This window comes from Amycolatopsis sp. M39 (genome assembly GCF_001651785.1).
GTDB classification, from domain to species: domain Bacteria; phylum Actinomycetota; class Actinomycetes; order Mycobacteriales; family Pseudonocardiaceae; genus Amycolatopsis; species Amycolatopsis rubida.
This window is the reverse complement of the sequence record NZ_LWSF01000001.1, coordinates 111,515-166,149: the sequence shown is the minus strand read 5'-3', so window position 1 is coordinate 166,149 and position 54,635 is coordinate 111,515. Positions and strand designations below refer to the sequence as shown.

At 68.2% G+C, this 54,635-nt stretch carries 59 protein-coding genes, 1 tRNA gene and 1 pseudogene (2 of these 61 running past the window's edge); 28 read left to right on the top strand and 33 right to left on the bottom strand.

The window, feature by feature from the left end; all coding sequences use genetic code 11:
• The 4 genes in view from A4R44_RS00870 to A4R44_RS00855 are tightly spaced (at most 59 nt apart) and all read left to right on the top strand, a layout consistent with a single transcriptional unit that may run on beyond the window.
• Positions 1-659, top strand: partial view of a DUF2064 domain-containing protein gene (locus A4R44_RS00870; protein WP_067575456.1) — the 3' portion only. It extends 13 nt beyond the left edge of the window; the window shows 659 of its 672 coding nt (coding positions 14-672); its start codon lies beyond the left edge, outside the window; it ends in the stop codon at positions 657-659.
• Entirely contained in the window at positions 656-1,285 is a 630-nt protein-coding gene (locus tag A4R44_RS00865) for a class I SAM-dependent methyltransferase (RefSeq protein WP_067575454.1), read from the top strand. The genes A4R44_RS00870 and A4R44_RS00865 overlap by 4 nt, the downstream gene beginning before the upstream one ends.
• 59 nt (positions 1,286-1,344) lie before the next feature.
• On the top strand, positions 1,345-2,493 hold the full coding sequence (locus A4R44_RS00860; RefSeq protein ID WP_067576497.1) for a molybdopterin-dependent oxidoreductase: 1,149 nt from the start codon (positions 1,345-1,347) through the stop codon (positions 2,491-2,493).
• Positions 2,490-2,942: a hypothetical protein gene (locus A4R44_RS00855; protein WP_067575452.1), complete on the top strand. Its 453-nt coding sequence runs from the start codon at positions 2,490-2,492 to the stop codon at positions 2,940-2,942. Before A4R44_RS00860 ends, A4R44_RS00855 begins: the two co-directional genes overlap by 4 nt.
• A gap of 292 nt (positions 2,943-3,234) precedes the next feature.
• On the opposite strand, the gene A4R44_RS00850 is transcribed toward A4R44_RS00855, so the two are convergent.
• The 7 genes from A4R44_RS00850 to A4R44_RS00820 all read right to left on the bottom strand — a co-directional run bounded on the left by A4R44_RS00850 (position 3,235) and on the right by A4R44_RS00820 (position 10,537).
• Entirely contained in the window at positions 3,235-4,848 is a 1,614-nt protein-coding gene (locus A4R44_RS00850) for a trypsin-like peptidase domain-containing protein (RefSeq protein WP_067575450.1), read from the bottom strand.
• A gap of 79 nt (positions 4,849-4,927) precedes the next feature.
• Positions 4,928-5,998 carry a galactose-1-phosphate uridylyltransferase gene (gene galT, locus A4R44_RS00845; protein ID WP_067575448.1) on the bottom strand — a complete coding sequence of 357 codons (1,071 nt, stop codon included), beginning with the start codon at positions 5,996-5,998 and terminating at the stop codon, positions 4,928-4,930.
• Complete coding sequence (locus A4R44_RS00840) at positions 5,995-6,795, bottom strand: DeoR/GlpR family DNA-binding transcription regulator (protein ID WP_093575557.1); 801 nt, start codon at positions 6,793-6,795, stop codon at positions 5,995-5,997. Before A4R44_RS00840 ends, galT begins: the two co-directional genes overlap by 4 nt.
• Positions 6,796-6,914: 119 nt before the next feature.
• Entirely contained in the window at positions 6,915-8,354 is a 1,440-nt protein-coding gene (locus tag A4R44_RS00835; RefSeq protein ID WP_067575444.1) for a HAMP domain-containing sensor histidine kinase, read from the bottom strand.
• Complete coding sequence (locus A4R44_RS00830; protein ID WP_037811118.1) at positions 8,351-9,043, bottom strand: response regulator transcription factor; 693 nt, start codon at positions 9,041-9,043, stop codon at positions 8,351-8,353. Before A4R44_RS00830 ends, A4R44_RS00835 begins: the two co-directional genes overlap by 4 nt.
• A gap of 210 nt (positions 9,044-9,253) precedes the next feature.
• Positions 9,254-9,874, bottom strand: a complete 621-nt coding sequence (locus A4R44_RS00825; protein WP_067575443.1) for a trimeric intracellular cation channel family protein — start codon at positions 9,872-9,874, stop codon at positions 9,254-9,256.
• Between the two features lie 9 nt (positions 9,875-9,883).
• Positions 9,884-10,537, bottom strand: a complete 654-nt coding sequence (locus A4R44_RS00820; RefSeq protein WP_009083595.1) for a response regulator transcription factor — start codon at positions 10,535-10,537, stop codon at positions 9,884-9,886.
• A gap of 476 nt (positions 10,538-11,013) precedes the next feature.
• Here A4R44_RS00820 and A4R44_RS00815 point away from each other — a divergent pair, with 476 nt between their 5' ends.
• Together A4R44_RS00815 and A4R44_RS00810 are read left to right on the top strand one after the other, a co-directional pair.
• Positions 11,014-11,370, top strand: coding sequence for a hypothetical protein (locus tag A4R44_RS00815; RefSeq protein ID WP_067575441.1), 357 nt, complete (start codon positions 11,014-11,016; stop codon positions 11,368-11,370).
• 291 nt (positions 11,371-11,661) lie between these two features.
• Positions 11,662-12,084 (top strand): hypothetical protein, encoded by a 423-nt coding sequence (locus tag A4R44_RS00810; protein ID WP_067575440.1) that lies wholly within the window; start codon positions 11,662-11,664, stop codon positions 12,082-12,084.
• Here A4R44_RS00810 and A4R44_RS00805 read toward each other — a convergent pair.
• Positions 12,050-12,661, bottom strand: coding sequence for a TetR/AcrR family transcriptional regulator (locus A4R44_RS00805; protein ID WP_067575438.1), 612 nt, complete (start codon positions 12,659-12,661; stop codon positions 12,050-12,052). The two genes, A4R44_RS00810 and A4R44_RS00805, sit on opposite strands and share 35 nt — an antisense overlap.
• 69 nt (positions 12,662-12,730) lie before the next feature.
• On the opposite strand from A4R44_RS00805, the gene A4R44_RS00800 reads away from it, so the two are divergent.
• Positions 12,731-13,648 carry an alpha/beta hydrolase gene (locus A4R44_RS00800; protein ID WP_067575436.1) on the top strand — a complete coding sequence of 306 codons (918 nt, stop codon included), beginning with the start codon at positions 12,731-12,733 and terminating at the stop codon, positions 13,646-13,648.
• A 242-nt stretch (positions 13,649-13,890) separates the two neighbouring features.
• Positions 13,891-14,070 carry a hypothetical protein gene (locus A4R44_RS47690; RefSeq protein WP_143132513.1) on the top strand — a complete coding sequence of 60 codons (180 nt, stop codon included), beginning with the start codon at positions 13,891-13,893 and terminating at the stop codon, positions 14,068-14,070.
• Between the two features lie 62 nt (positions 14,071-14,132).
• On the opposite strand, the gene A4R44_RS00795 is transcribed toward A4R44_RS47690, so the two are convergent.
• Positions 14,133-15,578 (bottom strand): carboxylesterase/lipase family protein, encoded by a 1,446-nt coding sequence (locus A4R44_RS00795; protein WP_067576496.1) that lies wholly within the window; start codon positions 15,576-15,578, stop codon positions 14,133-14,135.
• A 69-nt stretch (positions 15,579-15,647) separates the two neighbouring features.
• Between A4R44_RS00795 and A4R44_RS00790 the strand changes: the two genes are divergently transcribed.
• Entirely contained in the window at positions 15,648-16,232 is a 585-nt protein-coding gene (locus tag A4R44_RS00790) for a TetR/AcrR family transcriptional regulator (RefSeq protein ID WP_067575434.1), read from the top strand.
• 32 nt (positions 16,233-16,264) lie between these two features.
• On the opposite strand, the gene A4R44_RS00785 is transcribed toward A4R44_RS00790, so the two are convergent.
• Positions 16,265-16,657, bottom strand: a complete 393-nt coding sequence (locus A4R44_RS00785; protein WP_095213133.1) for a hypothetical protein — start codon at positions 16,655-16,657, stop codon at positions 16,265-16,267.
• A 106-nt stretch (positions 16,658-16,763) separates the two neighbouring features.
• Between A4R44_RS00785 and A4R44_RS00780 the strand changes: the two genes are divergently transcribed.
• The gene (locus tag A4R44_RS00780; RefSeq protein WP_067575432.1) at positions 16,764-16,973 is read left to right on the top strand and encodes a hypothetical protein; all 210 of its coding nucleotides are present in this window, start codon (positions 16,764-16,766) and stop codon (positions 16,971-16,973) included.
• Positions 16,974-17,331: 358 nt separating this feature from the next.
• Here the strand turns inward: A4R44_RS00780 and A4R44_RS00775 are convergent, their stop codons facing one another.
• On the bottom strand, positions 17,332-17,949 hold the full coding sequence (locus A4R44_RS00775) for a TetR/AcrR family transcriptional regulator (protein ID WP_067575430.1): 618 nt from the start codon (positions 17,947-17,949) through the stop codon (positions 17,332-17,334).
• A gap of 114 nt (positions 17,950-18,063) precedes the next feature.
• Between A4R44_RS00775 and A4R44_RS00770 the strand changes: the two genes are divergently transcribed.
• The 4 genes and pseudogenes from A4R44_RS00770 to A4R44_RS00755 all read left to right on the top strand — a co-directional run bounded on the left by A4R44_RS00770 (position 18,064) and on the right by A4R44_RS00755 (position 21,407).
• Positions 18,064-18,981 (top strand): alpha/beta fold hydrolase, encoded by a 918-nt coding sequence (locus A4R44_RS00770; protein ID WP_067575428.1) that lies wholly within the window; start codon positions 18,064-18,066, stop codon positions 18,979-18,981.
• 2 nt (positions 18,982-18,983) lie between these two features.
• Positions 18,984-19,958 (top strand): alpha/beta hydrolase, encoded by a 975-nt coding sequence (locus A4R44_RS00765; RefSeq protein ID WP_067575426.1) that lies wholly within the window; start codon positions 18,984-18,986, stop codon positions 19,956-19,958.
• Between the two features lie 51 nt (positions 19,959-20,009).
• Positions 20,010-21,048, top strand: a pseudogene (locus A4R44_RS00760) (aldo/keto reductase).
• 92 nt (positions 21,049-21,140) lie between these two features.
• Positions 21,141-21,407, top strand: coding sequence for a hypothetical protein (locus A4R44_RS00755; RefSeq protein WP_067575424.1), 267 nt, complete (start codon positions 21,141-21,143; stop codon positions 21,405-21,407).
• A 374-nt stretch (positions 21,408-21,781) separates the two neighbouring features.
• Here the strand turns inward: A4R44_RS00755 and A4R44_RS47685 are convergent, their stop codons facing one another.
• The 6 genes from A4R44_RS47685 to A4R44_RS00725 all read right to left on the bottom strand — a co-directional run bounded on the left by A4R44_RS47685 (position 21,782) and on the right by A4R44_RS00725 (position 25,704).
• The gene (locus A4R44_RS47685; RefSeq protein WP_143132512.1) at positions 21,782-22,213 is read right to left on the bottom strand and encodes a hypothetical protein; all 432 of its coding nucleotides are present in this window, start codon (positions 22,211-22,213) and stop codon (positions 21,782-21,784) included.
• Between the two features lie 69 nt (positions 22,214-22,282).
• Entirely contained in the window at positions 22,283-22,678 is a 396-nt protein-coding gene (locus A4R44_RS00745; RefSeq protein ID WP_067575420.1) for a helix-turn-helix domain-containing protein, read from the bottom strand.
• A 136-nt stretch (positions 22,679-22,814) separates the two neighbouring features.
• A complete protein-coding gene (locus tag A4R44_RS00740) occupies positions 22,815-23,990 on the bottom strand; it encodes a methyltransferase domain-containing protein (protein ID WP_232791451.1) in 1,176 nt (391 codons plus the stop codon).
• Positions 23,987-24,976, bottom strand: coding sequence for an ATP-grasp ribosomal peptide maturase (gene tgmB / locus A4R44_RS00735; protein WP_067575418.1), 990 nt, complete (start codon positions 24,974-24,976; stop codon positions 23,987-23,989). The genes A4R44_RS00740 and tgmB overlap by 4 nt, the downstream gene beginning before the upstream one ends.
• 32 nt (positions 24,977-25,008) lie before the next feature.
• The gene (locus tag A4R44_RS00730) at positions 25,009-25,272 is read right to left on the bottom strand and encodes a hypothetical protein (protein ID WP_067575416.1); all 264 of its coding nucleotides are present in this window, start codon (positions 25,270-25,272) and stop codon (positions 25,009-25,011) included.
• A gap of 21 nt (positions 25,273-25,293) precedes the next feature.
• Complete coding sequence (locus A4R44_RS00725) at positions 25,294-25,704, bottom strand: hypothetical protein (RefSeq protein ID WP_067575414.1); 411 nt, start codon at positions 25,702-25,704, stop codon at positions 25,294-25,296.
• Between the two features lie 439 nt (positions 25,705-26,143).
• Here A4R44_RS00725 and A4R44_RS00715 point away from each other — a divergent pair, with 439 nt between their 5' ends.
• Positions 26,144-27,337 (top strand): helix-turn-helix transcriptional regulator, encoded by a 1,194-nt coding sequence (locus A4R44_RS00715; RefSeq protein ID WP_067575410.1) that lies wholly within the window; start codon positions 26,144-26,146, stop codon positions 27,335-27,337.
• 199 nt (positions 27,338-27,536) lie between these two features.
• Here A4R44_RS00715 and A4R44_RS00710 read toward each other — a convergent pair.
• Positions 27,537-27,609, bottom strand: a tRNA-Arg gene (locus tag A4R44_RS00710).
• A gap of 16 nt (positions 27,610-27,625) precedes the next feature.
• On the bottom strand, positions 27,626-28,240 hold the full coding sequence (locus tag A4R44_RS00705; protein WP_067575408.1) for a TetR/AcrR family transcriptional regulator: 615 nt from the start codon (positions 28,238-28,240) through the stop codon (positions 27,626-27,628).
• Positions 28,241-28,311: 71 nt separating this feature from the next.
• Between A4R44_RS00705 and A4R44_RS00700 the strand changes: the two genes are divergently transcribed.
• Positions 28,312-29,058, top strand: coding sequence for an ABC transporter ATP-binding protein (locus A4R44_RS00700; protein ID WP_067575406.1), 747 nt, complete (start codon positions 28,312-28,314; stop codon positions 29,056-29,058).
• Here A4R44_RS00700 and A4R44_RS00695 read toward each other — a convergent pair.
• Positions 29,055-30,008: an Lrp/AsnC family transcriptional regulator gene (locus tag A4R44_RS00695; RefSeq protein ID WP_067575404.1), complete on the bottom strand. Its 954-nt coding sequence runs from the start codon at positions 30,006-30,008 to the stop codon at positions 29,055-29,057. The two genes, A4R44_RS00700 and A4R44_RS00695, sit on opposite strands and share 4 nt — an antisense overlap.
• A gap of 103 nt (positions 30,009-30,111) precedes the next feature.
• Between A4R44_RS00695 and A4R44_RS00690 the strand changes: the two genes are divergently transcribed.
• Positions 30,112-31,461 carry an MFS transporter gene (locus tag A4R44_RS00690; RefSeq protein ID WP_067575402.1) on the top strand — a complete coding sequence of 450 codons (1,350 nt, stop codon included), beginning with the start codon at positions 30,112-30,114 and terminating at the stop codon, positions 31,459-31,461.
• Here A4R44_RS00690 and A4R44_RS00685 read toward each other — a convergent pair.
• Complete coding sequence (locus tag A4R44_RS00685; protein WP_067575401.1) at positions 31,382-32,251, bottom strand: SDR family oxidoreductase; 870 nt, start codon at positions 32,249-32,251, stop codon at positions 31,382-31,384. The two genes, A4R44_RS00690 and A4R44_RS00685, sit on opposite strands and share 80 nt — an antisense overlap.
• 72 nt (positions 32,252-32,323) lie before the next feature.
• The gene (locus A4R44_RS00680; RefSeq protein WP_067575399.1) at positions 32,324-32,830 is read right to left on the bottom strand and encodes a pyridoxamine 5'-phosphate oxidase family protein; all 507 of its coding nucleotides are present in this window, start codon (positions 32,828-32,830) and stop codon (positions 32,324-32,326) included.
• A gap of 345 nt (positions 32,831-33,175) precedes the next feature.
• Between A4R44_RS00680 and A4R44_RS00675 the strand changes: the two genes are divergently transcribed.
• From A4R44_RS00675 to A4R44_RS00660, 4 genes are all read left to right on the top strand, one after another.
• Positions 33,176-34,387, top strand: a complete 1,212-nt coding sequence (locus A4R44_RS00675) for an LCP family protein (protein ID WP_232791450.1) — start codon at positions 33,176-33,178, stop codon at positions 34,385-34,387.
• A gap of 110 nt (positions 34,388-34,497) precedes the next feature.
• Positions 34,498-35,766, top strand: a complete 1,269-nt coding sequence (gene ftsW / locus A4R44_RS00670) for a putative lipid II flippase FtsW (protein ID WP_067575395.1) — start codon at positions 34,498-34,500, stop codon at positions 35,764-35,766.
• 10 nt (positions 35,767-35,776) lie between these two features.
• The gene (locus tag A4R44_RS00665) at positions 35,777-36,559 is read left to right on the top strand and encodes a helix-turn-helix domain-containing protein (protein ID WP_067575393.1); all 783 of its coding nucleotides are present in this window, start codon (positions 35,777-35,779) and stop codon (positions 36,557-36,559) included.
• A gap of 46 nt (positions 36,560-36,605) precedes the next feature.
• A complete protein-coding gene (locus tag A4R44_RS00660; protein ID WP_067575391.1) occupies positions 36,606-37,370 on the top strand; it encodes an SDR family oxidoreductase in 765 nt (254 codons plus the stop codon).
• Here the strand turns inward: A4R44_RS00660 and A4R44_RS00655 are convergent.
• Positions 37,367-38,533: an AAA family ATPase gene (locus A4R44_RS00655; RefSeq protein WP_067575389.1), complete on the bottom strand. Its 1,167-nt coding sequence runs from the start codon at positions 38,531-38,533 to the stop codon at positions 37,367-37,369. The two genes, A4R44_RS00660 and A4R44_RS00655, sit on opposite strands and share 4 nt — an antisense overlap.
• Complete coding sequence (locus A4R44_RS00650; protein ID WP_202507368.1) at positions 38,527-39,495, bottom strand: RNA polymerase subunit sigma-70; 969 nt, start codon at positions 39,493-39,495, stop codon at positions 38,527-38,529. The genes A4R44_RS00655 and A4R44_RS00650 overlap by 7 nt, the downstream gene beginning before the upstream one ends.
• A 66-nt stretch (positions 39,496-39,561) precedes the next feature.
• Here A4R44_RS00650 and A4R44_RS00645 point away from each other — a divergent pair, with 66 nt between their 5' ends.
• Positions 39,562-40,122, top strand: coding sequence for a TIGR03086 family metal-binding protein (locus tag A4R44_RS00645; RefSeq protein WP_067575384.1), 561 nt, complete (start codon positions 39,562-39,564; stop codon positions 40,120-40,122).
• Here A4R44_RS00645 and A4R44_RS00640 read toward each other — a convergent pair.
• Positions 40,119-41,054, bottom strand: a complete 936-nt coding sequence (locus tag A4R44_RS00640; RefSeq protein WP_067576493.1) for a methyltransferase — start codon at positions 41,052-41,054, stop codon at positions 40,119-40,121. The two genes, A4R44_RS00645 and A4R44_RS00640, sit on opposite strands and share 4 nt — an antisense overlap.
• A gap of 307 nt (positions 41,055-41,361) precedes the next feature.
• Between A4R44_RS00640 and A4R44_RS00635 the strand changes: the two genes are divergently transcribed.
• Together A4R44_RS00635 and A4R44_RS00630 are read left to right on the top strand one after the other, a co-directional pair.
• Positions 41,362-41,994 (top strand): TetR/AcrR family transcriptional regulator, encoded by a 633-nt coding sequence (locus A4R44_RS00635; RefSeq protein WP_067575381.1) that lies wholly within the window; start codon positions 41,362-41,364, stop codon positions 41,992-41,994.
• Positions 41,995-42,049: 55 nt separating this feature from the next.
• On the top strand, positions 42,050-42,724 hold the full coding sequence (locus A4R44_RS00630; protein ID WP_067575380.1) for a TetR/AcrR family transcriptional regulator: 675 nt from the start codon (positions 42,050-42,052) through the stop codon (positions 42,722-42,724).
• Here A4R44_RS00630 and A4R44_RS00625 read toward each other — a convergent pair whose 3' ends face one another.
• Both A4R44_RS00625 and A4R44_RS00620 read right to left on the bottom strand, forming a co-directional pair.
• On the bottom strand, positions 42,725-44,038 hold the full coding sequence (locus A4R44_RS00625; protein WP_067575378.1) for an MFS transporter: 1,314 nt from the start codon (positions 44,036-44,038) through the stop codon (positions 42,725-42,727).
• Between the two features lie 32 nt (positions 44,039-44,070).
• Positions 44,071-45,075 carry a hypothetical protein gene (locus A4R44_RS00620; protein ID WP_067575376.1) on the bottom strand — a complete coding sequence of 335 codons (1,005 nt, stop codon included), beginning with the start codon at positions 45,073-45,075 and terminating at the stop codon, positions 44,071-44,073.
• Between the two features lie 98 nt (positions 45,076-45,173).
• On the opposite strand from A4R44_RS00620, the gene A4R44_RS00615 reads away from it, so the two are divergent.
• From A4R44_RS00615 to A4R44_RS00600, 4 genes are all read left to right on the top strand, one after another.
• On the top strand, positions 45,174-45,773 hold the full coding sequence (locus A4R44_RS00615; protein ID WP_067575374.1) for a TetR/AcrR family transcriptional regulator: 600 nt from the start codon (positions 45,174-45,176) through the stop codon (positions 45,771-45,773).
• 205 nt (positions 45,774-45,978) lie between these two features.
• Positions 45,979-47,166 carry a cytochrome P450 gene (locus A4R44_RS00610; protein WP_067575373.1) on the top strand — a complete coding sequence of 396 codons (1,188 nt, stop codon included), beginning with the start codon at positions 45,979-45,981 and terminating at the stop codon, positions 47,164-47,166.
• A 93-nt stretch (positions 47,167-47,259) separates the two neighbouring features.
• Positions 47,260-47,643, top strand: a complete 384-nt coding sequence (locus tag A4R44_RS00605) for a hypothetical protein (RefSeq protein WP_067576492.1) — start codon at positions 47,260-47,262, stop codon at positions 47,641-47,643.
• A 691-nt stretch (positions 47,644-48,334) separates the two neighbouring features.
• The gene (locus A4R44_RS00600) at positions 48,335-48,943 is read left to right on the top strand and encodes a TetR/AcrR family transcriptional regulator (RefSeq protein ID WP_067575371.1); all 609 of its coding nucleotides are present in this window, start codon (positions 48,335-48,337) and stop codon (positions 48,941-48,943) included.
• A gap of 32 nt (positions 48,944-48,975) precedes the next feature.
• On the opposite strand, the gene A4R44_RS00595 is transcribed toward A4R44_RS00600, so the two are convergent.
• The 6 genes in view from A4R44_RS00595 to A4R44_RS00570 are tightly spaced (at most 14 nt apart) and all read right to left on the bottom strand, a layout consistent with a single transcriptional unit that may run on beyond the window.
• On the bottom strand, positions 48,976-49,866 hold the full coding sequence (locus tag A4R44_RS00595; RefSeq protein ID WP_067575368.1) for a hypothetical protein: 891 nt from the start codon (positions 49,864-49,866) through the stop codon (positions 48,976-48,978).
• Position 49,867: 1 nt separating this feature from the next.
• On the bottom strand, positions 49,868-51,349 hold the full coding sequence (locus tag A4R44_RS00590) for a CoA transferase (RefSeq protein WP_067575366.1): 1,482 nt from the start codon (positions 51,347-51,349) through the stop codon (positions 49,868-49,870).
• On the bottom strand, positions 51,346-52,203 hold the full coding sequence (locus A4R44_RS00585; RefSeq protein ID WP_067575364.1) for a 3-hydroxyacyl-CoA dehydrogenase NAD-binding domain-containing protein: 858 nt from the start codon (positions 52,201-52,203) through the stop codon (positions 51,346-51,348). The genes A4R44_RS00590 and A4R44_RS00585 overlap by 4 nt, the downstream gene beginning before the upstream one ends.
• Before the next feature lie 14 nt (positions 52,204-52,217).
• Complete coding sequence (locus A4R44_RS00580; RefSeq protein WP_067575362.1) at positions 52,218-53,381, bottom strand: acyl-CoA dehydrogenase family protein; 1,164 nt, start codon at positions 53,379-53,381, stop codon at positions 52,218-52,220.
• A gap of 13 nt (positions 53,382-53,394) precedes the next feature.
• Positions 53,395-54,567, bottom strand: a complete 1,173-nt coding sequence (locus A4R44_RS00575) for an acyl-CoA dehydrogenase family protein (protein WP_067575360.1) — start codon at positions 54,565-54,567, stop codon at positions 53,395-53,397.
• Between the two features lie 3 nt (positions 54,568-54,570).
• Positions 54,571-54,635, bottom strand: the 3' end of a protein-coding gene (locus A4R44_RS00570; RefSeq protein WP_067575358.1) for a CaiB/BaiF CoA-transferase family protein. The gene runs 1,102 nt beyond the window's last position; only the last 65 of its 1,167 coding nucleotides appear in the window; the start codon falls outside the window, past its right edge; the stop codon is at positions 54,571-54,573.

Below are 54,635 nucleotides of genomic sequence, written 5' to 3'. Positions count from 1 at the left end.
TGCTTGTGGTCGCGAAAGCCCCGGTGCCGGGGTTCGCGAAAACTCGGTTGTGCCCTCCTGCGACGCCAGAACAGGCCGCGGAGATCGCTGCCTCCGCGCTGCTGGACACGCTGGACGCCGCGTTCGCCACTGACGACGCGAACACTGTGGTGGCGATGACGGGCGACCTCGCGGAGGCAGCGCGGGGCGCCGAAATCGGCCGAGCATTGCGGAAGGCGACCGTGATCGCCCAACGGGGCTGGGATTTCGGTACCCGCCTGGCCAACGCGCACTCCGACACTGCCGCGGTGCATACCGGGCTGCCCGTACTGCAGATCGGCATGGACACGCCGCAGGTCTCTCCCGTTTTGCTGGCTTCGGCGATCAAACCGGTCGTCGACGGGGCCAGCCGCGCAGTGCTGGGCAGCGCGGAAGACGGCGGCTGGTGGGGGCTTGGGCTGGCTGATCCGCGGCAGGCGCAAGTGCTCGCCGGAGTTCCGATGTCGCGTCCAGACACCGGGTCCCGCACCCGAGCGGCATTGGAAGGAGCAGGTCTCCGTGTTGGCGAGCTGCCGACACTGTCCGATGTGGACACGATGGCGGACGCGCTGCGGGTGGCCGCGATCCGGCCGGACAGCAGGTTCGCGACCGCGGTCGACGCAGTGGGAGTGGTCGCATGAAACTCGCGACCGGCCGGGAATTCGATCGCGGGCTGCTTGGCCATCACTGCTGGCTGGAGCTCGCGAACGGCGACCGGATCGAACTTCCGGTCGGTCGTTGGGCGGACGGTTGCGGCGCGGGTGACGCCGTACTGCTGGACGCGTGCGCGGGTCCGACGCTCGACGTCGGCTGCGGACCCGGTCGGCTTACTGCTGCTTTGGCGCGTCGAGGCGTGGTGGCTCTCGGCGTGGACAGTTCGCCGGTCGCGGTGCGGCTTACTCGACGGCGCGGGGCAAGCGCGTTGCAGCGCAACGTTTTCGCTCGCCTGCCTGGCGAGGGACGATGGAATCACGTGCTGCTGGCTGACGGCAACATCGGGATCGGCGGCGATCCCGATGCGCTGCTGCGGCGAGTACACGAGTTGCTCACGCCAGATGGCGATGTGCTCGTGGAACTTGAGGAACCGGGCCAGGGGGTGCGCCGGGACCACGTCCGCCTGCGGCCGGATCCCGCTGGCGGACGGTGGTTCACCTGGGCTTGGGTCGGAGCCGACGCCATTGCGGAAATCGCGGTGCGGACTGGCTTTCGAGTGGTGTGGACGACCAGCCGCGGTCGTCGCTGGTTCGCGAAGCTGGCACGCGCGTGAACCGGCTGGCAGCCGCGTGGCGCGGGCTCGATGCTCGGGTTACCTCGGTACAGGCCAAGATCGGTGAACGGGCCCGTGCCGTCGATCGCCGGGTCCCGAAGGCGGAGCAGTTCAAGGGCGGCGCGCATGGCGAGCGCGCGACGGCCCGGGTCGGCAGCCTGCTCGGGCTCGCGTTCCTGATCTGCTTCGTCACCGGACTGCTGAGCCATGTGATCCAGCATCCGCCAGAGTGGTTCTTCTGGCCGAGCCGGCCGGTTTGGCTGTACCGGGTGACGCAGGGTGCGCACGTGCTGTCCGGGATCGCGGCGATTCCGTTGCTGCTGGCCAAACTGTGGAGCGTCTATCCGAAGCTGTTCGAGCGGCCGCTGGTGCGCTCAGTGCCGCACGCGGTGGAGAGGCTGTCGATCCTCGTCCTCTCCGGCGCGGCCTTCTTCGAGCTGAGTTCGGGACTGCTGAACGTTGCGCAGAACTACCCGTGGAATTTCTACTTTCCGCAGGTGCACTACGCGGTGGCGTGGGTCGCGATCGGGTCGATCTTCGTGCATGTCGCGGTGAAACTCCCGGTGCTCCGGCGGGCGCTGACCCGGGAACGTGCCCCCGCCCAGCCGCCTGGCCCCGGGTTGTCGCGCCGGGGATTCCTGACCACCACCGGGATCGCGACCGGGGTCGCCGTGCTGGCTACCGCGGGCGCGACCGTTCCCGCGCTGCGGAACGTCTCCGGGTTGTCGTGGCGATCGGACAAGGGCACGCAGAAGCTGCCGGTCAACCGCACGGCCGCGGCAGCGCAGGTCACGCGGACCGCGCAGGACCCTGGCTGGCAGCTGTCCGTGGTGACTCCGGCGCGGACCCGGCAGTTCACGCTGGCCGAGTTGCGGGCGTTGCCGCAGACCACTGTGGACCTGCCGATCGCGTGCGTCGAAGGGTGGAGCCAGATGGCGACCTGGCGCGGCGTCTCGTTCCCGGACCTGCTGCGCGCGAACGGCAGCTCACCCGGCGTGGACGTGCGTGTGTCGTCGCTGGAGAAGACCGGCCTGTACGGCGTCAGCGTGCTGCCTGGCGAGCACACGGCCGACCCGCTCACGTTGCTGGCGCTGGAGCTGAACGGCGAGGTGCTGAACCTCGACCATGGTTATCCATGCCGCGTGATCGCGCCCAGCCGGCCGGGCGTGCTGCAGACGAAGTGGGTCGAGAAGCTGGAGGTGCGGTGAAGACCGCGCGAATTCTGCTGGCGCTGCCCGGATTAGCGGCGTTGGCGTACGGGATCGTGCTGTTCCTCGACTACGCGGCACCAGCGTGGCCGGACAGCTTCACGACGTTGCTGTGGATCGGCGGCGGTCCGATCGTCAACGACGCGGTATTCGCTCCGATCGCGGGCGTGGCCGGCCTGCTGCTCGCTCGGGTCCTGCCGCAGCCGTGGCGGGGGCCGATGCAGGTCGGCGCGGTGTTGACCGCGGTGCTGGGTTTCGTGGCGTTCCCGCTGCTGTGGCGCGCTTATGGCGTGCCGCCGGAGCCTGGCCTGCACGACGGGAACACGTGGCTGGGGCTGCTGGCGACGCTCGCCGTGGTGTGGAGTGCCGTCCTGGTCGTATCGGTCGTCCGGATTGTCGGGGTCCGGCGTCGTGCGGCGCGGAAAGTTCGGTCGCACGCACGTAGTTGACCTGGGTTTTCTTCCGGTACCGGAATTTTCCCGCGGATTAGGCGTTTGGGAGAACTGGCGCGTGGGCACCTCACCGCACGCGGAGAGGCTCTCCGTGCCGAGTCGGAGGCGGCACGGAGAGCCTCTTCGTGTTTTCGTGTGCGAGCCGGTTTTCGGGCGCTGGGCATGAAAAACGGCCACGCGCGACCGGCTCTTGTGCTCCGGTCGCGCGCGGCCTGCAAAGGTTCGGCCCCAGCGCGGATAGGGGGTCGAGCCGTGGCTGGTCTCGGCCGCGCCTCGGCGGCCGAGCGAACTAGCTGGCCGGTACCGCCTGCCCGCCCAGGGTGACCTGCACCGTGCGTCCGCCGGCGAGGGTGAAGGTCGTCTGGTCGTTCGGGGCGCGCGTGCGGATCGCGGCGACAAGCGTGTTGGCGCTGTCGATGACGCGGTCGTCGATCTTGGTCACCACGTCGCCGGACTTCAGGCCCGCCTTCTCCGCCGGGCTGCCCGGTGTGATGTCGCCGAGCTGGGCACCGCCCTGGGGTGCGTCGGTGACCTTCGCGCCGATGAACGTCTGGGTCGCGTGGCCGGTCTTGATGATGTCCTGCGCGGTACGGCGCGCCTGGTCGATCGGGATGGCGAAGCCGATGCCGACGTTGCCGCCCTCGCCGCCGCTGCCCTGGCCGCGGCCCGAATTCGGGCTGTAGATGGCCGAGTTGATGCCGATGACCTGGCCGCTCATGTTCGACAGCGGGCCGCCCGAGTTGCCGGGGTTGATCGCGGCGTCGGTCTGGATCGCGTCCATCACCGTGGTCTGGTCGGTTTCGTCCCCGCCTGCCTGCACCGGGCGGTGCAGCGAGCTGACGATGCCCGAGGTGACCGTGCCGGTCAGCTCGTACGGCGAGCCGATGGCCACCACCTGCTGCCCCACCCGCAGGTCGTCGGAGCGGCCCAGCTCGACCGGCGTGAGGTTGCTGACGCCGGACACCTTGACCACGGCGATGTCCGTGGTCGGGTCCCGGCCGACGACCTTCGCCGCGGCCTTCTTGCCGTCCTGGAACACGGCCTGGATCTGGCCGCCGTTCGCGGCGACCTGGACGACGTGGTTGTTGGTGAGGATGTAGCCGTCGCTGCTGAGCACGAAGCCGGAACCCTCGCCAGCCGCGGTCCGGCCGGACACCTGCAGCTCGACCACGCTCGGCGACAGCTTCTGCGCCACCGATTCGACCGAGCCTGCGGGCACGTTGCCGGTTTGCTGCGCGGGTTTCGGCGCGTCGAGCGCGCTCACCGACGAACCGGAACCACCGGTCAGGTACCCGACGGTCCCGCCCGCCACGCCGCCGATCACGAGCGAGATAGCGGCGACGCTCGCGAGGAGCTTGCCCGCCGAGCCCTTCTTCTCGCGCTGCGCGGGGACGCCGTACACCGAGGTTCCCGGCGGCGGGCCGTAGGGATTGGCCGGGGCTCCGGCGGGGGAAGTGTGCGTCCCGCCGGGGTACTGGCTGCCGTACGGCTGGCCTGCTGTCGACTGCTGAGCGCTGGGGATCGGCCCGGTCTGGGGCGCGCCAGCGTGCGGCGCGGCCGCACCTTGGGCCGACCACGGATTCGGCGTGCCTCCAGCCGGAGCAGCAGTCCCATACGTCGGGGCAGCACCGTACTGCCCCGCAGGCGCTCCGTACGCGCCGGAAGCGTCGCCGCTCGCTGTGCCGGTGCCGGACGTCCCTGCCGAGCCTTCAGCGACCGAACCGTACGCGGCAGTCGAACCAGTCGCGCTGGAAGCCGGCTGTCCCGCTTCTCCAGCGGAAGAGGGTTGGTCCGGCTGTGCCGGAGTCTGCTGCCAGGCCGCCTGGCCTTCGGCGCCCGGCTGGGCACCCGGGTCCTGGCGACCCGCCGCGGAGTCGGGCACGTGGGGGTCGTTCTCGGTCATGTCCTCACCTAAGCGGCTGGGCCTGAGAGGTTCCTGAGTCGAACCTGTGTTTCGTAGATGAGTATGCCGCGAGTTCCGGTCAGCCTGCCGAACGAAGCCGTTCCGCGATCTGTTCCGGGGTGGCGTCGTTGATCCAGACCGCCATGCCCGACTCGGATCCGGCCAGGTACTTCAGCTTGTCCTTGGCCCGCAGCACGGAGAACAGCTCCAGATGCAGCCACGACAGCTCCCGGTCCCGCCGCACCGGGGCCTGGTGCCAGCCCGCGATGTAGGGCAGGGGCCGGTCGTACAGCGCATCGCACCGGCGCAGTACGTCCAGGTACACGCGGGAAAAGTCGTCGCGCTCGGCGTCGGTGAGCGACGGGAGATCCGGCGCCCGCCGGTGCGGCACGATCTGGATGTGCACCGGCCAGCGCGCGGCAGGCGGCACGAAAGCCGTCCAGTGCTCGCCGGTCGCGATCACGCGCTCGCCCGATTTCTGTTCCGCCGCCAGCACGTCGCCGAGCACCGATCGGCCGTGTTCGCGCGCGACCGCCAGCATCCGCTCGGTCTTCGGCGTGACGAACGGATAGCCGTAGATCTGGCCGTGCGGATGCGAGAGCGTGACGCCGATTTCCTCGCCGCGGTTCTCGAACGGGAAGACCTGTTCCACGCCGGGCGTCTGCGCGAGCGCGGCGGTGCGATCGGCCCAGGCGTCCACCACGAGGCGCACCTGTTCCGGAGTCAGCCGGGAGAAGGCACCGTCGTGGTCGCTGGTGAAGCACACGACCTCGCAGCGGCCGAGTCCCGGCGCGGTCGGGACGAGACCCAATCCGTCCACTGTGGACGGTTCGCCGGTCGCCTGCTGCGAGAACGACGGGAACCGGTTCTCGAACACGACCACGTCGTAGTCGGCTTCGGGGATTTCGCTCGGTTTGCCCGGCCGGGTCGGGCAGAGCGGGCAGAGGTCGGCCGGCGGCTTGTACGTGCGCGTCTGGCGGTGCGCCGCCATCGCGACCCACTCGCCGGTCAGCGGGTCGCGGCGGATCTCCGAGGCCGCGGCGACCGGCGGCAGGTCCCGGGTGTCGGCGGCGAGCCGTTCGTGGGCGTCGGTGTGGTCGAAATAGATGATCTCCCGGCCGTCGGCCAGGTGCCGCACAGTGCGTTTCACGCTTCTTCTGCCTCGAGGTTCTCCGCCGTTTCGGCGATCATGAGTTCTCCGACCCGCTCCGCGAGGTCTTCCCGCGCGCGGTCGTCCAGTCCGTCGTCGGTCACCACGACCTGCGCTTCTTCCAGGTCCGCGATCGTGGAAATGCCGACGGTGCCCCACTTCGTGTGGTCGGCGAGCACCACCAGCCGCCGTCCGGCCTCCACCAGCGCTCGGTCGGTTTCGCTTTCAGTGAGGTTCGGGGTGGTGAACCCGGGACCTACCGCCATTCCGTGCACGCCGAGGAACACCAGGTCGAGGTGCAGCGTCCGGAGGCTCTGCACGGCGACCGGGCCGACCAGCGCGTCCGACGGGGTGCGCACCCCGCCGGTGAGGACCACTGTGCGGTCCGGCTGTCCCGCGTTGCGCAGCACGTCGGCGACCTGGATCGAGTTGGTGACGATGGTGAGGCCCTCGATGCCGTCGAGCGCGTGCGCGAGCGTCCAGGTGGTGGTGCCCGCGGACAAGCCGATCGCGGTGCCCGGTTTGACGAGGGTGGCCGCCAGTTCCGCGATGGCTTCCTTCTGCGCGCGCTGACGCACCGATTTCGCCTCGAACCCTGGTTCGTCGGTGCTCTTGCCAACCAGCGACGTCGCGCCGCCGTAGACCTTCTCGACCAGGCCGCGGCCCGCGAGTACGTCGAGATCGCGGCGGACCGTCATATCGGAGACGCCGAGCCTCGCGACGAGGTCACTGACCCGGACCGCACCGGTCCGGCGTGCTTCCTCGAGGATCACCGCCTGTCGCTGCCGCGCGAGCACCGCCACTCCCCAAGCACACCCATCAACTGCACAAAATCCTACACGATTCAACATCAGGTGTGCGCGACGTGCAGATCAAGGGTCCCCCTGCCGGGCGACCGCCAAGCGTGGCAGACAGCTCAGGCGACGGGCGCCCCCGGTAGCCGGATGGTGAGCAGCGCCCCGCCCTCCGGTGCCCGGTTGGCGTAAACCGTGCCGCCGTGCCGTTCGGCGGCGTGCTTCACGATCGCCAGCCCGAGGCCGGATCCGGGCAGGGTACGCGCCTCCGACGAGCGGTAGAAACGGTCGAACACCTTGGGCAGGTCTTCCTCGGCGATGCCGGGTCCGGAGTCCGCGACCTCGACCACCGCGGTGCCGTCGCCGAGCGGACGCAGCGTGACCCGCACCCGCGAACCCCGCGGCGAGAACTTCACCGCATTGTCCAGCAGGTTCAGCACCGCGCGTTCGAGCGAGCTGTTGTCGCCAGTGAGCACCCACGGCTGCAGCGCGACCTCGAACTCGATCTCGCCCGCCCGTCGGCGCGCCCGGTCGAGCGCGCGCTCGACCACGTCCATCAGGTCGACGCGTTCGGCCTGCTCGCGCGGTTCGTCCTGCCGCGCCAGCTCCACCAGGTCGCCGATGAGCTGGGTCAGCTCGTCGAGCTGGCCGCGGATATCGGCCTCGATGTCGGCGCGGTCGTCCTCCGGCAGCGAGGGTGCGCCCGGGCGGCTGGCCGACAGCAGCAGTTCCAGGTTGGTGCGCATCGAAGTCAGCGGGGTACGCAGCTCGTGCCCGGCGTCGGCGACCAGCTGCCGCTGCCGTTCCTGCGAGTCCGCGACCGTGCCGAGCATGATGTTGAAGCTGTGCGTGAGCCGGGCGAGTTCGTCGTCGCCGCTCACCGGGATCGGACGCAGGTCGCCGGTCGCGGCCACCCGTTCGGCAGCCGACGTCAGCCGGTCGACGGGGCGCAGTCCGGCCCGCGCGACCGCCGTACCCGCGCCCGCGGCCACCACGATCCCGGCACCGCCGACCAGGAACAGCACCACGGAAAGCTGGTTCAGCGCGCGCATCGTCGGAGCCATCGACTGAGCCAGCACGATCGCCTGCCCGTGCCCAAGCGGCACCGCGACCACGCGCATGCCAGTGGTCGCGTCGGTGCGCAACGACTGCGGAAGCACCCCGGTCGCGACGCGCATCTCGGACGGACCCACCGGCGGCCGCGTGCCCGGCTGCGGATAGATCAGGTCGCCGGTGAGGCCGTTGAGCTGGCCGATCTGCAGGTCAGCGCTAGCGAGCAAGGCTCCCGGGACCTCGCGCAACTGGTCGGTCGGCACCTGGGGCGAGTTCGCCGCGGCTTGTGCGCGGGCCAGCAGGTTGTCGTCGAGCTGGGTGAGGAGGTTGTTGCGCACCACGAGGTAGGCGCACAGGGAAACGAGGGCCACCGCACCCGCCACGCACGCGGCGGCCAGCAGCGTGACGCGGCCGCGCAGTGAGAACCGGCGGGTGCTCCACCGGGTGCCCCGCGGATCCGGGACCTCCCCCTCCGGCGCGGCGTGCGCGCCCGCCGGGTGGTCGGTCACGGCGGGGTCTCGCGCAGGACGTACCCCACTCCACGCACCGTGTGGATCAGCCTCGGTTCGTTGTCCGCTTCCGTCTTGCGGCGCAAATAGCCGACGTAGACCTCCAGCGCGTTGCCCGACGTCGGGAAGTCGTAACCCCATACTTCCTCCAGAATCCTTCCGCGGGTCAGCACGTGCTTGGGGTACGAGAGGAACAGCTCGAGCAGCGCGAACTCGGTGCGGGTGAGACTGATCTCGCGTCCGCCGCGGCGGACCTCGCGAGTGCCCGGGTCCAGCGTGAGGTCAGCGAACGACAGCACCTCCGACGTCTCGCCCTGCTGAGCGTCCGGCGCGGCGCGGCGCAGCAGCGCGCGCAACCGGGCGAGCAGCTCCTCCAGGGCGAACGGCTTGGGCAGGTAGTCGTCCGCGCCCGCGTCGAGGCCGGAGACCCGGTCGGAGACGGTGTCGCGGGCGGTCAGCACGAGAATGGGCAGGTCATCGCCGGTGCTACGGAGCCGGCGGGCCACTTCGAGCCCGTCGAGGCGCGGCATCATCACGTCGAGAACCATCGCGTCCGGACGGTTGGCGAGGATCGTCTCCAATGCCTGCGCACCATCGCTCGCGAGCTCCACGGTGTAGCCGTTGAACTCCAAAGACCGCCTGAGCGATTCACGGACGGCACGGTCGTCGTCCACTACGAGGATGCGCATGCCGTCAGTCTTACGCAGAGTGCTGAGACCCGCCTAAGAACACACGCAGAACACACAAAGAGCGTTTCCTCGGAGTGCGGCGCGTAACAGGTAACGACTCGGCCCCGGCTGGTCGGTCGCAATCTCTGAAGATCCCCGTCGACACCGGAGGCTAGGTCCGGCGTCCCGCACGGGCCGTCGGGGGAAGCACATCCACATCCGCAGCTGACGTCATAACGAGCGCTCTTCCGGCGGCCGGGCGACCGGGGCGTTCCAGTGTCGCCAGAGCGCGAGCACGCGGATCGCGACCACGACCACCGCCGAGACGGTCGTGACCGCGCCGGCCGGGAGGTTCAGCACGTGTCCCACCCAGACGCACACCGCGCCGGTCAGCGCGGCCATCGCGTAGATCTCCTTGCGCAGCACGAGCGGGATCTCACGCAGCAGCAGGTCGCGGACCGCGCCGCCGCCGATGCCGCTGGTCATGCCGATCAGGCACGCGGCGTACCCGGTCGCGCCCGCGTTGAGCGCCAGCGTCGTGCCGGCCGTGGCGAACACTCCGAGCCCGACCGCGTCCGCGAGCAGCACCGCGTGCCGCAGCCGGGCGACCTGCGGGTGGAAGGTGAACACGACCAGCGCCGTCACCGCGCAGACAGCCAGGTACGGCCAGTTGCGCAGGGACGTCGGCGGATGGATGCCGAGGAGCACGTCGCGGATGATGCCGCCGCCGAGCGCCGTGGTCAGGCCGACCACGACGACCCCGAACACGTCCAGCCGCGCCCGGATCGCGGCCAGCGCCCCGGACGCCGCGAACGCCACCAGCCCGAGGAACTCGAGCGCGGTCAGCAGCATGTGCTGGTTCTACTGGTCGAGAAGCCCGCCGCGGTAGGCCAGGAGCGCGGCCTGCACCCGGTTGGCCGCGCCGATCTTCGACAGTACCGCCGAGACGTAGCCCTTCACCGTCGCCTCGGACAGGTGCAGCCGCCCGCCGATCTCGGCGTTCGACAGACCCTGTCCGATCAGCGCGACGACCTCGCGTTCGCGTTCGGACAGCGAGGCCAGGAGCTTGCGCGCCGGCTGCGCGGCCCGCTGCTCGTCGCGGTGGCTCTGCACCATGCGCACGGCGACGCCCGGATCGAGGACGGCACCGCCCTTGGCCAGGTCGCGCACGGCCCGCAGCAGCGCCGCCGGGTCGATGTCCTTCAGCAGGAAGCCGTTGGCACCGAGCCGCAGCGCGAGGCTGACGTACTCGTCGATGTCGAAGGTGGTGAGCATGGCGACGGTCGGCGGATCGGGCAGCGCGAGAATGGCCCGAAGCGCGCGAATGCCGTCGTCAGGGGCGCGCATCTTGATGTCGAGCAGCGCGACGTCAGGGTGATAGCGACGGGCGACCTCGACCGCCGATCTGCCGTCGCTTGCCTCGCCCACGATCTCGATGTCCGACGCCCCGGACATCATGGCGCGCAGCCCCGACCGAACTAGTTCCTCGTCGTCGGCGAACATGAGCTTGATCAACGAAGCCCTCCGGCAGACCGTGGGTTGGAGGCGGCTCCCCGCACCCGTTACGGAAGATTACCTACTGTTGTTCACGGTTTCGAAACCAGACACGACCAGGTGACTCGACTGGTCCACCGGAGCGGCCGAGAACAGCGGTCGACCCTGTTGCTGGTCACCCACTTGAGTGACTTCTTCGGATGGGGACCGCCGAGTTGCGTAACCGATCCAGAAGAAGCGGATGTTCATCGGCCGCACACCCTCGGCTGGTTCGGAAGGCTCGCCGCCGGGAGTCCGCGCGAAAAGGCGACCGCCAGGCGTGCCGCCGCTGATACGGTCGCGGCGATGTTCCAGCTCATCGTCCTCTTCAGCTGACGGTCCCGCGACCCGCCCCTCGCAGACCCAGCACCGGCCCGGGCGAGTCTCAGCGCGCCGTTTCCGGCACAGGACCCCCGTCAGCCGCGCGCCTCGACCCGCGCTGTGCACCGGAGAACGATGTGTCAACCGAACACCTGTCTTACTGGGCCGCCCTGCGCCAACCCCACGTGGTGCGCTCTTTCCTGCCGAGCGTCCTTGGCCGGTCGTCGCTGGCGATGTCCGGGCTCGCGCTCGTGTTTCTCCTCGAATCCGGCAGCGGGTCGTTCGCCGCCGCCGGAGCCGTCACGGCCGTGCCGGGAATAGCCAACGTGGTTGCGACCCCGTGGCGAGCACGCGCCGTCGACCAGCTCGGTCAGACCGCCGTCTTGTCCGCGCTGGGCGCGGTCCACACGGTGGCGCTCGTGGTGTTCGCCGCGAATCCGGGTGCGTCGCGGACCGCTGCGCACTCGAGGATTGAGCCTGGACGCGGTCGCTGAAAAGTTGGTTTTCGCAGTCGGTCCCTTGACTTCTGCGGCCCTCACCGCTCTCGCGGATGCGTCTCGGCGGGCTTCGTCGCCACGGCAGTGGCCTTTTCGTGTGCAGTCCGCTGTCCCGGCAACAGCACGGACACCGTGCCAAGCAAACCGGGAAGGAGCCGAAACCTCTACGGTCGCCCGGATTTCTCCCGGTAGTCGTCGCCATCATGCACCGGGAATCATCCTCGGCGCGGTCGAGATCATGGCACCAGCCATACGGCCGAGGGTTCCACGGTTCTCCCGGGTGTCGTCTTGGCCTTGTTCGCAGGGGCCAGCGCGCTCGGCGGTTTGCTGTACGGCCGTCTCAATCCGCGAATGGCGGTCGAACGGCAGCTGCTCGTTCTCGGCACAGCGCTGATCGGCGTCAGCGCGACTGCTGGGCTCATCGGATCCACGCCAGCGCTCGTCGTCGGCAACGGCATAGCGGGCGGCTTCATCGCACCGCTGCTCATCGTCGGATACCTCGCGGCGGACGCTCGCACCGATCCCACCGTCCGGACCGAAGCGAGCAGCTGGATCAACACCGCGATCAACCTCGGTGCCCCCGCTGGCTCTGGCCTCCTCGGCGCGACGACGGAAACCACGGCACCCGGCACCGCACTCGCGATCTGCACCGCAGCCGCAGCGTTTGTCCTGCTCGTCAGCGCGCCAAGACGCCGTCGCGCAGTGCGGTGAACAGCCGGTCGAGGCGAACGCGATGGTCCTTCGCCGCCGCACGATCCGACTCGCCATCGATGCGGCAGCGGACGGTTTCCACCAGCACCGCGCTGTAGCCAGCGATAAAGAAGGCTGCGAGCAACATCCCGTCGCCGTCGAAGGCGGGGTCTTGAGTCAGCTCCTCGGCGAGGACGGACTGAAGTTCGGAGCCGATAGCTCGCGCTCGGGCGATCAGCGCGGGCGAACCGGCGACTGTCTGGAAGAACGGTACGGAATTGGCGCTGATTCCGGACAGCGGCGCGCGGTCGTCGCACAACCGGAAACACAGGTCCTGCAAGGAGGTCAGGGCATCGACGTCCGGCGCGCGGTCGCGGACCGCCGTGCGCAGCAGGTCTACAGCGTCGGTCGCCCGATCCAGGAAGAGGTCTTCCTTTCGCGCGAAATGGTTGAAGACCGTCACGCTGGAAACCCCGGCCTCCCGCGCGACCTCGGCGACGGTGACGGCTTCGTACCCGCGCTCAACGAACAGCCGGTTCGCGACCGACAGGATCCGGGCGCGCGTCCGCGGGCCGCCGCGTTCGCTGGTTCTGGGCATCCGGAATCACTTCCTTGTGTCACTAAATTTAGTCAGCTAAGATAGTAACAGGCGGAGGGGAGCCCAGTCATGAGCGAGCGCGCGTTTCCGGCACCGTCGACGATCAGCGAGCAGGCACAGTCCTGGCTCGCCTTCGACGTCGGCGAGTTGGCCTATCCGGCAGCCGAGGACACGGATGGCTGGCTCGCGATGGCCGCCCAGGCGAATCAGTCGACGGCGCAGCGGTTTCCGTTCTCCGAACTGCCAGTGACCGTCGAGGACTTCGAGGTAGACGGAGCCGTCGGGTATGCCGCTAGGCCGCGCGGGGTCGATGACGACGCCGTCTTCCTGTGGATGCATCCCGGCGGTCTCTTGGTCGGCGGCGGGGACGCGTGTCGGGCGACAACGGTCAGGACGGCGTTGTCAACGGGCATGCTCGTGTGGGGTGTGGACTACCGGCTGCCGCCGCTGTATCCGTATCCGGCGGCGCTGAACGATGCGATGTCCGTGTACCGGCACGCGCTGCGGGAGCGTGATCCGTCACAGGTGTTCGTCGGCGGCGATTCCGCGGGAGGGAACATCGCGGCCGCGCTTTTGTTGTGCGCCAAGGACGCCGGGCTGCCCATGCCGGCCGCACTGGTGCTCAACACGCCACAGATCGACCTGACCGAATCCGGCGACACCTTCCAGACGCTGGACGGCGTCGACAACGTCCTCCGCAGCCTGGCACCGACGAACGCCCTCTACGCCGCGGGCACCGATCTGCGGGATCCGTACCTGTCCCCGATCTTCGGCGACGTTTCCGGCTTCCCGCGCACCTTCCTCCGAAGCGGCACCCGCGATCTGTTCCTCTCGAACACGGTCCGGATGCACCGGAAATTGCGCGCCGCGGGCGTGGCGGCCGAACTGCACGTGTTCGAGGCGATGCCGCACGGCGGGTTCGGCGGCGATAGCCCGGAGGACTCGGACGCGGCGGCGGAGCAGCGGCGTTTTCTCGGCCGGAGTTGAGAAAACCGTTTGCCGTCATGCCATCCCGTTCGCTATTGCTGGAGAGGATCAGGGAAGGCCGCGCAGTGACGGACGCAAGACTTGCGATCAGGGTGGGCGTCTAACCGGGCGAGGGAGCTGATCGAGCGACGCGGACCATACCGTCAAATTATCGCCGGATAGCGAACCAGCCCCGATGACAGCCGGTACCGGACCGCGTATTTCGACACATTTCCGGGACTGTGGCGGCGCGGCGAGAGGTCATGGAAGCGCTCGTCGTCGGCGTTGAGCTCGACGATGGCGGGGACTGGATGTCGTTTTTCGTCACCCTGACCGATGGGGCACGTCCCGACGAGGCGCTGCGGCAACGGATCCTCGCGGCCATCCGCCGAGCTGCCGGTGAAACGACTGTTACGCGACGAAGAGCCGGGCGGCGTGGTTGATCCTGGGAGCATTGATCAGCCGGATCTTCTTGCCTGGTATCGGCAGGTCGGCATGGCTCCGCCTATGTGGGAAGGGCAAACGGTGCCGGGGTGTGTCGCTCCCAAATCTTCCGTGAAGCTTCTTCCGGATAGGGAACGGTCTTCGACTCGGTGTCCATCACGCGGGTCAGCCGTTGCCCGGGACGATAGGCAGCCCACCCCGGATCGCCGGTGGCTGCGAAGCTGGCCCAGGCCCGCCGAAGCTCCTCGGACACCCGAAGCGTTGCGGCAGTAGGCATCTCGCCGAACACCTGGCGGCCGACCGGACTGTCCAGCGTTCCGAACGCGAGAGACACGTCGAGGCTGTGACACGCACCCAGGCCGGGGGCGGCTAAACACAGCTCGAAGAGGTACGACCGACCGCCGACCAAAGCGTTCGCTTCGGCCAGCTGCTGGCTCGGCATCCGGAAAAGGGCGTCCGAGTAGACGATCTCCATCAACTCGGACGGGCTGGCTTCCGGGTAGCCCGCGCGGTAGCCGTCTGGCGACGGGGCAAAGAGGTCGAGCGCCAGTTGCGCGTCCTCGGCAGTGAAGGTGCCGGCGCGGCCGGCCATGACAGAGAACAGCCGGAACTCGTCGCGGGTGTGGCCGAGGAGAAGGTCGACACCGTCGGAGAGAGCCGACCAGGGTGTCCGCGGCAGGGAAGTCTCGTCCAGAACAGGACAAACTCCGGCCCCGATCTGAGCCATCGGCCCCCAGCGGTCGTGGTGGCCGGACAGGCTGGCGTTGAACGCGGTGAGGCTGTCGGCCAACTCCCACGGGTCGACGTTCCGGAGGTCTTCCCCGTTCGCAAGCGCCGCGGTGACCTGCTTCGCGAGCGAGGGGAGGACGAACGCACCGGGTACGGAATGGGCGATGGCGCGCTGGAACAAGCCTTGCGCTTCGGTTGTCACGAGCAAGCACGCGACCGATCCCGCTCCCGCGGACTGACCGGCGACACACACTCGCGCGGGGTCGCCGCCGAAGTGGGAAATGTTGCGCTGCACCCATTCCAGAGCGGCGATCTGGTCGAGGAACCCGCGATTGGCCGGAGCACCGTCGATGAACGCGAACCCTTCGACGCCGACCCGGTAGTTGACGCTCACCACGACCAACCCGTCCGCGCACAGCTGGGTCGGATCGTAGGTCGGGTCGCCGCTCACCGAGATGACGTATCCGCCGCCCGGCAGCCACACCAGCACGGGCAGGCCTGCCGCTCCTGGGTCGGGCGTTGAGACGTTGAGGGTCAGCCAGTCCGTTTCGGGTGCCGACCCCACCTGAACTGGCCCGGACTGCGGAGGCAGCGGACCGAACTCGGTCGCCTGTCGCGTGCCGTCCCAGTGCGGAACCGGGACCGGCGCGGCGAACCGGAGATCGCCCACCGGCGGCTGGGCGTACGGGATTCCGCGGAACTCCGCCATCCCCGCTCGCCAGCGGCCCGCCACGGCCCCCTCGACCGTCCGGACCACCAGCTGCGTCTTGCCGTCCATTTTCATCCCCCTCAGGTTTCAAGTCAAGTGTATTATGTCACCTGTATTGGAACGAGGGAAAGGGCAACCGTGCCGAAAAAGGTCGACCACCGCGAGCGCCGGGAAGCGATCGCGCGCGCACTGTGGCGAGTAGTGGCACAGCAAGGCTGGAACCACGCGACCATGCGCGAGGTCGCCCGCGAGGCGAACGCGTCGCTCGGCCAGGTTCAGCACTACTTCTCGACTCGGACGGCGATGCTCACATTCGCAATGGAGTTCGCCGGGGAGCAGGCCTCGCACCGGGTCGCCGAGAGCCTCGCCGACGTGACGCACCCCCGAGAAGTGCTGCGGGTGACGCTCACCGAGATGCTGCCGCTGCACCCCGACGCCCGAGCCACCAGCCGGATGAGCGCCGCGTACGTCCTCGAAGCACTGCACGACCCCGAGTTGCACGCGAAGCTGCGCGATGACCTGCGCGAGAAACGAGCACTCGTGGAACACCTGATCCGGCAGGCCGTCGCTGACGGACACATCGCCGCGGACCGGGACCCAGCCGTTGAGACGAATCTTTTCCTTGCGCTGACTGGATTAACGCCGCTGCTTGAGCTGGACGTGATCGATCCTCATGCCGCGCTCGCGGCTGTCGATCGGCACCTGGACCAGCTCTTCGCTTAGCTTGCGTCGGTCAGGCAGTGCTACGCGGCCGGCTACGGCCGAATTGTTTGCAGTGCTTCCCCGTTCTCGGCGATGAACCAGAACGACCATCCGTTGCGGTTGTTGTGCACGTTGGGGTTGAGCGCTTGAACAACCCCCATCGCGGCACCGCTCGGGCTCTTGTACGAGCGCCCAGCAAGCACACCACTCGTAATGTCGACTCGCTTAGTAGCTTTGTGGTAGCGCGCCTCGACGCGCTCGCCTCCGTAGTCGGCGTAGATGGGCACGCCGTCATCGGCAGGTTCCTGACCAGCGGCGGGCGTTCCGACCTCGCGGACGAAGTGGTCGAGCAGGCGTCGCACCGCCTCGCCGCCCGAGACCTGCCAGGCGCGTGCGAGCAGCATGACTCGGTCGTAGTCGCTGTCCGCGAGATCCAGCTGTTTCAAAACTCAATCCCCTCTAGTTGATGAGAAGATAATAATCTGCTCTACTAGGTTGCGCAAGCGACGGCAGCCCGAAGCCGCTGTCCGATGAGTGAAGGGTTGCCACCCCATGACCAAGCCCCGTGCGACGCGGTCCCGCCAGCGGACTCTGCTTGTCCTGGTCGCAGTGCTCACTGGAGTGATCGCCTGCCTGGTGGCCGGAATCGTGGCGGCCGCTGTGGGCACCCCAACGGAAGCCGTGCTGATCGCTGGGGCAGGTGCCTTTGTGGTGACCGTCAAGCTCGTGCTCCATATCCTGAAGGAGCTCCGGCAGCTGTGAGCGATCCCGGGTGGCGCACCGCAGAGAGAGGGGCGTCGCGGCAGAGAGGCGGCTGTCCTTAACCGATCGGAAGCGAGGGCATTTCCGCGGGCCAGAGGACATGCCGATCACCAGGTTTTGTGCCCCCGGCAGGACTACCAAAGGACGGGAACGGGGCTGACCAGGGAGTTTTCATCGGCACGTTGACGGTCGAGGCGACCTTCGAGCGTCCAGGCTCCGGTGGGAGCACCTGATGAGCGCCAACTCGCAGACAGTTGCCCGGTTTGTCACGGTCGCTTCCTCGCCAGCTCGTCGTGCCTGGACAGCGTCGCGTCCAGGCATCGCGGCGCTCCCGGCCCGCCACGGCGGGAAGAAGGGTCTACGAACTCGGCGAGGCGACGACGGTCATCCCGTCAAGAAAGACATCGACCATGTTCTGGGTCTCGTTGGCTTGGTCGAACTGGCTGGTGACGCAGAGGTTGCCGACCGCGCGCAGCAGGAGCGCGGCAGGGACGCCTGGGCGGAATTCACCGGCGGCGATGCCCGCATCCAGGATCTGGGAGCAGGCGGGGACGAGCCGGTCGAGGAAGTAGGCGTGGAGGGTGCCGAACTCGCCCTCGTCCGAGCTCATCGCGGAGGCGAGCCCGTGCTTGGTCGTCAGGAACTCCACGAACAGGCCCACCCAGCTGCGCAGCGCCGCGAAAGCCGATGACGAGGACGCGAGAAGCTCCGGGGCGGCGGCAGCGCATGCCTCCACTTGATGCCGGTAGACGGCGACGATGAGGTCCTGCCGGGTCGGGTAGTGACGGTAGATGGTGGCGATGCCGACGCCGGCACGGGACGCGATCTGACGGATCGGCGCGTCCACACCGGATTCGACGAACACCGCCGCCGCGGCCTCCAGCACCGTCCGCGCATTGCGGAGGGCGTCTGCTCTCTTCGACGCATGCGGTTCCCCGTTGTTCGCTGTCAGCGTTCTGCCCTCGTTGTCTCTCATGCTTGCTAAACGGATCATTGATCCGTATCGTTGTGGATCGATGATCCGTTTAGGCAATGTTAGCGGAATCCATCTCGAAACACCGCCTCTGTCCACGACTCCTCAGAAAGCACGATGATGACCACCATCTCCGCTCCGACTCCTGTGACCACCGTCTCGCCCGTCACGATTCCCGCCTCGTACCGGGGTCAGGATCTTCAGGTGAAGGTGTCGGCGCCCACCTCCGGCGATGGGCTGCCGACGATCGTGTTCGCCCACGGCTTCAGCCTCGCCTCCCGCGACTACGCGCCGCTGGCCGACTACTGGGCCGCCCGCGGCTTCGTGGTCATCCAGCCGACCTTCCTGGACTCCAAGACGCTCGGCCTTGCCCCCGATGACCCGCGCACCCCGGACATCTGGCGCCTGCGCGTCCAGGACATGAGCCATGTCGCCGACAGCCTCGAACTCATCGAGCGGACCGTTCCCGGACTCGCGGGGCGGATCGACCGGACCCGGCTGATCGCCGCCGGCCATTCCTACGGCGCGCAGACTGCCGGCATGCTCCTCGGCGAGCGGGTCCGCGACGCCGCCGGCACCCCGGGCGAGAGCATGACGGACGCTCGTTTCACGGTCGGCATCCTGCTGGCGCATCCGGGCGATGGGGACAGCCTCAATGAGCTGGCGCAGACGTACTTCCCGTTCATGCGCCCCGACTTCACCGAACTGACCGCGCCGGCGTTCCTCGCCGCCGGGGACCACGACCAGTCGCCGCTATCCACCCGCGGCCCGGACTGGTTCACCGACGTGTACACCATGAGCCCCGCGAACAAGACCCTGCTCACTCTCTTCGGAGGCGAGCACGGACTCGGCGGCATCAACGGCTACGAAGCCGCCGCGACCACCGACGAGAACCCGCAACGCGTGGAGCTCGTGCAACGCCTCAGCACCGCCTGGCTGCGCGCCGCCGTCCTCGGTGATGCAGAGGACTGGACCGTTGCCGCGGACGAGCTGCACTCCGAGCCCGAGCCGGCCGGACGCCTGGAGAGCAAGTGACAATGAAAAACGCGGGCACCGCGATCCCACGCCCGCCGTTCGATCCGGAGCTGGAGGCCGCGCTGGAGTCCCTGGCCGCGCAGCTTCCGCCCACGATCACCCCCGAGATGATCCACCCTCTGCGGCAGACAATGGGCGACGGTGCCGACGCGAGACAGGCGCTCGTCCGACGTGGCCTGGAGGTGCGCGACGTCACCGCGCCCTCGTCCGACGGCGGTGCCATCCCCCTCAGCATCGTGCAGCCCGCCGGCCATGTCGGGGCGGGCGTTGGCTTCTACTACGTCCACGGCGGCGGCATGGTGTTCGGTGACCGACTCGGCGGGGTCGAGGTGCTCGCGGACTGGCTCTTGCGCTACGACGCCGTCGCGGTCAGCGTCGGCTACCGCCTCGCGCCGGAGCATCCCGATCCGGCCCCCGTCGAGGACTGCTACGCGGGGCTCGTCTGGACCGCTGAGCACGCCGAGGAGCTCGGCATCGACGCGGGCCGGCTCGTCATCGCCGGCAGCAGCGCAGGCGGTGGCCTCGCCGCGGGCACGACCCTGCTCGCCCGCGATCGGTGCGGCCCAGCCCTCGCCGGTCAGTTGCTGATGTACCCGATGCTGGACGACCGCGACGACACCGCGTCGACGCGGCAGATCGACGGCGTCGGCGTGTGGGACCGCGGCAGCAACCGCACCGGCTGGTCCGCACTCCTCGGGGATCGCCGCGGCAGCGACGAGGTGTCGGTCTACGCGGCTCCCGCTCGCGCCGGCGATCTGTCCGGCCTGCCGCCGACCTTCATCGACTGCGGCTCCGCAGAGGTCTTCCGGGACGAGGACATCGCCTACGCCTCCGGCATCTGGGCGGCAGGAGGACAAGCCGAGCTTCACGTCTGGCCCGGTGGATTCCACGCCTTCGACGCCTTCGCCCCCCACACCACGCTCGCGAAGGACATGACCGGTGCCCGCGACCAGTGGATCGACCGACTGCTCTCCTGAACCAACCCGTCCCGATGCCGGACACCGGCACCGAAACCGAACGGAGAATCTATGCACTACCGCGCTCTAGGAAAGACGGGCATCAAGGTCAGCCCCTACGCACTCGGCGCCATGATGTTCGGCCGGCTCGGAAACCCCGATCATGACGACGCCGTCAGGATCATCCACAAGGCCCTCGACGCAGGCATCAACCTCATCGACACCGCCGACGCCTATTCGGGGGGAGAGTCAGAGGAGATCGTCGGCGAGGCACTCCGCGGTCGTCGTGACAACGTCGTCCTCGCCACGAAGCTTCACCTGCCGATGGGCGATGACCCCAACCAGCAGGGCAACTCCCGCCGCTGGATCATGACGGAGGTCGAGAATTCCCTCAGGCGGTTGAAGACCGACCACATCGACCTCTATCAGATACACCGCCCCGATCCCGCCACCGACATCGAGGAGACCCTCTCGGCCCTGTCCGACCTGATCCACAGCGGCAAGGTGCGCACCATCGGCTCCTCCGCGATGCCCGCCTCCGAGATAGTGGAAGCGCAATGGGTCTCCGAGCGCCGGGGCCTCGAACGTTTCCGCACCGAACAGCCCACCTACTCAATCCTCAATCGGGGGATCGAGGCGGAGGTCCTGCCGGTCGCGCAGGGGTACGGAATGGGCACGCTCGTCTGGAGCCCTCTCGCCGGTGGCATGCTGACCGGCCGGGTGCGCAAGGGACAGCAGACCNACCGATCTGCGCCGCGCCGCTCACTTCTCCTACCTGAGCGACGAGCGCCGTCTTGACGTCGTCGAGCAGCTCATCCCACTGGCCGAGGAGGCCGGCATCCCGATGACCCATCTCGCCCTCGCGTTCGCGATCGCCCATCCCGGGGTCACCGCGGCGATCATCGGACCTCGCACCATGGGACAGCTCGACGACCTGCTCGCCGGAACCGAGGTGTCACTCTCCGACGAGCTCCTCGACCGGCTTGACGAGATCGTTCCACCCGGCACCGATGTCTCGCCCCTCGACATGGCCTACCGCACCCCCGCCCTCCTCACCCCGAACCTGCGTCGTAGACCGCTGGTTGAGCGTGCCGCAGGAGTCAAGGCCTAGCCGGGCGAGCTGCGCCCCGGCCCGAACGCAGTTACCTGCCGCGCAGCTACCTGTTCTTCGGCACCTACCGCCGCGACCTGCTCGACAGCACAGTGCGCGACCTCGCCGCCGCCCAACGGGAACGAGAACAACATCTCGCCGCCCTGCGCCGCGAGATCGACGACACCACCCGAATGATCAAGAACCTCGTCCGCGACTTCTCCCGTAACGACACACCCAGCGAGGACTTCGTGCGCGACATCAACACTGAACGCGCCGAACTGCACCATCGCAAGATCGAACTCGAAGCCCAGCTCGCCGAAGCCGAGGAGGCCAACCAGCGGGCACCCAATCCCGACCGCTCGACACCCTGCCCGTGAGCGAGGTCCGGATCGAGGAGATACACGAAGACACCGAGCGCCAGCTGTTCGAAGCCCTTCGACTCGAACTCCCCCTACCACAAAGACACCAACCAGATCGAGTGCACAGTCACCCTAGCCGGAACGACACCGCCAGCGACGCGTCACGCCACCCACTAGGCCACTGTTCTGCCGTTCGACCGCGAACAGTGACTCAACCAGCACACATGCAATAACGAGAACAAGGAGGGCACCGTGACCAGCCCCGCTGCCGTTCCCATCCTTGTAGTGCCCCCGGCAGGATTCGAACCTGCGACACCGGCTGTCGCAGAATCGTGGCCATGTTAGCTCCAATTGTGTTGCAGCGTATGGGTTTTGGACTCACAATGGCCCAGTTAGGCATCGTTGTATCGAGTTGATTTTTGACGGTTTACTGACACTAGCGGCCCCTCGGCCCGGCGATCTTCGGCTCGGCGTCGAGCAACTCCTCCAGCAGCGCCGCGGCCCGCTCGTTCGTCACCTGCTTCCGAGATGCACGCCTGCATGGTGCCTCGCAGGTCGACCACGCCCCACAGGCCGCCGGACGGCTCGGCGAGCGTCCATGTGAAGCCGCCGCGGCCGAGCTCGTCGAGCCGCCGGTTCATCACCGCGGCCGGATCGCATGGAGGTTCCGTGCTGGCGGCCGGCGTCAGGCTGGCCGACTGCGCGGTCTGGTCGACCGGCGGCGAGAAGCTGACCAGCCCGAAGGCGACGACGAGGATCGCCAGCAGTGTTGAGACGGACCGCGACGTGAAGTAGGTCGGTCTGTCAAAGTCCCCGTCCGTCACGATGTCTCCCCCTGATTCGTGGCTCGCCAAGAAGGATCGGCGAACCCCCGCGCGTTGTTACGCGGCGGATCACCGTTTCTCGCGCGACGATTGGGCAGACAGGAGAGGCGACAGCGCTAGCGCGTTCTGTCCGCCGTGCGGGCGAATCGTGACCTTCTCTCGGAGCAACAGCCGTCGGATCGTGCAGTACGACGTGTCGTGCTGGTCGGCCAGCGCCTGCATCGAGGCTCCCTGCTCGTAGCCCTGCACGATCGCGTCCGTGTCGAGTTCTCGCCGAACTCCTTGGCGGATAGGCGGCAGCACCGCCCCTTCTTGACGCAGCAGTCGCCCAGTCCAGCTCAGCGACCGGCCGAGCTCGCGAGCTATCTCCGTGATCGACGCGCCATTCCGCCACGCTTGCAACATCTGCGCGTTGCGCGAACGCCGGTCCTGCCGCGCGGCGGTTACCTGATCGTCTGTGGCCATTCGGGGCCGCCTCGATGCTGGGACCCAGCCGCCACGCCTGGCGTCGGGGTCCGGACGTGGCGGCTGGGCTGTCTTTGAGCGGCTACTCGTGCACCGCTGGGGTCTCTCGACCGTTGTGCATTGCCTTGAGCTTGGACTAGAACGACAAGGCCCACTGCCTGTCGGCGTCGGGCAAGCTGACGGCTTGCTCGCCGGCTGCGGAAACCGTGATCGCGAAGTCTGCGGGTGATGGCTGGTTCAGCCGGGTCCAGAGTTCGTGGGCGGTCTCCAGTTCGTCCCACAGTCGCCGGTCTCCGCCTTGTGTGACTTCGTGTTCGGTGTCGTCGGTGTCTGCGTCGACCCGTGCCCACGACTCGCTGCGTGGGTCCGTGAGGCAGTAGTACATCGGACCGCCGTCGATCCGGACGCGACCGGCTCGTGTTTCTGGCATCGAGAGTTGCGCGAGGAAGGCGAAGTCCCACGTACGCAGCGCGGCAGGGGCGAGGCTGGTCCGCCGTTGCTGGCCTGGAGCGCTGACCGCACGAGACGCCAGCTCGGACAGCTCGCGGACGTGTTCCTCCTTATTGCTGCGCAACGGCATGAAGTTCACCCGCTCCCGCAGGAAATGACCACTCGCGGACCCGTCCTCGCTCACGGTGAGGCGGGCGAGGTTGCCGGCGAAGTCGCCGCGCATGTCGGCCAGGATGGTTCCGCCCGGCCGTACTTGGGTCAGCCAGGCTGGCGGCACCTTCCGCAGGGACGTCGTGGCGATGATCCGGTCGTACTGCGCGCGTGTCGGGTAACCGAGGTAGCCGTCCGCGACAGCGAGCGTCGGGGCAAAGCCGAGGTGATCCAGCCGTTCCCGCGCCTCGCGCACACACCGCGGGTCAATGTCCACGGAGGTGACGGCGTCCGGCCCGAGTCGGTGGGAAAGCAGACCCGCCGTCCATCCTGTGCCGGTACCGATTTCGAGCACGGTGTCGCCTTCGGCCGCTTGGCTGGACTCCAGCATGATCGCCACGGCCGAGGGCGCTGAGCACGAGGTCGTGACCATCTCGCGCTCGTCGAAAATCGTCAGCAGCGCCTCGTCGTGGTAGACCGCGTTGAGCCATTCCTCGGGCCGCGTGCCGTCCGCGATACCCAAGACCATGCCGCCGAGGTTGTCCGGGAGGGTGAACCGCGGCGCGAAGAGGTGGCGAGGGACGTCGTCGAACGCGGCCCCCCATGCGCGGGTGGTCAGCTTTCCGGAGGTCTCCAAGCCCTCGACGAGGTCCGTGTTGAGGTCGGCGGCCAACTGGCTGAGCCTGCTGTCCTGCTCGATCACGTCGGTCACTGGTCTTCTCCTGTGAGTAGGGCGGCGATCGCGTCCGCGATGGGAAGTGCCGTCGCGTCCTCTATCCAGCCCCATTGCCCGCTGGGGTTCAAGTCCACGAAGTAGTGGGTGTCATCGGCGGTGACGACGAAATCGGCCGCGGCGAACGCCAGGCCGAGGTGATCGGTCATCTTGAGCAGCGCCGACTCGACGCTCTCCGGGAGGCTCACGGGCTCATAGCGCAATGCCGTGTAGTCCGCGCGCCAGTCGAGCAGTTCCCCCGCGTCCTCGTCGGCGACGAGGATGTTCGCGGCGAACACGCGCCGGCCGACGACGGTCGCCCGAACATCCCGGATCTTCGGCATCCGTTCCTGAAACTGGTGCGCGGTAAGCGCAATCCGGTCGTCGGCCATGTCCGCCACGGTGACCGGAGTCGTGTACACCAGCGACACCCGCTGCCCATCGGGGACCGAGGCACCCGAGAGCGTCTTGTAGACGACCGAGTCTCCGAGCCGGTCGCGGAGTCCGACAGCGTCACCGGGAACGTTGGTGATCGCGGTGCGCGGCACGCGCAGGCCGCACGCCGCGGCGGTGGCGAGCTGGAGCGGCTTGTACTCCGCGTCGGCCGCCTTTGACGGGTCGTTCACCCACGAGCACCACGGCAGGCTCATGAGCAGCCCGCCGAACGCTCGGCGAGCTTCGCGCGCGGCGAACCGTTGTTCGGCGTCGTTCATCGTCGCCGGGAAGGTGAACGCGGTCGGCCTGCGGACATACACGCTGCGAATGTCGCGCAGGCCGACCGATCCGTCCGGACTGCGGATCTCGCCTTCCCACGAGCCGTCGAACCAGGCGCTCACGCTCACTGAAAGCGGGAAGTCGCCGGTGTCCGCCCGGAACACTCGCGCGTTCCGCCGCTCCAGCTCGCGCACGACGAGATCGGCTGATTTGTCGGTCGGCTCCGTCAACACCAGCACGGTGCTGGCGGCGAGGTCTGATTCGAGTTTCATCGCGTCAGCGAGTCCTTATGGTCGTCGTGCCGTTAGATGTCGTTGGCGACGTCGAAGCGGGTGTCGCCTTCGTCCTGGCCGTCGGTGGACTGCTCGGTCACGCTTTCGGTCGCCATCGTGGCACCGCTGCCGGTGCGCAAGACGACGACGTTGCGAGGAGCGGGTGCAGTCCGCAAGGTCAAGCCGAACGGGGTGCTGTCCGTGTCCGATACGGGTTCCGCCGTCGGAACGAATCCCCGGCGGACGCCGAGCCCGAAACGCTCGTCCGCGTCAGCGAGTGACATACGGGTCGTCATGCTCTCGTTCTCCTTTTCCTGTCACCACACCGTTTTCGGCGTGGGGTCTTGGACGAGGCCGGTCGGCCGGATCGTGACCGGCCAGCCGAGTTCGAGGGGGACCTGCGCGTCCGGCGCTGGCACGAGGACCTGGCGCGGCGCGTCTGCGCGGCCTGGCGCGCCGATGGTGAGGACGGCGCGCAGTGCCCAGAGGGCATCCGCTCCGTACTGCCAGGCGACCACGGTGGGTCGGAAGGGGTCAGCGTTGGGGAACCGCGGCGTCCGGTACGCGGTCGCACGTTCCTCGCTGCGGATGATCAGCACGTCCGTGCACGTGTTCCACTGGAGCGTTGCGGCGTACAGATTCGGCGCGTCCCGCCGGCCGAACAGCCACAGCGTCCACTTGTGGTAGCGCAGCTCCCGGAATAGATCATCGAGCCCTAGCCCGGTCATCGGTGCCGAGCCTCCTCCACCAATCGGGAGGCAACCCGTTCCCATCGGCGTTGTTTCCGCTGCTGCCGTGCGCGTTTCCACTTCGAGACCCATTGGATAGCCACTCCGATCACGTACGCCGACAGCGCGATAGCGGCGACCTCGGCGCCGAGCGCCAGGCCGAGCGTCCCGACGTTCACTCGTCCCCCCGCATCAATGGAGCGGGGACGGAAGCCAGCGGGCGTGATGGTGTGTACCAGCGCCGACCCCCGTCCCTGGTGGAGCGCGGCCCGCGGTGCAATCGGGCCGCAGACGCGGGGGCTGTGGAGGAACCTGGAAAGGGCCACCCCCGCGTCCGGAAAGTCACGGTACGAGGGGGCTGCCACGCGGAGTGACAAGAAAGTGACAACACGAATGGACTAACGGTCACCCGCGCCCTGCGTGGGGGATGATGGGGAGTGTGGAGTCTGGAATCGGGGCACGGATCGCTTCTGCGCGGAAGCTGGCAGGGCTGACGCAGGCCAGCCTTGCGCGCCGGATCGGCTACAGCAAGAGCATGGTGTCGAAGGTCGAGCAGGGCTCGGAACTGCCGACGCCCGAGTTCGTCGGCCGGGTCGCCGAAGCTCTAGGCGGGCACGCAGACCGGCTGGAATGGAACCGGTTCGAGTGGCAACGCGAGGACGACCGGCTCGCCGACCAGCTCGGCCCCGTCCGCGCCGCACTCGACCTGCTCGACTTGCCGCCGGATTCGTCCGTCGCACCGCGGCCCACGTCGGTACTCGATGCCGACGTCCGCGACCTGAACCTGCTAGCGCAGGCCGCGCAGTACGAGCCCATGATCGCGCTGTTCCCGCCGTTGCTGGCCGAGGTGCACCTCGCCGCAGAAAACGCGTCCGGCCGCGAGCGCGAAGACCTGTGGGCGCTGCTCGCGCTCGCCGCGCGTTGCGGCCACTCCGTGGGAATCGCGGTGGGAGACAACGACTTGTCGGTCTACGCGCTGAGCCGGATGGACTGGGCGGCGAAACAGGCCGGACGCCACGCTCCCGGGCTCCGTGCCGCCCGCGAGTATTTGCGCGTCACGGCCTACCTGCGCAACCGCGACTATGACGCCTGCTGGCGGCTGAATCGGGCGGGAGTGGCGCACCTCGACGGCGCGGAGGACACGCCCGGTGCGCTGCTCGCGCGCGGGCAACTCCACCTCGGTGCCTCGGTGATCGCGGCCCGCACGGGCGACCGTGATTCGATGGCCGGCCACCTGGACGAAGCGGCCCGGATAGCCGCGGTGACGGGCGAGCAGCCAGAACAGTTCTGGTTTGGCTTCGGGCCGACCAACGTGCAGGTTCATCGGACCGTGACGCTGGGGACGATCGGCGAGCACGGCCGGGCTGTCGAGGCAGGGCGGGACATCCGGTTTCCGAGTGTCTGGCTGCCGACGCGGATCGGCCACCACCACCTCGACATGGCCCGCGCGTACCGCTGGCTGAACAAGCCGGAGCACGCGCTCCGAGAGCTGGAACGCGCCCGCCTGGTCGCGCCGGGGCAGGCGCGCCGACACCCGATGACCCGAGACACCGTCGCCGCGCTGGTGCGTTCCTCCCGCCGCCAATCCGACGCGCTGACGGATTACGCGGCGTGGCTCGGGCTGACGCCCTGAAGCTGGCGACCGCGGCTAGCGCGACGCTTCGCCGTTCGTCGCGCAGTCGGTCGTCAGGTCGAACTGCCGGTGCGAGTGCATACGGAGAGGTACAGCCGGGGCCCGAACCGTCACGCGATGAATTCTGACAGTTTTCTGACTCTTGGGCCGTCCCGGTTCGAACTTCTTGGATCGAAATAGGGTCTGACCAGCGAAGATGTGCCCCCGGCAGGATTCGAACCTGCGACACCGGCTTTAGGAGAGCCGTGCTCTATCCCCTGAGCTACGAGGGCAGTCGTGCGCTGCAGGCTACATCCTAGCGGGGCCCGTCGCCGGTGAAGCCAGGTACGCCAGTGCCATCTCCGCCGCCTCCTCGGCCCACGTCTCCCATGGGCGGTCGTCCGGCCAGAATCTGCTGGTCGCGGCGCGGTGGACGCAGGCTCCGATGATTGTCCGGGCGGCCATTTTCAGGTCGGCGGTCTCGGCCGAGGGGAGGACTTCCAGCAGGGCGTCTTGGATCGCGGACAGGGCGGCCAGGCCGCGGTCTCGGCCGTCGGAGCGTTGGGCGTCCAGGAGTTCCGGAAAGATCCGGTCGTGCTCCTCGAAGGTCTGCGCCAGGGCCGCCACGAAGGCGGTGAAGATCGAGCGGAGGTCCGGGGGCGCTGAGCGGAGGGCGTCTCGGACGCTGGTTTCCAGCTGGGTCAGCAGCCGGTCCTTGACGGCGCGCAGCAGCTGTTCCTTGCCGTCGAAACGGCGGTAGATCGTGCCTACCGACATGCCTGCTCGCGAAGCCACCGCGGCGACGGTGAAGGACTCCAGGCCCTGCTCGGCCAGGACTTGTTCGGCGGCGGTCAGGAGTTTCTGCAGCGCGGCCCGGCTGCGCGCTTGTTGCGGCGGGCGGAAGCCCTCGCTCGTCTCGCTCACTCGCGGCACGTTACTGGTAGCGTCGCGAATATGCGAATGATAATTTCGGTTCGCATCTAGGAGGGGGAGTCATGGTCAGCATCGAGGTGCGCAACGCCTATGTCGACTTTCCGATCTTCGACGCCAAGACCCGGTCGGTGAAGAAGCGCGTGCTCGGGAAGGTCGGCGGGAAAATCGCCGGCGGGGCGAGGGTGCCGGTGATCGAGGCGTTGCGGGACGTGTCGTTCCGGCTCGGCGAGGGCGATCGGGTCGGGCTGGTGGGGCACAACGGGGCTGGGAAGTCGACGTTGTTGCGGTTGCTGTCCGGGATCTACGAGCCGACCCGCGGCTCCCGGCAGGTCGCGGGGCGGGTCGCGCCGGTGTTCGATCTGGGGGTCGGGCTGGATCCGGAGGTGTCCGGGCGCGAGAACATCCTGATCCAGGGGCTGTTTCTCGGGATGAGCCGACGGCAGATGGCGAAGCGGGTCGACGATATCGCGGAGTTCACTGAGCTGGGCGACTATCTCGAACTGCCGTTGCGCACCTACTCGGCCGGGATGCGGGTGCGGCTCGCGCTCGGGGTGGTGACCACGATCGATCCGGAGATTCTGCTGCTCGACGAGGGGCTGGGCGCGGTCGACGCGGCGTTCCTCGCCAAGGCGCGCGATCGGCTCAAGGACCTGGTGCGGCGGTCCGGGATTCTGGTATTCGCGAATCACTCCGACGAACTGCTCGCGGAGTTTTGCGACACCGCGCTGTGGATGGACGAGGGCCAGGTCCGCCGGCACGGTTCGTTGTCCGAAGTCCTTGCCGCCTACAGCGGGAAGCCTGCGGCTTAGAGCGGGAGCAGCGATCCGCTGCGTTTCACCGTGCGGACGACGGGGGCGGTTTCCATTTGCTGGATCCCGTCGAGCGATCCGACGTCTCCGGTGAGGTATTCGTACAGGTGCGTCGCGTTTCGGCAGGCGATCGCGGCGACCAGGTTCGCCGGGCCGGTGGTGACCGCGGCGAATTGCACTTCTTCGTGTTCCGCCAGGGCGCTTGCGACCGAAGCGACGGCTGAGGGGCGAACGATCATCCACAGTCGCGCTTCCGACTGAAAACCCAGGGCTCGCGGGGAAATGTCCAGCTGATACGACAACAATCCCGTCCGGCGGAGGGTTTCGATTCGGCGCTTCACGGTCGACTCGGAAAGACCGGACACGGCGGCCAGTTCGCCGTAGCCGGCGCGACCGTCGTCGGCCAGGACTTGCCCTAGGCGCCGGTCTGCGTCGTCGAAGGTGATCTCTTCGGTTGGATCTACTGGAACTCGCAGGGCGGCGATCTGTTCGTCGGACAGGGCCGACCACCGGCCGAGGCGCGTGAAGCCGTGCAGCATCTGGTGCGCGGACACCGAAGTGATCCGGCTGCTCCGCGGGAGCTTGTCCAGCAGCAGCACGTCGGTTTGCTCCACAATGGACGATTGCGTCGTGCACGCGATTTCCGTGCCGCCGGAAAGCAAATGCACCCAAAACGTATCCGGGCGTTTGGCCAGTGCTGTCGCGATCGGGATGCCAAACGCGGGCGCACAGGCGAATCGGACCGTCCACAGCGCGTACCCCAGTCTCGCGCTCGCGACCGCGCCGACTACCCGGAGCACTCCGGCCTGCCGCAGCCGCCGGTAGCGCCTGCCGACGGTGTTCTCCGAAACGCCGAGCACGTCGGCGATCCGCGCGAAAGGGGCGCGGCCGTCGAGGTCCAGGGCGTGGATCAGCTGGCGGTCCACGACGTCCAGCGTGACGGGTTTCATCACCTCACGATAGCTGATGACGGAATCCGTCACTGAAGGCCAGTTAGCTTGAGGTAACCCTGCGGGCGAGATCACTCTTCGAGCAGAGAGAAAGGGAACTGTGATGCGCAAATGGGGGCCGTTGGCGGCGATCTGCCTCGGGTCGTTCATGTTGATCCTCGACACCACCGTGGTGACGGTGGCGTTGCCGGAGATGGCTCGCGGGCTGGGAGCATCGCTGGTCAATCTGCAATGGGTGGTCAACAGCTACACCTTGGTACTCGCCATTCTCGCGTTGAGCGCGGGCGCGATCGGCGACATCGCCGGACAGCGCAGGGTTTTCGGCGGTTCGGTTACGGTGTTCGCGGCGGCGTCGCTGGGGTGCGCGCTCGCGCCGAATGTCGGCGTGTTGATTGGCGCGCGGACGGTGCAAGGGATCGGCGGCGCGGCGATGATGGTGGCTGCGATGTCGTTGCTGGGAGCCAATTATGCAGGCAAAGAGCGAGGTGCCGCGTTCGGGATTTGGACGGCGGTGCTCGGTGGCGCTGGTGCGGCGGGGCCGTTTCTCGGCGGCGTTTTGACGCAGTGGGCGGGTTGGCAGGCGATCTTCTTCCTCAACTTGCCGTTGAGCGTGCTGACTCTGCTGCTGACCCGGACGTATCTGGCTGAGGCTCCGAAACGACCGGCTGGCACCCGGATCGACTTCGGCGGCATGCTGGCTTTCGGAATCAGCTCTGGCGCGTTGATCTACGCAGTGATCCAGAGCGCCTGGCCAGTGTTCGCCGTCGCGGCCGTGGCGTTGATTGTTTTCGTTGTGGTCGAACGACGAGTGAAGCACCCGATGCTCGACCTCGCGTTGTTCCGCCGGGCATCATTCGTGACTGTGCTGATCGTGGTCGTCGCGAGTTCTTTCGTCTTCGCCTGCCTGATTTACGCGTCAATCTGGCTGCAATCAGCAATACACCTCAGCCCGGCCGGGGCGGGACTCGCGCTGATTCCTTTGGCGGCAACATCTTTCGTCGCTTCACTGCTGATCGGCAAGCGGCTGCACGCGGTTTCGCCAGGCATCGTCCTCGGACTCGGCGCCCTGCTGGCGACTGCTGGCTGCGGGCTGGAGTGGATCCTGCTCGACCGCGACTCGACGTGGCTCGGCCTGCTTCCCGGACTGATCGTGACGGGTGCCGGGATGGGGATCGCGGGACCAGCTGGCAGCACCGCGATCCTCAGCGCGGTTCCGCAGGACCGTGCGGGAATGGCGTCCGGTGCCATGGCTACGTTCCGGCAGCTCGGCCAAACCCTCGGCGTCGCTGTCCTCGGGCTGGTCTACGCCGCCACCGCGGACCTCGGCGACGTCTTCCTGGTCACCGCCGGGCTCAGCCTTGTCGCCGCAGTGCTCAGCTGCCTGGTGCTTCCTCGAAACAATGCCGGTGCGCCGTCACGAACTCGCGGAAGCTCCGCGGCCGCTGACCGGTGACGTCCGCGACCGTGGAAGTCACGGTTTCCGCGCCACCGTCCAGGTACGTATTGCACACCTCAACCAGCGCTCTGGCGTGAAACGAGGACATTCCGGCTTCGGCTAACGCGGAAAGTGCTTGCTCGTTCGACATTCCGCGGTACGCGATCGGACGGCCGAGCACTTCGGACAGCACTGCCGCGGCCTCGTCGTACGTCAGCGCCTCGGGACCGCTGAGCGCGTACGCCTTGCCTGCGTGGCCGTCCTCGGTCAGCGCCCGAAACGCCACGCGGGCAATGTCCTCGGCGTCCACGAAGGCGATCGGACCGCGAATCAGCGGGCTGGCGAAGAAACTCCCGGACCGGATGGTTCCGGCCCAGTTTCCCGAGAACGTCTGGAGATAGAAGTTCGCCCGGAGAAAGGTCCAGGACAGCGGCGAGGTTTCCAGCATCCGCTCGACCGGACGGTGCAGCCGGGCAATCGGCGTGAGTTCCTCGTCCGCCCGCCACAGCGACTGTTTCACCACGTGCGAGACCCCGGCGGACACGGCGGCTTCGACCATAGTGGACTCGTTGCCGGTCTGCCCGGGGCTCATCGCGCCCAGCAGGAACACCTTCGACACTCCGGCCAGCGCCGGTTGCACAGTAGCCGGATCGGACATTTCGATGGTAACCGCGTCGATTCCGTCCACGGCGGCTTTCGTTGCCTTCTCCGGGGAATGATAAGCGGCCCGGAACGGCACCTCGGCCGCGCGCAACTGCTTGACCAGCGCCGATCCCACATTGCCGCTCGCACCCGTCACCAGGATCATGCGCTCCGCCTTCGCGCGTCGAGGGAATCACGTTCGCGTGTAGACGATTCAGTGTAGTGGATCAGCGACCGGCTACCCGGCGTTCGCCTCCGCTCGCGCTCGCCACCGCACCAGTTCCTCGACCGCGGACGGCAACGTGGTCTCGAAGTCGATCAGTTTCGCCCAGGTCGGGGTGACGACGATGCGGACCATGCCCTCGACGTAGAGGGAGCGGATTTCGGCCTCCCATTCGACGCGCTGTTCGGCCGTCATCTCGTAGGAACCGTTTATTTCCAGGTACTCCTGCGGGATCCCGTCGACGTAGTCCAGTTCGGCGCGCCCGCGCACGAGCAGGATCTTCGGCGGGTGCGACTCGATGTCGATCGTCAGCGCGACCATCGGATTCGCCCGCAGCGACGGCAGTTTCGGAGCGTTCTTGGTGGTGCACAGGACAACCTCGGCACCATTCCAGCTGAACGCGATCGGGATGCTGCGCGGAGTGCCGTCCTTCGCGACGTAGGCCAGCCGGGTCAGGTCGCGGGCGAGCAGTTCACGGCTGAGTGGACGGTTCAGGACTTCGGCGACTTCCTGCGGTTCCATCGCGGTCTCCTTCTCAGATGCGGTCAGATGCTGCGGGGACGGAGCCCGGGCGGCGTTCTCGACATCAGCCCGGCAGTGACCTGGGTCACCTTGATAACTAAAACACTTGTACAATTGATTGACAGTTGTCCGGCCGGTGGCGTTGAGTAGCCCGCGAGCCGGGAAACGCGGGGAGGTGAGGGCGATGCGAGCCTGGGGCGAATCTGCTCCCGGCGATGGCGCTCGTCGCCGGGAAGCTCGTCCACCTGGCTCTGGGTTAACTCTGCGTGAGCTTCCTTCTCAGCGTGTCCACAGCGAGTGTGCAGAACAGTGGTTAACCATGACGCCCCGGCACCGGAAGGCCTGATGACCGACCCTCACGACAGACGTGGCGTCGCTGCCCGCGCCGCGGCCCGGCGAAGGCGAATCACCGGCCGGGTCGCGCTGGCCCTCGCGGCCGCGTTGACGCTCTCGCTGACCGGATACGGCTGGGCGGCCTACCACGGCGTCGTGTCCGGGCTGCAGGTTTCCGACGTGCTCGACGGACAGTCGACCTCCAGCGGCGGCGACACCAACATCCTGATCATGGGCCTCGATTCGCGGCTCGACGAGAACGGCAACCCGCTGCCGAAGGACATCTACAACTCGCTGCACGCCGGGGATCAGCAGGACGGCGGCTACAACGCCAATGTGCTGATGCTGCTGCACGTCCCCGGCGACGGCGGCAAGGCCACGTCGCTCTCGATTCCGCGCGACGATTACGTTCCGCTGGCGGGCTGCCCGGACAACGTGTGCAAGGGCAAGATCAAGCAAGCCTACGGGCTGGCGTTCGACGAAAAGACCAAACAGCTCGTATCGCGGAATGCCACCGACAAATCCCAGCGCGAGCAGCAAGCCAGGGACGCGGGCCGCCGGGCGGAAATCGACACCGTGCGGAAATTCCTCGGCGGCGTCCCGATCGACCATTTCGTCGAGGTCACCCTCGTGGCGTTCTTCGAGATCGCCCAGGTCGTCCAGCCGATCACGGTGTGCCTCAACGAGGACACCCAGGACAGCTACTCGGGCGCGAATTTCCACGCCGGCCAGCAGGAGATCAGTGCCGAACAGGCCGTCGAATTCGTCCGGCAGCACCGCGACAACGTGCATCCAGCACTCAATTTCACCGACCTCGACCGCGAACGCAGGCAACAGGCGTTCATCTCTTCGCTGGTCTATCAGCTCAACCAGGGCGGGACCTTCACGGATCCGGCGAAACTCCAAGGGATCATGGACGTCGCGAAGCAGAACACCGCGGTCGACAGTTCACTGGACCTGCTCGCGCTCGCGAAACAAGCGTCCAGCCTGACCGGCGGGAAGGTCAGTTTCGTAACCCTTCCGGTCGACCATTTCGGCAAGAGCCCGTCCGGCGAAGACGTCAACTTCGTCAATACCGGGCAAATCCAGTCCCTGGTCGCGCGACTGCTCAGCGGTGCTCCGGTGCCGACGCCGGCCGCGTACGTGACCCCGATGACGCACGGCAGCGGCGCTCCCGCTCCCCCGCCGGCGCTGAGCGGAGGCGGAATCCCTTGTGTGAAATAACTTCAGCGACGGAAACCCGCGCGCCTCGGTGTCCTATCCGGACGGTTAGGGCATAATCGGCCCGGCGCGTTCACTCCCGCGCCCGAAAATCGGCGGACGGCGGTGCGCGAGTGGCTACGACACGGAACAGACGGACCCGGGTTCCGGTCGCGATCGTCGGCTGGCTCTCCCGGCCGCTGGCGTCGTTCCACCTCGTGCTCGCGCTGTGCGGTCTGCTCACGCTGCTCGGCGTCATCATGGTGCTGTCGGCGTCTTCCGCGCAGCCGGGCGGCGTGTACAGCACGTTCCAGAAGCACGTCATTTTCGTCCTCGTCGGCCTGGTCGCGCTGTGGGCCGGGCTGCGGCTCCCGTTGCGGCGGATCCGGTCCCTCTCGCCGATGCTGATGCTCGTGACACTGGCGATGCTCGCGCTCGTGCTCACCCCGCTCGGCGCGAAGGTGAACGGGGCGCAGCGATGGTTCGCGCTCGGACCGCTGACGCTGCAACCGGTCGAGGTCGCGAAGGTCGCGTTGACCTTGTGGGGCGCGCACATTCTCGTGGTGAAAGCCCGGCTGCTGCACCACTGGCGGCACCTGCTGGTCCCGCTGGTGCCGGTCGCGCTGCTGATGTTCGCCCTGGTGATGGCGCAGCCGAACCTCAGCGGGACGATCTCGCTCGGCATCGTGCTGCTGTCGCTGCTGTGGTTCTCCGGCGCGCCGGGACGACTCTTCGCCGCGCTGCTGGCCGGCGGCGTCGGCGGGTTCGTGGTGCTCGCGCTGATCGCGGACTACCGGCTCGCGCGCGTGCTGTCGTTCCTCTCCCCCGACGCGGACACCTCCGGTGCCGGATACCAAGCGGTGCAGGCGCAGTACGCCCTCGCCGAGGGCGGGTTGTTCGGCGTCGGGCTCGGACAGGGCGCGTCGAAGTGGAAGTACCTGCCGAACGTGCAGAACGACTTCATTTTCGCGCTGATCGGTGAGGAGCTCGGCTTCCTCGGCTGCGCGGTCGTGCTGCTGCTGTTCGGTGGGCTCGCGCTGGTCGGCCTGCGGATCGCGACGCGCAACCTCGACCCGTGGATCCGCATCGTGGCCGCGACGATCACCGTGCTGCTGGTGGCGCAGGCGGCGGTCAACATCGGGTACGTGGTGAACGCGCTGCCGGTCACCGGGGTGACGCTGCCGCTGGTGTCCTACGGCGGGACGTCGCTGATCGTGACCATGTTCCTGTTCGGCGTGCTCGCCAGCTGTGCCCGGCACGAACCCGCGGCAGTGGCGGACTTGAACCATCTCGGGCCGGGAAAGATCGGGCGGATCCTGCGGTTGCCGGTGCCGGAGCCGTACCGGCCGGTCCGGACGCCGGGGAAGACGACTCGCGCACGACGACCCGTTCGGCCTCGCTGACTCTTACACCGTGGAGAACCCTGTCTGGGAGGTCGCGCGGCCCAGTCACGCGGGCCCGTTCCCCCTTGGCGGATTCCGGCACCGGACGGGCGGGACGGTCGAGCTGCGGGTCGTGCCGCATCCGGCGATCACGGTGGTGCTGGAGTTCGGCGACGGCAAGCTCCTTCTCGACGACGGCGCGCAGCACGGCAGTTTCGTCGCCGGGCTCGCGCCGCGCGGCGTGCGGATCCGGGGAGAAGGCGTCGCATGCGTCGAAGTCCGGTTGCCGCCGCTCAATGCTGCCGGGTTGGGTACTGGGCCCGCGGAACTGGACCGGACGGCCGGGCTGGCCGAACTGTGCGGCCGGGACGCCGATCGGCTTCGGGACCAGCTGAGCGAAACCGGTTCATGGGACACTCGGTTCGCGCTGGTGGAAGCCGCTTTCGCCCGCCGGATCTCAGCGGTTCCGGCGGCGGATCCCGAGGTTGCGTGGGCTTGGCGGCGGATCGTCCAGAGCCGCGGCCGGGTGCGGGTCGAGTCGCTGGCGGCCGAGTTCGGGTGGAGCAGGCGGCGGTTGTGGGACCGGTTCCGGGCGCGGGTCGGAGTGCCGCCGAAGCGAGCGGCGAAGCTGGTGCGTTTCGACCATGCCGCGCGCCGGCTGGCGGCCGGGGCCAGTGCGGCCGAGGTCGCTGCCGGGTGCGGGTACGCCGACCAGTCGCATCTGCACCGGGATGTCGTGGCGTTCGCCGGGGTGAGGCCAGGTGTCCTGGCCGGTGACCCGGGGTTCGCGGCGGATCGCAGCGCGTTCGCCTGAACATTTGTGCAATACCCGCCGGTTCCACTCGCGGCTCCCTGCGGGCATGCCGAAAAAACTGCGGGGCGCGAAGATCTTGCTGACCGGAGCGACCGGCGGAATCGGCCGGACGCTCGCCCGCACACTGGCCGCGCACGGTGCCGATCCCGTGCTTACCGGACGCCGGGCCGAACTGCTCGAACCGCTGGCCGCGCAGGTGGGCGGCCGCGCGGTTCCGGCTGACCTCGCTGATCGTGGTGCGGTCGAGGAACTTCTCGCTGCTGCTGGGGAAATCGACATCGTCGTGGCGAACGCGGCACTTCCCGCGACCGGGTTGCTGGCCGGCTATTCACTCGACCAGGTCGACCGGGCGCTTGAGGTGAACCTGCGTGCGCCGGTCGTGCTGGCGAAGCTGGTCGCCGAGCAGATGCTCGCACGGCGGCGCGCGCACCTCGTCTTCATCTCGTCGCTGTCCGGGAAGACCGCGTCCGGGCAGGCTTCGCTGTACAACGCGACGAAGTTCGGGCTACGCGGCTTTGCACTCGCGCTGCGGGAGGACTTGCGCCCGTTCATCAGAGATGCGGGCATGTTCGCCGATTCGGGTGCGATCTTGCCGCCCGGCGTCGGTGCCCGGACAACGGACGACGTCGCGCGGGCGACGGTGCGGGCGATTGAACGCGACCTTGCCGAGATCGACGTGGCTCCGTTCGGGTTGCGGCTGACGGCGCTGCTCGGCGGGATCGCGCCGCGGTTGGCGGCGGCGGTGCAACGCCATCTCGGTGCGGAGACGATCACCGAGCAGCTGGCGGAGGGGCAGCGGACCAAGCGCTAGCGTTTCGGCCAATGCCAAGCCGGTTGGTCCAGCCGTCCCTGTCCAGCGACCACCGTCGCGCCGAAATCCTTCTCCAGTTCCAGTACCGAGGCGTCCTCGAGAAACCGGACCAGCAGCTGGGAATGCGACACCACCAGCAGTTGCGTCTTCTTCGCCGCGGCGGTGATCAACGCGGCCAGCGCTGGCAGGAGGTCCGGGTGCAGGCTGGTTTCCGGTTCGTTCAGGACCAGCAGCTCCGGCGGGCGCGGGCTCAGCAGCGCCGCGGCCCAGAGCAGGTAGCGCAGGGTGCCGTCGGAGAGTTCGGCGGCGCTGAGCGGGCGCAGCAGGCCGTGTTGGTGGAAGAGGAGGTCGAAACGGCCGTCGGTGACGGCTATTTCCACGGACGATCCGGGGAAGGCGTCGTCGATCGCGGTGGTCAGGGCGTCGGCGTCGGTGGATTCCTGGATGGTGCGCAGAGCCGCGGCCAGGTCGCCGCCGTCGTGGTCCAGAGCCCGGGTGCGGGTGCCGATGCGGCTTTGCCTTCCCGGAGCGTCGGCGTCGGTGCGGAAGTGGTCGTAGAACCGCCACCCGCGGACTCGGTCGCGGACGATCAGGAGTTCCGGGCACCGGCGCGGGTCGGCGACTTCGCTCAGCATGCTGTCAGTGAGGCCGATCGAGTGCCCGCTCTCGACCCAGGATCCGGACTCGTCGCGGATGCGGACTCTCGTGCCGGAGCGGTCGGCCAGCAGTGCGGACGGGTGCGGTACCGGGCCGTGCCAGACGCATTCGCGTTTGTATTCCGGGTCCAGGTTGAAAGCAGTTGGAGAGGGCTCGCGACTGGGCACGGGCAGGCCGAAGTCGAGGGCGTAGCCGAATTCGTCGCCGGAATAGCCGAGCCGCAGCCCAACCGAGGTGGTGCGCTGCACGGGTTGCACCGGTGACCGTCCCTCGCGAACGGCTCGGCCGATCTTCTCCGGACCCGCCCACAGCGTCGAGGGCAGACCGCCTTCTCCGGCCAGAGCGGCGACCGCGCCGTTGCGTCCCGCGTCGGCCAGCAGCCGCAGCGCGCGGTACAGGCTGGACTTGCCGGTGCCGTTCGCGCCGACGATCACGGTGAGCTGCGACAGCGGCAGCACCAGGTCACGCAGCGAGCGGTAGTTCTGGATCGCCAGGGTGGTCAGCACACCTTCACCTCCGCGGGCAGGCCGAAGCGCGGGAACAACTCGGGTTCGAGGAACCAGGTGACGGTGCGGATGCGGTCGCCCCACGGCGCGAGGACGAGGATTCCGGCGGGACACCCCACCGTTCCGTCGGGTTCGGTGAGGTAGCAGGCGAAGGCCGGATGGGTGTTGGCGCGGGTCGGGAACAGGCGGAACCGTCGAGTGCCGCGCCACTGCCCGAACCTGGTGAGGAACGCGGTGATGGCCTCGCGGCCGACGTATTCGTGCGGGGCGGGCGGCATAGCGAGCCAGCCGTCGTCGGTCAGGAGGGCGACTACGCCTTCGACGTCTCCCTCGCTGAACGCGTCCGCGAACCGTTGCGCGATCTCCCGTTCGCGTGGTGCTGGCGGAGCGGGTTCGACGGTCTGCCGCAGCTTGGCTCGCGCGCGTTGCAAGGCGCCTTTGACCGCGGTGGAGCTGGTCTCCAGCAGGTCGGCGACCTCGGCGGTCGAGTAGTCGAGTACGTCCCGGAGCAGGAGGACAGCGGCCTGGCGCGGCGGGAGTTTCTGCAGGGCCGCGACGAACGCCAGCTCGAAGGTTTCCTTGGCGCTGTAGTGCGCGGCGGGGTCGTCCGGCACGGGCTGCAACCAGGTCACCTCGGTGCGGCGCGTGGGCTCGGTCGGGGTGAACGGCGGCGACGGTTCGGCCGGGACGCGACGGCCTGCGTCGCGGAGGGCGTTGAGGCAGCGGTTGGTGGCGATCCGGTACAGCCAGGAGCGCACCGAGGCGCGACCGGCGTAGCCGTCCAGCCCGCGCCAGGCGGCGAGGAGCGTTTCTTGCAGGAGGTCTTCGGCGTCGGCGAGGGAGCCGAGGATGCGGTAACAGTGCACTTGCAGCTCGTGCCGATAGGGCTCGACCAGCTCGCGGAAGGCGTGCGCGTCTCCGGCCCGTGCGCGATCGAGAATGTCCTGGCCCACCTCTGGCATCCTGCCATCGTTCCGTTTCCCGGGCAGGCGGTGTCGGTACTGGTGACCCCTGAGAAAGGCGAAACGATGAACCCTGTCGACGATCTGGCCGCGGTCCTGGACTCCACCAGCGCGCTGGTCGCTGGCGTGTCTCGCTGGGACGCGCCGACGCCGTGCCCGGAGTGGACGGTCCGCGAGCTGGTGAACCATCTGGTCCTCGGACACCGGCTGTTCACCGCCGTCCTGCGCGGCGAGGAGGGCGGCTCGCTGGACCCTCATACCGCCGAGGCGCTCGGCGGCGATCCGGTCTCGGCCTATCGGGACGCGGTTGCCGGTCTGCTCGCGGCGTTCCGGCAGCCGGGGGTGCTGGAGCGGACTTTCGAGATCCCAGCCGGGACGGTTCCGGGGATCGCCGCGCTGCATCTGCGGATCGTCGAGGAACTCGTGCACGGCTGGGATCTCGCTCGCGCCACTGGGCAGGAGGCGAAGTTCGAGGATGCCTTGGTGGAGCGGGAAATCGCGTTCAGTGCGGCGAAACTCGCTGACCTTCCGCCGGAGCGTAGCCCCTTCGCGCCGCCGGTGCCGGTCGCCGAGGACGCGCCGCCGTTGGATCGGCTGGTCGCGTTGCTCGGACGGTCGCCGAGTTAGGCGACGCGGAATTCCAGGAGGCCTCGTTGTTCGGTCAACGGGGTCGCCGATTCCACAACCAAACCTGTCGAATCGGCGAGAGCACGGAATTCTTCCACACGTCGTTCACGGCCACCGAAATGGACCAGCATGACCAAGTCCATTTCGGTGCGCGCGTGAATTCCGCTGACCGCTTCGATGGCGAGAATCCGCCCGGACCGGCCTGCCGCTTCCGCACACCGGTTCAGGATGCGGCGGGCGTTTTCGTCGTCCCAGTTGTGCAGGATGTCCACCAGGACATAGGCATCCGCGCCAGCTGGGAGCGGACCGAAGAAGCTGCCGCCGCGTACCTCGACCCGGTCCGCGAGGCCGCGGGCGGCGAAGGCGGCGCGGGCCTCGCTCGCGGTCGGTTCGAGGTCGATCAGGTGGGCGCGCAGTTTCGGGTTTTCTTCGAGGATTGCGGCGAGCAAATCTCCTCGACCGCCGCCGACGTCGACTACCGCGGCGAAAGAAGACCAGTCGATTCCGGCGACCACTTGCGGTATCTCCGTGCGGAACCGGTTGGTCATCTGCTGGTCGAAAGACTTCCGCAGATGCGGTTGTTCGGCGAGATCGGCCCAGAAATCCCTGCCATAACGGCGGGAGTAAGCCGCCTCGCCGGTCCGGATGCTGTGCGCCAGCTCGACGAAAGCGAGTTCGGCGCGACCGGCGGCGCGGTCCAGGTGCAGGAGGTTGGCCACGCCGTTTTCCTTGTCCTGACAGAGATTCGCGCCGTACGCAGTCGTCAGGTAGCCCTCGTCGGTGCGCTCGACCACGCCGAGGGTGACCAGGTGGCCGAGCAGGACGTCGAGCGCGATCGGCGAGAGATCCAGTTCTGCTGCGACGTCGTCGACAGTGCCAGGAGCGCGCAGCCGGTCGGGCAGGCCGAGCGTCACCGCGACTCGCAACGCCATCGGGGTCGCCAGGCTGGCAGCACGGAGGAGGCGGTTCGCGTCATCACTCACGTGACTCCACTTTGCCAGCCTGGTCAACGGGCTTTCCTGGCTATGCGGCGGCCCGGCGGTTCACCGAACAGGTCGGCGAGCCTCCGATGGCCTGCCTTTCACTGGCGGCCGAACTGCTCCGCACCACATCGATTCTCCCTGCGAGACAACGAAATCCTAGGCCGGACGACCTCGGCAGAGGATCCGGAGCATTTCGTCCGCTTAGCCAAGCTAGCCTAAGCTGACGGGCAGTGTCCAGGCACCGCGAGGAGAACCGATGTCCCGCCCGCGCAAGGTCCGCAAGGACGCGGAGGCCAACCGTGAACGGCTGCTCGCCGCGGCTGCCGCGGCGATGCTTCGCGGAGGCCGGCATGTCCCGCTGGCCACCATCGCCGCCGAGGCCGGTCTCGGGATCGGCACGCTCTATCGCAGCTACGCCGACCGCGACGCGTTGCTCCAAGCGCTGGAGCACCGCGCGTACGGCCTGCTCAACAGCCTGCTCGACCAGCTCGACGACGACAGCACCGGCCTCAACCAGGTCCGCCGCTACCTCGAAGGCACCGTGGACATCGCCGACCAGCTCGTCCTTCCGCTGCACGGCGCACCTCCGCTCGGCACACCGGAAGCGGTAGCAGCCCGAAAGTCAATTTACCGACGGCTCGAATTCTTCCTCGCGACCGGCCGCGAGGACGGCACCATCCGCGGTCCGGTCAACGCCACCGATCTCCTCGCGTTCAGCACCCTGCTCACGCAGCCGAAGGCGTCCGTTCTCGACTGGGCCCACCTGGCGAGACGGCAGATCGCGCATTTCCTCAACGGCCTCGCGGCCGAGGGGCCGATCGAAGTGCCTGGCCCCGCTGTCGAGCGCGACGACGTCGAGCGAGCCTTCGAAGGCCGGACGAACAGTTAGAACGTCTTCCGAACGATCGGCCATGTTACCGTCGGGCGTCGTCAAGGAGGTGGGGATGCCCGCAGCAGGCACCCGCAAACCGATGCGCGAACGGTTCCGCGAGCAGGTGCGCGAGGAGGTCAAATCCGCCGCACTCGACCAGCTCACGGCCGGGGGCGCGCAGGCGATCTCCATCAACGCCATCGCCAAGCAGCTCGGCGTGTCCGGGCCGGCGCTCTACCGCTACTTCTCCAGCCGCGACGAACTGCTGAACGTCCTGGTCATCGACGCGTACAACGACCTCCGCGAGGCCATGGCGCACGCACTCGACACCGACGCACCCGACACGGAAGCGCGGATCCGGCTGCTGGCCGCCGCCTACCGGGGCTGGGCGCGGAAAGAGCCGCACCGGTACGAATTGCTGTTCAAGGCACCGTTCCCCGGCTACGACGCGCACGCCAAGCCGCTCGCCGACGCGGCCCGTGCGCTGATGGGCGTGGTGCTGGGGGTGTTGCACCACCTCGATTCCGCCGCCGAGGCGAGGCCGACCGCCTACGAGAACGAGGAAGTGCTCCTCGCGCGGCGGGCGAACACCGAGAACCACCAGCTGGCGGTCGCGTTGTGGTCGCGGCTGCATGGCTTTGTCAGCCTCGAAATCGGCGGTGGCTTCACCGCGATGGGCCTCGACGCCGACGCGTTGTTCGAGACCGAAGTACAGGTGCTGACGGACCGGGCCCGCCGCGCCAGCTGATCACCGGCGAGACGCGCGCGGCTTCGCCCCCAACGCCACTGCCAGCACGGCTCCGGCGACCATGCACGCGCCGACGACCCACAAACCGGTCCGCTGCGTACCGGTCAGGTCGCGCAGCCAGCCCGTCACGTACGGCGCGACGAACCCGCTCAGGTTGCCCAGCGCGTTGATCAGCGCGATCCCGCCGGCAGCCGCCGCGCCGGACAGGAAGTTCGAGGGCAGCGCCCAGAACGTCGGCAGCGCCGCGCACACGCCCATCGCGCAGATGGTCACCGCGGTCATGGTGGCGTAAGGGTTTCCGAGGTACAGCGCGACCGGGATCGCCGCGCCGCCGACGAGCATCGGCAGCGCGACGTGCCACGTCCGTTCCCCGGTCCGATCGCCGTGACGCGCCCACGGGACCATCACCAGCGCACCCGCGACGTACGGGATCGCGTTCACCAAACCCGCCTGCAGCACCGTGAGTTTGGTGCCGAACTCCTCGCCGAACCCGGCGATGATCGTCGGCAGGAAGAAGCCCAGCGCGTACAGGCCGTAAACCACCGCGAAGTACACGAACGCGAGCCCGAGGATCCGCGGGTGCGTGAGCGCTTTCCGCAGCGGCCAGTGGTGTTCGGCTTCGGTGGCCCGGCGTTCGGCGTCGAGTTCGCTGGTGAGCCAGTCGCGTTCCTCGGCCGACAGCCACTTCGCGGTTTCCGGCCGGTCGCTCAGGCAGAACCACGTGACGACGGCCAGCAGGATCGCCGGAACGCCTTCCACCAGGAACATGAACCGCCAGCCGGACAGGCCGAACACGCCGTGCCCGCCGCTGATCAGCAGGCTGGAGACGGTCGAGCCGATCGCGCTCGACACCGGCACCGCGCACATGAACAGCGCGACTGCCTTCGCCCGCTGCGCCGCCGGGAACCAGTACGTCAGATACAAAATGATGCCTGGGAAGAATCCCGCCTCGGCGACACCGAGCACGAACCGCAGCACCACCAGCGTCGTGGTGTTCGGTACGAACGCCATCGCGACGGCCACCGCGCCCCAGGTGATCATGATCCGCGCGATCCAGCGGCGCGCGCCGAACCGGTGCAGCGCGAGATTGCTCGGCACTTCGAGGATCAGGTAGCCGATGAAGAAGATCCCGGACGCGAGCCCGAACGCCGTCGCGGTGAGGCCGAGTTCCTTGTTCATCCCGTTCGGACCGGCGAACCCGATGTTGACCCGGTCCAGGTAGTTGACGAAGTACAGCAGCATCAGCAGCGGCATGACCCGCACCGCCGCCTTGGCCATGACCCGGTTGCCCAGTGCGCTCGTCTTCGTCGGCATGTCCGGATCTCACCCGCCCGGACCCCGCTGAGTCAAGGTTTCGCGTAGTGCCCGGCGACCGCGGCGAACGCCTCCTTCGGTTCCCAGTTCAGCCCCGGGTACGCCGTGCCCGAACCGTCCTCCAGCATCCGCACCAGCCCGAAGCTCGCGAGGTCGAGGTCGCCGGGGTAGTTGTAGAGCGCGAACAGGAACACGAACGCGCTGTCCACGCCCTCCGCGTCGAAGATCTCCAGCAGTTCGCGCAGGTACGCGGCCTGTCCGGCTTCGTCCCGCTCGTACTCGCCGTCGATGCGGAGCGGATCGCCGGTTTCCTTGTCGTACTCCACGATTTCCATGCTCCGCGGCGCGACATCGCCGGACCCGCGCCAGGTCGCCGTGCCGAAACCGGTGATCGCGACCGGTTTCCCTTGCGCCACCAGGGTTCGCACGCCTTCCTGGAAGATGTCGGCGATCTCGGCGGAGCGGATGAGCTCCACCGTGACGAAGTCGAACCGGCTCCAGTCCACCTGCTCGAACTGGATACACGCGTAGGTGACCAGGCCGTGGAACCGTTCCCGCACGACCTTGACCGCGGCGTCGAGGAACGGGTCGAGCCGTTTGCCCACCTCAGCCAGCCGCTCGGCGCGGCCCTCGGGTTCGGCGAGCAGCAGGCTGACTCGTTCGGCGGTGTCCTTGCCGGGCAGGAAGCCTTCGTTCATCACGCTCAGCTCGACGCCGGTCACGAACACGACGTTCGCCCCGGTGGCGCGCAACCGTTCCGCGCGGGTGGCGCAGTCGGCGAAGAGGGCGAGGATCTCGTCGTGGGTCAGCTCCAGCGGATACGGCGAGAACCAGACCTCCAGCCCCAGTTCGGCGGCCCACCGCGAGGCCTGCTCCAGCCGATCCGGATCGCCGCCGACGACGTGCACCGCGGTGCAGTGCAGGTCGTCGCGGATGATCGCCAGCTCGCGCTTCACCGTCTCCGGCTCGAAGCTCTCCCGCGACGACCGTCCATTGCGGACGAACCCGGTCTCGTAGGTCATTCCCTTGCCGCGCATGGCGGTTTCCTCTCACTCGGGGACGCCGCCCACCTTACGCACGAAACTTGCGTGTACGCAAGTTTGCGTAGGCGCATGAACACTGCGAGACTGGTCAGGTGACCGGATTGCGCGAACGGAAGAAGCAGGCCACTCGCGTCGCCTTGCGCGAAGCAGCCCTGCGGCTGGCGATCGAACACGGGCCGGCGAACGTACGCGTCGACGACATCGCCGAAGCGGCCGGAGTGTCACCGCGGACCTACAACAACTACTTCTCCAGCCGCGAGGAAGCGATCGTCGCGGCGGTCACCGCGGATCGCGAGAACCGGATCGCCGCCGCGGTCGCCGAGCGCTCGCCGGACACCCGGCTGGCCGAGGCGATCCTCGACGCGATCGCGGAGCAGTACACCGATCCCGGCGAGCAGAGCCGCGACGCACTCCTGCTGATCACCACGAACCCCGGGCTGCGCACGGCATTTCTCGACGCTCCGGCCGCCCTCGAAGACCCGCTGCAGAAGGTGATCGCGGCCCGGGCCGGCGACCCGCGGATCGCGCGCGTGCTGGCCGCGTCCATCGCCGCGGCGGTCCGGGTCGCCTTGGAGCAGTGGACGCAACCAGCAGGCAACGGCCTGGTCGTGGTGTCCGGTTCGCTGCCGGATCTGTTGCGGCGAACGCTGGAGCCGCTCGTTCCGGCCCTCGACGCCGCAGAGGCGGACTAACCGCCCCGAGCCGCCGGGCTCCCCGGCGCGAGGCGAATCCCGGCTGAGCCTTCATGAACTCGGCCTGATACCCGGCTCTCCAGCAGCACCAGAGCCGACCCAGGCCAGTGAATCCCCACCCGTCCCGCCGTTAGCTCCGACATTCTCTTCACAAGTTTGTGAAAGATGTGTACATTCTGAACTATTCAGAGGGGAAGGAGCGACGATGACCCGTCAGGCAGGACTCCCGCTCGAAAGGGGCACGTGTCCGTTCGATCCGGTACCGGCCCAGCGCACCCAGGCTCCGGTCGAGCCGCTGACGTATCCAGACGGCGCCAAGGGCTGGTTCGTCACCGGATACCAGGAGGCGCGGGCGGTCCTCGCGGACAAGCGGATGTCCGCACGGGCCGAGCTGGCGAAGGTCCCGTTCGACCTCGGCCCGCTGCCGCCGCCGAAACCGGCCGACCCGGGCGTGTTCACCGGAATGGACGACCCGGACCACCATCGCTACCGCAAGCTGCTGACCGGGGCGTTCACCGTGCACCGGATGCGCAGCCTGGAGGACCGGGTCGGCGAGATCGTCGACGCCCACCTCGACGCGATGGCGGCCGCGGACGGCCCGGTCGACCTGGTGGAAGCGTTTGCGCGGCCGGTGCCCTCGCTGGTGATCTGCGAACTGCTCGGCGCCCCCTACGATCGCCGCGCCGAATTCGACGGCTACACCAGGACCATGTTCGCCACGGACATCCCGGTCGCCGAGCGGATCGACGCCACCCAGGGCGTCGTCGCGTTCATCGCCGGGCAGATCGAGCGGAAGCGGAAGGACCCGGGCGACGATCTGCTGTCCGACCTGGTCCGCGGCGGCGAGCTGAGCGACGAGGAACTCGCCAACATCGGGATGATGCTGCTGGTCGCCGGATTCGAGACGACCCGCAACATGATCGCGCTCGGCACGCTGGCGCTGCTGGAGAATCCGGAGCAGCTGGCGAAGTTCAAGGCCGACCCGGAGCTCACCGCGGGCACGGTCGAGGAACTGATGCGCTACCTCAGCGTGATCCACATCGGACCGATCCGCACCGCGCTGGAGGACGTCGAACTCGGCGGCGTGACGATCAAGGCGGGCGACCCGGTCGCCATATCGCTCCCGGTCGCCAACCGGGATCCGGAGAAGTTCCCGGATCCAGACAGCCTGGACGTCACACGCAAGGCGACCGGGCAGCTCGGCTTCGGCCACGGCGTGCACCAATGCCTCGGGCAGCAGCTGGCGCGGGTCGAAATGCGGATCGCGCTGTTCCGGCTGTTCGCGCGGTTCCCTGACCTGCGGCTCGCGGTGCCGTTCGCCGAGGTGGACCTGCCGCACGACGCGTCGATCTACGGTCCGGTGCGGCTGCCGGTGACCTGGCGGCGGGAGTAGCCTGGCAGCGGCGGATCGAACACCGGAATCGAGGTTTTCCGCGCTGTGCATGCGATTGCGCTGATTGGCGCCTTCACGTTCGTCTGGTTCGGGATGGTGCTCGCCATCTCGTTCCTGGAAGCCCCGCTGAAGTTTCGCGCGCCGGGGGTCACCATCCCCCTCGGGCTCGGCATCGGCCGGATCGTGTTCCGCGCCTTGAACATCGCCGAGGTTCTGCTCGCGGCGGGCATCGTGGTCACTGTGGCGGCCGGGCAGCCGAGCACTGCGGTGACGGTGCTGGCGGCGGTGGCGGCCGTGGTGCTGATCGGGCAGCTGGGGGCGGTCCGTCCGGCGTTGAACCGGCGGACGGACCGCGTCCTCGCGGCCCCGGAAGGCGTGGAGCTGCCGCGCTCCCGGGCGCATTTCGTTTACCTCGCCGCGGAAACCGTGAAGGTGCTCGTGCTGCTGGCGCTCGGGGTTCTGACCGTGGCGGGTTAGGAGCTCAGGCGAACCCTTCCGGTGCCGCGCTGTGGCGGAACACCTCGCGGGCGTCCACGCGCCCCATCTCCGGGTCGAGTTCGCAGTACACCGTGAGCGGTTCTGCGCGGGGCGGCCCCGTTCGTCGAGGTCCGTGAACCGGCCCAGCGAAATGTCCCGCATCGCTTCCTGCGGATTTCCACCGCGACGCCGCCGATGTCGAGCTGCTCGGCGAACGTCCGGGTCGCCGAGGTCGCGGCGATGGAATCGCCAGCGACCAATTCGTCGCCGAACCAGTGGTCTCCGTTCGCGTGCCGGTGCTGTCCTTTGGCGCAGGGAACGTCTTGGGGCATGCCCACCTCCTAGCGGACGTGCACTTCAGCTGCGCCTCGGCGAGCAGGCGGACGTCCTCTTCCGGAAGCACTGCCGGACGACCTTCGCCGACCAAGACGTCGCCCTTTTCGGCGGCGGCACCTGCTCAGCCCTGGCGCGCACCTCGGCCCTGCCTCGAAGAAGGCGACCATCTCCGTCGGGACTTCGGTTTCCCCTAGGCACAAGGCTCGCAAGACCCGCGCCGGATCCACGACAGTCGCAGCCACCTTGCACTTGAGTCCATGTTTGTACTTGCGTCCAATAAGTGCGCCGCGACGGACGCGGCGTCAAGGACGCCATTCAGCAGGCGCCGCGAAGAAATGATGGTTGACTGCGAGGCATGACGGCAGAAGCGACGAGCGATCGGCGGACCAGGCAGCGACACGAACGCCGGGACCGGCTGTTCCAGTCGGCCGTCGAGCTGTTCGTGGAACGCGGCTACGACAACACCACGATGGAGGACATCGCCGAACGCGCCGACACCGCGCGCGCCACCGTGTTCAACCACTTCCAGCGCAAGACGGCGTTCCTCGACGAGTGGAGCCTGCGGCGCCGCGAACGCGCGATGACCGCGGTGCGCGCCGAGAACCTGGAGGACCGGCCGCTGCGCGAGGTGCTCAGCCGGTACCTGATCGAGCTGGCGCGCAACAGCCTCGACTCCCGAGCGGAAACCGTCGCCTGCATGGGCGCGGCGATCCACTCCACCAACGTGTTCGGCAATCCGGAACTGGCGCGTCAGTTCGGCGCGTTCGTCGCGCGGGCACAGGAGGCTGGCGAGATCCGGCCGGATATCGACCCGGCGCAGGCGGGGTTGCTGCTCGCCACGGCGTATTTCGGGACGCTCAGCTCATGGATCGAGAGCGAGGCCGCGCCGTTCGATCTGCAGGAGCATCTGCTGAACCTGGTGGAGATGATTTTGCGCGGAATCGCGGCGGACTCGCCGTCGTGAGTGTTTATCCCGATTCCAACCGGGACAAACACTCACGACACCCGCACCCCCGCGACCCCAGACAGCAACTCGCCCATCTCCACCACCACCCGCGGCTCACCGCCGCTCAACGGCACCGCAGTGATCCGCCCGCCAAGGTCGGACACGTAGGCGACCTCGTCGTCCACCGCCAGGCCGATCGCCTCGGTGAAGCCGCTCGCCAGGATCTCCGGCTCCGCGCCCTTCTCCCCTGGGCCAGGAATCAGCGCACGGTTCAGCGTGTTGCCCTTCGGAGCCGCACCACGGTCAGTCCAGTACAGGTACCCGCCATGGATTTCCAGGTCGATCGGTTCCGGCAGGTGATCCCACAGGGTCTCGGCANTCTCGGCATCGGACCGATCGCGTGCGGTCTCCCCCGAAGGGATCTCTAGCCCAGCACGGAAAATCCGGCCAACGCCGCCCTTAGCCGGCCCCTTCTGCGTCCAATACAGATGCGTAGCGTCCACAGTAACGCCGACGCATTCCTGCATCCCGCTGTCGTCGGGCTCGTTCACGATCAGGTCCGTGAGTCCCGTGCCGTCCGGACGCACCCGGGTGATCCGGTAGCCCTCCCGGTCACCCCAGTACAGGGAACCGTTGTACGCCAACTGTTTCCCAGTAGTCAGAGTTCCATTCGGGACCACATCGCGCGCACCGGTGCCGTCAAAGGAAACCGCGTGCAGGCCGCCATTTCGCGCGGAGTAGTCGAGACCGGCTTCGCCCGGCACCGACGGGTCGCGCGAAGGCATGCCCATGGTGGTCCAATAAACAGTGCCATCGGCGACGACAACGCCATCCGGCGAGACACCAGCGTCTTTGTACAGCGGGGTAACCTGCCCGTCGGGAAGTCCGACGCGGTAAATCGTCCCGGTGCGAATGCCCAGCACCACTAGCTCGCTGAACATGTCACCTCCACTCTGGACGGTGCGATCCCCTCGGGATCAACGGATTCGTGTAGTAGCCCGGAGTCTCGGACATCCGGATTTGTTCGGTGACGCCGCGGTAGCGACCGAGCGGGGTGTCCGCGGTGAACGTCTCGGGGTCGAAATATTCGTGCCCGGGAGCGACACCGGCGACCTCCGCGGCGAAGCCCTTGTCGAAGATTCCCAGGCTCAGCAACCACAAGGCGACGCGCGTGAGCGAAACCTGCACTCGGTAAGAACCGCCCCATTCGGCGCGGAGCATGAGCGCACGCAGGATTCCCAGTTGCAGGAACCATGACGTGATGTAGTCGTTCACCACCGGCACCGCGGGCAGCGACGGAACTCCGCCCTCCCCTTCCAGCAGCATGACGCCGGACAGGCAGCCGGCTGTCTGGTCGAAGCCGACTCGGCCGGACCACGGGCCGGTGCCGCCGTTGAGCGTCACCTCGGCGTGGATGATTCCGGGCCGGATCTCGGCGGCGGTTTCCGCGTCGAGACCGTGCCGCGCAAGGTATCCGGGACGGCGGTTGGCGTAGAAGATGTCCGCGCCGGTGAGCAGCCAGTGCATTCGTTCTTGATCGGCGGGACGACGGAAATCGAGCCTGGTGGAGCGAACGCCCACATTGGACGTCGCATAAAGCACCGGCAATTCGTACTCGCCCGGATCCCAGACGTTCAGCACGTCCGCGCCATGCAGTGCCAACGCCCGGCCACAGCCAGCGCCCGCGATGATGTGCGCCCGGCCGAGTGCGCGGATTCCTTCGAGCGGCGTGGAAGGGTTGGGGTGCAACGGTTCCGCTGGGCTGTCGCCGATCCGCTCGACAATCACCGGCGGCATCGTCGACAGCACTGATTGGTACTGCTCGGTCGCCATCAGCTCTTCGGTCGTCCGCACCACCGGCATGATGACGCCCGCGGCCTCGGCGGCGTCCTCCAGCTCGAAGGAGTTCCACTGCGCGATCGCTTGCCGCACCGCGCCGTCCCGCTCGGGAACGCCCAGCAGTGCGGCAGCATCGTTGCGCAGCTTCGGATACGGGCTGATCGGGTGCACCCAGCGGCCGTCCGCGGTGGCGTAGAAGCGATCCGTGCCGAACGCCGGATCGACACGCGCGGGGTCGCCCTGCGGGTAGCCGTCGAGCAGTTCCCACTTCTTGTCGTAGAACGGGCACAGCCGGTGCGGCGCGGTCCGCAGGTCCATCGAAATGTCCTGCCCGCGTCCGCCGCGCAGTTGCCAGATCTTCGCCACCGCGACGGATTTCGCCGCCAGCGCGATCGACGTCGCTCCGGCCAGCCGCAATGCGCCCGGCAGTACCGGATCGGCTCCGGAGAACTCGATCCGGCCGCCGGCATCGGATTCTTGCAGGCCGACCGAGCCGAGCAGATCGGCCAGCGGCTGGTGCAAGTCGTACTCGTCGGTCGTGGCCGGTTTGGCGAGCGCGGCTTCGAGTTGCTCGGTGAGGCTCATTCCTTCTCCAGCGCGTCCAGCAGCGCGCGCGTCCGGCTGTCGCGCGCTTCGACCCGCTCGGCATAGGTGTCCGCGGCCCCGTAGTCCTGCTCGACCTCGTCGATCACCGCGTCGAGGTGCTCCCGGTCCGGACGGCCGATGTCGAACTTCATCTGCGAACCGACGTGGCTCACCAGGTGCCGGATGCCGTCCGGGCCGCCGCCGAGGTGCATGCTCTCGAACGGCCCGATGGTCGCCCACCGCGGCCCGAGCGACGCCTTGACCAGCTCGTCCAGGTCCGCCGCGGAGATGACGCCCTGCTGTACGAGGTACATCGCCTGGTCGTTGAAGACCTTCTGCAGCCGGTTCCCGACGAAACCGGGAATCTCCTTCTTCAGGGTGATCGGCTTCTTGCCCAGCCCGCGGTAGACCTCGACGGCCTTCGCCACGGTCTGCTCGGCGGTCGAAGCTCCGGGCACCACCTCGACCAGCGGCATCAGTTCGGGCGGGTTGAACGGATGCCCGATGACGATCCGCGAGGCCGCCGCGTTGCCCTCGGCGATCACCGAGGGCAACAGCGACGACGAGGAGGACGCCAGTACTACGTCGTCGCGCGTGGCGGCGGCGAGCGTCGCGAACATTTCCCGCTTCAGCTCGATCCGCTCCGGGCCCGACTCCTGGACGAAGTCGGCTCCTTCGGCGGCTTCCGCGAGGTCCGCGACTGCCGTGGCGGGCAGCCCGGCGAGGTCGCGAGAGACGATTTCCCGCAGGTCCGGGCGTGGATCGGTGACCCGCACCGTCCAGCCCGCCTCGGCGAACAGCCGAGCCCACGACACTCCGATGACCCCAGCGCCGACGATCGCGACGACCGGCATGGCGCGCTCCTTTCTCAGGCGGTGACCGCGTCCGCGTTGTTGAGCAGCGCGCTCGGCGGCGTCAGCAACGCGTCCGACGCTAGCGCGCGGCGACGGGCCGCGCTCACTCCGCCGTAACTCTCCGTAATAGCGATGAGGCGCGCCGCGTGGTGCGCGACCTCTGATTCGTAAGTCATTCCGATGCCGCCGTGCAGCTGGACGATCTCCTCGGCGGTCGCGGTCGCCGCGTCGCACACGAACACGAACGCGTCGTCGGCCGCGGCGTCCAGGTCCACGGTGGACGCACCGTTGTCGTACGCCTCGACCGTCGCGGTGGCCCACAGCGCCAGCGAACGAGCCAGCTCAACCTTCGCGTACAGGTCAGCCGCACGGTGCACGAGCGCCTGAAACGCCGCCAGCGGGACACCGAACTGCTTGCGGGTCTTGAGGTATTCGACGGTCATGGCGAGCCCGGTCTCCATCAGGCCGATCGCCTCACCGGTCACCGCGACCCGCGCCCGCGAGAACGCGCGACGCAACGCAACCGGCGCGTCGGAGTCCGAGGTGCCGAGCAGAACCGCTGGCGTACCAGCGAATTCAACCTGCGACGTGTGTCCCCAGTCCGCGGCCCGGCCGTCGGCGCGAGTGATGCCTTCAGCGGTCGCCTCGACCAGGTACACCCCGGTACGGCCGTTCTCGTCGACCGCGGTGACCAGGAACTTCTCCGCCTGATGGGCGTTGCGCACCGGCGACTTCACACCGGAAAGCGCGGAACCGGCCGCCGACACCGACGGCGCGACGCCCCACGGACGTCCCGGCTCGGCGTGCGCGACCGCGATCGTGGTGCCACCGCTGGCGAGCAGCGGCAGCAGCTCCTTGACCTGGTCGTCGGTGCCCAGCTCGGCGATGATCCACGACGGCAGGAACACGCCGTCGAGCAGCGGTTCGGCCGCCGCGTGCTTGCCCATCGCTTCCAAGGTCGCGTAGACCTCGACCGGGCCGGCGCCCGCGCCGTCGTGGTCCGCGGAGATCGGGAGGCCGGCGAGGCCCAGCTCGCCGAGGGTGCTCCAGACCTGATCGTTCCAGCCGAGTTCGCTGCTCGTCGCGGCCGCGCGGCCGCCTGCCGGGTAGCCGCGGCCGACCGCTGTGTCGACGGTCTCGAACAGCAGCTTCTGGTCTTCGTTGAATTCGAGGTTCATGAGTCGCCGTCCCTTACAGACCGAGGATCGTCTTCGCGATGACGCCGCGCTGGATTTCGTTGGAGCCGCCGAAAATCGACAGCTTCCGCTGGTTCAGGTACTGCGCCGCGGCCACGACCGCGGCCTCGTCGGCCCGCACCGGCGATTCGGTGTCCAGCACCATGCCGTCGGAACCGGCCGCGCGCATGCGCAGCTTCGTCAGCGCCTGAAGGGCCTGCGTGCCCTCCATCTTGAGCAGCGACGACACCGGGCTCGGCTGGCCGTTTTCGGAAGCGGCGGTGACCCGCATCTGGGTCGCCTCCAGCGCGAGCAGTGTGGTCTTCGCGGTGTGCATGGCGGCGCGGAATTCCGCGTCGCCGGAGAGCGGACCATCCTCGGTGGGCAGATCGGCGGCCGCGGCGGCGAGGTCGGCGAAGATCCGCTGACCGGTGCCGACCTGGGCGATGCCGTTGCGCTCGTTGCCGAGCAGGAACTTCGCGTACGTCCAGCCCTTGTTCTCCTCGCCGACGAGGTTCTCCGCCGGGATCACCACGTTGTCGAAGAAGAACTCGTTGACCTCGGCGGACCCGTCGACCAGCTTGATCGGGCGGCGCTCGATGCCCGGCGTGTTCAGGTCGAGCAGCAGGAAGGACAGCCCCTGCTGCTTGCGCGGCGCGTCCGGGTTGGTCCGCGCGAGCACGAACATCCAGTCGCCGTACTGGCCGAGCGTGGTCCAGGTCTTCTGTCCATTGAGGACGTAGTGGTCGCCGTCGCGCTTCGCGGTGGTGCGCAGCCCGGCGAGGTCGGACCCGGCCTCCGGTTCGGAGAAGCCCTGCGACCACCAGATGTCGAGATTCGCGGTGGCGGGCAGGAACTTCTGCTTCTGTTCCTCGCTGCCGAACTCGGCGATGATCGGGCCGACCATGCTCGCGTTGAAGGCGAGCGGCTGCGGCACCGCGTTGCGCTGCAGTTCGGAGGCGTAGATGTGGGACTGAGTCGGTGTCCAATCGCGACCGCCCCATTCGACCGGCCAGTGCGGGACCGCGAGACCGTGCTCGTTCAGGATCCGCTGGCTCGTGACGATGTCGTCACGCGTGATCAGGCCGAGTGCGCTGCGCTTGCGGATTTCCTCCGGAATCGCGCCGAGGAACACCTCCCGCAGTCCATCCCGGAACGCGAGGTCCTCTTGAGACAGTTCGAGATCCATCGATCAAACCCCTTCAGTGGTGCGTACGGCTCCGACGACTTCGGCGGTGCTCGCGCCGGCGCGTTCGG

Bases quoted from the DNA above. Each gene is read 5' to 3' on its own strand.
- A4R44_RS00865 (WP_067575454.1), top strand. From the start codon at position 656: ATGAAACTCGCGACCGGCCGGGAATTCGATCGCGGGCTGCTTGGCCAT.
- A4R44_RS00850 (WP_067575450.1), bottom strand. From the start codon at position 4,848: ATGACCGAGAACGACCCCCACGTGCCCGACTCCGCGGCGGGTCGCCAG.
- A4R44_RS00830 (WP_037811118.1), bottom strand. From the start codon at position 9,043: ATGCGCATCCTCGTAGTGGACGACGACCGTGCCGTCCGTGAATCGCTC.
- A4R44_RS00825 (WP_067575443.1), bottom strand. From the start codon at position 9,874: ATGCTGCTGACCGCGCTCGAGTTCCTCGGGCTGGTGGCGTTCGCGGCG.
- A4R44_RS00805 (WP_067575438.1), bottom strand. From the start codon at position 12,661: ATGCCCAGAACCAGCGAACGCGGCGGCCCGCGGACGCGCGCCCGGATC.
- A4R44_RS00800 (WP_067575436.1), top strand. From the start codon at position 12,731: ATGAGCGAGCGCGCGTTTCCGGCACCGTCGACGATCAGCGAGCAGGCA.
- A4R44_RS47690 (WP_143132513.1), top strand. From the start codon at position 13,891: ATGGAAGCGCTCGTCGTCGGCGTTGAGCTCGACGATGGCGGGGACTGG.
- A4R44_RS00795 (WP_067576496.1), bottom strand. From the start codon at position 15,578: ATGGACGGCAAGACGCAGCTGGTGGTCCGGACGGTCGAGGGGGCCGTG.
- A4R44_RS00780 (WP_067575432.1), top strand. From the start codon at position 16,764: ATGACCAAGCCCCGTGCGACGCGGTCCCGCCAGCGGACTCTGCTTGTC.
- A4R44_RS00775 (WP_067575430.1), bottom strand. From the start codon at position 17,949: ATGAGAGACAACGAGGGCAGAACGCTGACAGCGAACAACGGGGAACCG.
- A4R44_RS00770 (WP_067575428.1), top strand. From the start codon at position 18,064: ATGATGACCACCATCTCCGCTCCGACTCCTGTGACCACCGTCTCGCCC.
- A4R44_RS00765 (WP_067575426.1), top strand. From the start codon at position 18,984: ATGAAAAACGCGGGCACCGCGATCCCACGCCCGCCGTTCGATCCGGAG.
- A4R44_RS00745 (WP_067575420.1), bottom strand. From the start codon at position 22,678: ATGGCCACAGACGATCAGGTAACCGCCGCGCGGCAGGACCGGCGTTCG.
- tgmB (WP_067575418.1), bottom strand. From the start codon at position 24,976: ATGAAACTCGAATCAGACCTCGCCGCCAGCACCGTGCTGGTGTTGACG.
- A4R44_RS00730 (WP_067575416.1), bottom strand. From the start codon at position 25,272: ATGACGACCCGTATGTCACTCGCTGACGCGGACGAGCGTTTCGGGCTC.
- A4R44_RS00725 (WP_067575414.1), bottom strand. From the start codon at position 25,704: ATGACCGGGCTAGGGCTCGATGATCTATTCCGGGAGCTGCGCTACCAC.
- A4R44_RS00700 (WP_067575406.1), top strand. From the start codon at position 28,312: ATGGTCAGCATCGAGGTGCGCAACGCCTATGTCGACTTTCCGATCTTC.
- A4R44_RS00695 (WP_067575404.1), bottom strand. From the start codon at position 30,008: ATGAAACCCGTCACGCTGGACGTCGTGGACCGCCAGCTGATCCACGCC.
- A4R44_RS00690 (WP_067575402.1), top strand. From the start codon at position 30,112: ATGCGCAAATGGGGGCCGTTGGCGGCGATCTGCCTCGGGTCGTTCATG.
- A4R44_RS00685 (WP_067575401.1), bottom strand. From the start codon at position 32,251: ATGATCCTGGTGACGGGTGCGAGCGGCAATGTGGGATCGGCGCTGGTC.
- A4R44_RS00680 (WP_067575399.1), bottom strand. From the start codon at position 32,830: ATGGAACCGCAGGAAGTCGCCGAAGTCCTGAACCGTCCACTCAGCCGT.
- A4R44_RS00675 (WP_232791450.1), top strand. From the start codon at position 33,176: ATGACCGACCCTCACGACAGACGTGGCGTCGCTGCCCGCGCCGCGGCC.
- A4R44_RS00660 (WP_067575391.1), top strand. From the start codon at position 36,606: ATGCCGAAAAAACTGCGGGGCGCGAAGATCTTGCTGACCGGAGCGACC.
- A4R44_RS00650 (WP_202507368.1), bottom strand. From the start codon at position 39,495: ATGCCAGAGGTGGGCCAGGACATTCTCGATCGCGCACGGGCCGGAGAC.
- A4R44_RS00645 (WP_067575384.1), top strand. From the start codon at position 39,562: ATGAACCCTGTCGACGATCTGGCCGCGGTCCTGGACTCCACCAGCGCG.
- A4R44_RS00640 (WP_067576493.1), bottom strand. From the start codon at position 41,054: ATGGCGTTGCGAGTCGCGGTGACGCTCGGCCTGCCCGACCGGCTGCGC.
- A4R44_RS00635 (WP_067575381.1), top strand. From the start codon at position 41,362: ATGTCCCGCCCGCGCAAGGTCCGCAAGGACGCGGAGGCCAACCGTGAA.
- A4R44_RS00630 (WP_067575380.1), top strand. From the start codon at position 42,050: ATGCCCGCAGCAGGCACCCGCAAACCGATGCGCGAACGGTTCCGCGAG.
- A4R44_RS00625 (WP_067575378.1), bottom strand. From the start codon at position 44,038: ATGCCGACGAAGACGAGCGCACTGGGCAACCGGGTCATGGCCAAGGCG.
- A4R44_RS00620 (WP_067575376.1), bottom strand. From the start codon at position 45,075: ATGCGCGGCAAGGGAATGACCTACGAGACCGGGTTCGTCCGCAATGGA.
- A4R44_RS00610 (WP_067575373.1), top strand. From the start codon at position 45,979: ATGACCCGTCAGGCAGGACTCCCGCTCGAAAGGGGCACGTGTCCGTTC.
- A4R44_RS00605 (WP_067576492.1), top strand. From the start codon at position 47,260: ATGGTGCTCGCCATCTCGTTCCTGGAAGCCCCGCTGAAGTTTCGCGCG.
- A4R44_RS00600 (WP_067575371.1), top strand. From the start codon at position 48,335: ATGACGGCAGAAGCGACGAGCGATCGGCGGACCAGGCAGCGACACGAA.
- A4R44_RS00590 (WP_067575366.1), bottom strand. From the start codon at position 51,349: ATGAGCCTCACCGAGCAACTCGAAGCCGCGCTCGCCAAACCGGCCACG.
- A4R44_RS00585 (WP_067575364.1), bottom strand. From the start codon at position 52,203: ATGCCGGTCGTCGCGATCGTCGGCGCTGGGGTCATCGGAGTGTCGTGG.
- A4R44_RS00580 (WP_067575362.1), bottom strand. From the start codon at position 53,381: ATGAACCTCGAATTCAACGAAGACCAGAAGCTGCTGTTCGAGACCGTC.
- A4R44_RS00575 (WP_067575360.1), bottom strand. From the start codon at position 54,567: ATGGATCTCGAACTGTCTCAAGAGGACCTCGCGTTCCGGGATGGACTG.